General features: G+C 64.7%; 54 protein-coding genes and 3 pseudogenes (2 of these 57 only partly in view). 32 read left to right on the top strand and 25 right to left on the bottom strand.

The annotated features are described in order from the left end of the window. Window positions 1–958 (top strand): annotated as a pseudogene (locus ACVIJ6_RS33545) (TRAP transporter substrate-binding protein) (its annotated part extends 137 nt beyond the left edge of the window); the annotation flags it as partial. A gap of 184 nt (window positions 959–1,142) precedes the next feature. Beyond that, window positions 1,143–2,231: a TRAP transporter substrate-binding protein gene (locus tag ACVIJ6_RS33540; RefSeq protein ID WP_456776221.1), complete on the top strand. Its 1,089-nt coding sequence runs from the start codon at window positions 1,143–1,145 to the stop codon at window positions 2,229–2,231. 255 nt (window positions 2,232–2,486) lie between these two features. On the opposite strand, the gene ACVIJ6_RS33535 is transcribed toward ACVIJ6_RS33540, so the two are convergent. Further along, window positions 2,487–4,088: a TRAP transporter large permease gene (locus tag ACVIJ6_RS33535; RefSeq protein ID WP_456776220.1), complete on the bottom strand. Its 1,602-nt coding sequence runs from the start codon at window positions 4,086–4,088 to the stop codon at window positions 2,487–2,489. After that, entirely contained in the window at window positions 4,085–4,624 is a 540-nt protein-coding gene (locus ACVIJ6_RS33530; RefSeq protein WP_315717637.1) for a TRAP transporter small permease subunit, read from the bottom strand. Before ACVIJ6_RS33530 ends, ACVIJ6_RS33535 begins: the two co-directional genes overlap by 4 nt. Before the next feature lie 628 nt (window positions 4,625–5,252). Here ACVIJ6_RS33530 and ACVIJ6_RS33525 point away from each other — a divergent pair. Beyond that, entirely contained in the window at window positions 5,253–5,489 is a 237-nt protein-coding gene (locus tag ACVIJ6_RS33525) for a hypothetical protein (protein WP_456776219.1), read from the top strand. A 121-nt stretch (window positions 5,490–5,610) separates the two neighbouring features. Here ACVIJ6_RS33525 and ACVIJ6_RS33520 read toward each other — a convergent pair whose 3' ends face one another. Together ACVIJ6_RS33520 and ACVIJ6_RS33515 are read right to left on the bottom strand one after the other, a co-directional pair. Beyond that, window positions 5,611–6,501: a cation diffusion facilitator family transporter gene (locus ACVIJ6_RS33520; protein ID WP_456776218.1), complete on the bottom strand. Its 891-nt coding sequence runs from the start codon at window positions 6,499–6,501 to the stop codon at window positions 5,611–5,613. Between the two features lie 210 nt (window positions 6,502–6,711). Continuing rightward, window positions 6,712–6,984: a hypothetical protein gene (locus tag ACVIJ6_RS33515; protein WP_456776217.1), complete on the bottom strand. Its 273-nt coding sequence runs from the start codon at window positions 6,982–6,984 to the stop codon at window positions 6,712–6,714. Window positions 6,985–7,408: 424 nt separating this feature from the next. On the opposite strand from ACVIJ6_RS33515, the gene ACVIJ6_RS33510 reads away from it, so the two are divergent. Beyond that, window positions 7,409–8,356, top strand: a complete 948-nt coding sequence (locus tag ACVIJ6_RS33510; RefSeq protein ID WP_456776216.1) for an aldo/keto reductase — start codon at window positions 7,409–7,411, stop codon at window positions 8,354–8,356. Window positions 8,357–8,394: 38 nt separating this feature from the next. Here the strand turns inward: ACVIJ6_RS33510 and ACVIJ6_RS33505 are convergent, their stop codons facing one another. The 4 genes from ACVIJ6_RS33505 to ACVIJ6_RS33490 all read right to left on the bottom strand — a co-directional run bounded on the left by ACVIJ6_RS33505 (window position 8,395) and on the right by ACVIJ6_RS33490 (window position 11,723). Beyond that, entirely contained in the window at window positions 8,395–9,075 is a 681-nt protein-coding gene (locus ACVIJ6_RS33505) for a spermidine synthase (RefSeq protein WP_456776215.1), read from the bottom strand. 7 nt (window positions 9,076–9,082) lie between these two features. Continuing rightward, window positions 9,083–10,117 carry a GTP 3',8-cyclase MoaA gene (gene moaA / locus ACVIJ6_RS33500; protein WP_456776214.1) on the bottom strand — a complete coding sequence of 345 codons (1,035 nt, stop codon included), beginning with the start codon at window positions 10,115–10,117 and terminating at the stop codon, window positions 9,083–9,085. Window positions 10,118–10,284: 167 nt separating this feature from the next. Next, a complete protein-coding gene (locus tag ACVIJ6_RS33495) occupies window positions 10,285–10,764 on the bottom strand; it encodes a hypothetical protein (RefSeq protein ID WP_456777138.1) in 480 nt (159 codons plus the stop codon). Window positions 10,765–11,036: 272 nt separating this feature from the next. Continuing rightward, window positions 11,037–11,723, bottom strand: coding sequence for an HAD-IA family hydrolase (locus ACVIJ6_RS33490; RefSeq protein WP_456776213.1), 687 nt, complete (start codon window positions 11,721–11,723; stop codon window positions 11,037–11,039). 176 nt (window positions 11,724–11,899) lie between these two features. On the opposite strand from ACVIJ6_RS33490, the gene rpiA reads away from it, so the two are divergent. The 4 genes from rpiA (at window position 11,900) to ACVIJ6_RS33470 (ending at window position 15,226) form a co-directional block, all read left to right on the top strand. Beyond that, window positions 11,900–12,592, top strand: coding sequence for a ribose-5-phosphate isomerase RpiA (gene rpiA / locus ACVIJ6_RS33485; protein WP_456776212.1), 693 nt, complete (start codon window positions 11,900–11,902; stop codon window positions 12,590–12,592). A gap of 49 nt (window positions 12,593–12,641) precedes the next feature. After that, on the top strand, window positions 12,642–13,169 hold the full coding sequence (locus tag ACVIJ6_RS33480; protein ID WP_012043588.1) for a DUF2059 domain-containing protein: 528 nt from the start codon (window positions 12,642–12,644) through the stop codon (window positions 13,167–13,169). Window positions 13,170–13,201: 32 nt separating this feature from the next. Beyond that, on the top strand, window positions 13,202–14,587 hold the full coding sequence (gor, locus tag ACVIJ6_RS33475) for a glutathione-disulfide reductase (protein ID WP_456776211.1): 1,386 nt from the start codon (window positions 13,202–13,204) through the stop codon (window positions 14,585–14,587). A gap of 237 nt (window positions 14,588–14,824) precedes the next feature. After that, the gene (locus ACVIJ6_RS33470) at window positions 14,825–15,226 is read left to right on the top strand and encodes a (R)-mandelonitrile lyase (protein ID WP_456776210.1); all 402 of its coding nucleotides are present in this window, start codon (window positions 14,825–14,827) and stop codon (window positions 15,224–15,226) included. Between the two features lie 26 nt (window positions 15,227–15,252). Here ACVIJ6_RS33470 and ACVIJ6_RS33465 read toward each other — a convergent pair whose 3' ends face one another. The 4 genes from ACVIJ6_RS33465 to ACVIJ6_RS33450 form a co-directional block, all read right to left on the bottom strand. Next, on the bottom strand, window positions 15,253–15,468 hold the full coding sequence (locus ACVIJ6_RS33465; protein WP_456776209.1) for a hypothetical protein: 216 nt from the start codon (window positions 15,466–15,468) through the stop codon (window positions 15,253–15,255). Between the two features lie 41 nt (window positions 15,469–15,509). Next, window positions 15,510–15,920, bottom strand: coding sequence for an SRPBCC family protein (locus ACVIJ6_RS33460; protein ID WP_456776208.1), 411 nt, complete (start codon window positions 15,918–15,920; stop codon window positions 15,510–15,512). Continuing rightward, window positions 15,917–16,240, bottom strand: coding sequence for an ArsR/SmtB family transcription factor (locus ACVIJ6_RS33455; RefSeq protein ID WP_456776207.1), 324 nt, complete (start codon window positions 16,238–16,240; stop codon window positions 15,917–15,919). Before ACVIJ6_RS33455 ends, ACVIJ6_RS33460 begins: the two co-directional genes overlap by 4 nt. 139 nt (window positions 16,241–16,379) lie before the next feature. Then, window positions 16,380–18,092, bottom strand: a complete 1,713-nt coding sequence (locus ACVIJ6_RS33450; protein WP_456776206.1) for a jacalin-like lectin — start codon at window positions 18,090–18,092, stop codon at window positions 16,380–16,382. Between the two features lie 302 nt (window positions 18,093–18,394). Here ACVIJ6_RS33450 and ACVIJ6_RS33445 point away from each other — a divergent pair, with 302 nt between their 5' ends. Both ACVIJ6_RS33445 and ACVIJ6_RS33440 read left to right on the top strand, forming a co-directional pair. Continuing rightward, the gene (locus ACVIJ6_RS33445) at window positions 18,395–18,589 is read left to right on the top strand and encodes a hypothetical protein (protein ID WP_456776205.1); all 195 of its coding nucleotides are present in this window, start codon (window positions 18,395–18,397) and stop codon (window positions 18,587–18,589) included. A 37-nt stretch (window positions 18,590–18,626) separates the two neighbouring features. After that, on the top strand, window positions 18,627–19,355 hold the full coding sequence (locus ACVIJ6_RS33440; protein WP_456776204.1) for a sulfite exporter TauE/SafE family protein: 729 nt from the start codon (window positions 18,627–18,629) through the stop codon (window positions 19,353–19,355). Window positions 19,356–19,419: 64 nt separating this feature from the next. Here the strand turns inward: ACVIJ6_RS33440 and ACVIJ6_RS33435 are convergent, their stop codons facing one another. Beyond that, window positions 19,420–20,154, bottom strand: a complete 735-nt coding sequence (locus ACVIJ6_RS33435; RefSeq protein ID WP_456776203.1) for a metallophosphoesterase family protein — start codon at window positions 20,152–20,154, stop codon at window positions 19,420–19,422. Window positions 20,155–20,315: 161 nt separating this feature from the next. Further along, window positions 20,316–20,512: pseudogene (locus ACVIJ6_RS33430) on the bottom strand (IS630 family transposase); the annotation flags it as partial. Window positions 20,513–20,560: 48 nt separating this feature from the next. On the opposite strand from ACVIJ6_RS33430, the gene pip reads away from it, so the two are divergent. The 4 genes from pip to ACVIJ6_RS33410 all read left to right on the top strand — a co-directional run bounded on the left by pip (window position 20,561) and on the right by ACVIJ6_RS33410 (window position 25,610). After that, window positions 20,561–21,520 (top strand): prolyl aminopeptidase, encoded by a 960-nt coding sequence (gene pip / locus ACVIJ6_RS33425; RefSeq protein ID WP_456776202.1) that lies wholly within the window; start codon window positions 20,561–20,563, stop codon window positions 21,518–21,520. Window positions 21,521–22,476: 956 nt separating this feature from the next. Continuing rightward, window positions 22,477–23,865: a class II 3-deoxy-7-phosphoheptulonate synthase gene (locus ACVIJ6_RS33420; protein WP_456776201.1), complete on the top strand. Its 1,389-nt coding sequence runs from the start codon at window positions 22,477–22,479 to the stop codon at window positions 23,863–23,865. Further along, a complete protein-coding gene (locus tag ACVIJ6_RS33415) occupies window positions 23,865–24,218 on the top strand; it encodes a diacylglycerol kinase (RefSeq protein WP_172236194.1) in 354 nt (117 codons plus the stop codon). Before ACVIJ6_RS33420 ends, ACVIJ6_RS33415 begins: the two co-directional genes overlap by 1 nt. A gap of 12 nt (window positions 24,219–24,230) precedes the next feature. Next, window positions 24,231–25,610 carry a nitrilase-related carbon-nitrogen hydrolase gene (locus ACVIJ6_RS33410; RefSeq protein ID WP_456776200.1) on the top strand — a complete coding sequence of 460 codons (1,380 nt, stop codon included), beginning with the start codon at window positions 24,231–24,233 and terminating at the stop codon, window positions 25,608–25,610. Window positions 25,611–25,633: 23 nt separating this feature from the next. Here ACVIJ6_RS33410 and ACVIJ6_RS33405 read toward each other — a convergent pair whose 3' ends face one another. After that, the gene (locus ACVIJ6_RS33405; RefSeq protein WP_456776199.1) at window positions 25,634–26,800 is read right to left on the bottom strand and encodes a DUF2865 domain-containing protein; all 1,167 of its coding nucleotides are present in this window, start codon (window positions 26,798–26,800) and stop codon (window positions 25,634–25,636) included. A 153-nt stretch (window positions 26,801–26,953) separates the two neighbouring features. After that, the gene (locus ACVIJ6_RS33400) at window positions 26,954–27,262 is read right to left on the bottom strand and encodes a hypothetical protein (protein WP_012043601.1); all 309 of its coding nucleotides are present in this window, start codon (window positions 27,260–27,262) and stop codon (window positions 26,954–26,956) included. Between the two features lie 372 nt (window positions 27,263–27,634). Between ACVIJ6_RS33400 and cysS the strand changes: the two genes are divergently transcribed. From cysS to ACVIJ6_RS33380, 4 genes and pseudogenes are all read left to right on the top strand, one after another. Next, window positions 27,635–29,053 carry a cysteine--tRNA ligase gene (gene cysS, locus ACVIJ6_RS33395; RefSeq protein ID WP_456776198.1) on the top strand — a complete coding sequence of 473 codons (1,419 nt, stop codon included), beginning with the start codon at window positions 27,635–27,637 and terminating at the stop codon, window positions 29,051–29,053. Between the two features lie 114 nt (window positions 29,054–29,167). Further along, window positions 29,168–29,668: a GNAT family N-acetyltransferase gene (locus tag ACVIJ6_RS33390; RefSeq protein WP_456776197.1), complete on the top strand. Its 501-nt coding sequence runs from the start codon at window positions 29,168–29,170 to the stop codon at window positions 29,666–29,668. Beyond that, complete coding sequence (gene cimA, locus ACVIJ6_RS33385) at window positions 29,665–31,278, top strand: citramalate synthase (protein WP_456776196.1); 1,614 nt, start codon at window positions 29,665–29,667, stop codon at window positions 31,276–31,278. Before ACVIJ6_RS33390 ends, cimA begins: the two co-directional genes overlap by 4 nt. Window positions 31,279–31,460: 182 nt before the next feature. Continuing rightward, a pseudogene (locus ACVIJ6_RS33380) lies at window positions 31,461–31,631 on the top strand (VOC family protein); the annotation flags it as partial. Window positions 31,632–31,636: 5 nt separating this feature from the next. Here the strand turns inward: ACVIJ6_RS33380 and ACVIJ6_RS33375 are convergent. After that, complete coding sequence (locus ACVIJ6_RS33375) at window positions 31,637–32,239, bottom strand: LOG family protein (protein WP_012043607.1); 603 nt, start codon at window positions 32,237–32,239, stop codon at window positions 31,637–31,639. A gap of 243 nt (window positions 32,240–32,482) precedes the next feature. On the opposite strand from ACVIJ6_RS33375, the gene ACVIJ6_RS33370 reads away from it, so the two are divergent. The 13 genes from ACVIJ6_RS33370 (at window position 32,483) to ACVIJ6_RS33310 (ending at window position 48,751) form a co-directional block, all read left to right on the top strand. Next, window positions 32,483–34,456: an ABCB family ABC transporter ATP-binding protein/permease gene (locus ACVIJ6_RS33370; protein WP_456776195.1), complete on the top strand. Its 1,974-nt coding sequence runs from the start codon at window positions 32,483–32,485 to the stop codon at window positions 34,454–34,456. Window positions 34,457–34,575: 119 nt separating this feature from the next. Continuing rightward, window positions 34,576–35,274 (top strand): phosphatidylserine decarboxylase, encoded by a 699-nt coding sequence (locus ACVIJ6_RS33365; protein WP_012043609.1) that lies wholly within the window; start codon window positions 34,576–34,578, stop codon window positions 35,272–35,274. Window positions 35,275–35,361: 87 nt separating this feature from the next. Continuing rightward, window positions 35,362–36,252: a CDP-alcohol phosphatidyltransferase family protein gene (locus tag ACVIJ6_RS33360; protein ID WP_456776194.1), complete on the top strand. Its 891-nt coding sequence runs from the start codon at window positions 35,362–35,364 to the stop codon at window positions 36,250–36,252. A 111-nt stretch (window positions 36,253–36,363) separates the two neighbouring features. Beyond that, a complete protein-coding gene (locus tag ACVIJ6_RS33355; RefSeq protein WP_456776193.1) occupies window positions 36,364–37,083 on the top strand; it encodes an RraA family protein in 720 nt (239 codons plus the stop codon). A gap of 285 nt (window positions 37,084–37,368) precedes the next feature. Further along, a complete protein-coding gene (locus ACVIJ6_RS33350) occupies window positions 37,369–39,558 on the top strand; it encodes an ATP-binding protein (protein ID WP_456776192.1) in 2,190 nt (729 codons plus the stop codon). Further along, window positions 39,555–39,917 carry an Hpt domain-containing protein gene (locus ACVIJ6_RS33345; RefSeq protein ID WP_012043613.1) on the top strand — a complete coding sequence of 121 codons (363 nt, stop codon included), beginning with the start codon at window positions 39,555–39,557 and terminating at the stop codon, window positions 39,915–39,917. Before ACVIJ6_RS33350 ends, ACVIJ6_RS33345 begins: the two co-directional genes overlap by 4 nt. A gap of 177 nt (window positions 39,918–40,094) precedes the next feature. Then, window positions 40,095–40,868, top strand: coding sequence for a motility protein A (locus ACVIJ6_RS33340; RefSeq protein WP_012043614.1), 774 nt, complete (start codon window positions 40,095–40,097; stop codon window positions 40,866–40,868). A 36-nt stretch (window positions 40,869–40,904) separates the two neighbouring features. Further along, window positions 40,905–41,735: an OmpA/MotB family protein gene (locus tag ACVIJ6_RS33335; protein WP_012043615.1), complete on the top strand. Its 831-nt coding sequence runs from the start codon at window positions 40,905–40,907 to the stop codon at window positions 41,733–41,735. Between the two features lie 266 nt (window positions 41,736–42,001). Then, window positions 42,002–43,900 (top strand): potassium transporter Kup, encoded by a 1,899-nt coding sequence (locus tag ACVIJ6_RS33330; RefSeq protein ID WP_456776191.1) that lies wholly within the window; start codon window positions 42,002–42,004, stop codon window positions 43,898–43,900. Between the two features lie 149 nt (window positions 43,901–44,049). Beyond that, window positions 44,050–45,972: a potassium transporter Kup gene (locus tag ACVIJ6_RS33325; RefSeq protein ID WP_456776190.1), complete on the top strand. Its 1,923-nt coding sequence runs from the start codon at window positions 44,050–44,052 to the stop codon at window positions 45,970–45,972. Between the two features lie 107 nt (window positions 45,973–46,079). After that, window positions 46,080–46,403 carry a rhodanese-like domain-containing protein gene (locus ACVIJ6_RS33320; protein ID WP_012043618.1) on the top strand — a complete coding sequence of 108 codons (324 nt, stop codon included), beginning with the start codon at window positions 46,080–46,082 and terminating at the stop codon, window positions 46,401–46,403. Between the two features lie 9 nt (window positions 46,404–46,412). Beyond that, window positions 46,413–47,576: an aminotransferase gene (locus ACVIJ6_RS33315; protein ID WP_456776189.1), complete on the top strand. Its 1,164-nt coding sequence runs from the start codon at window positions 46,413–46,415 to the stop codon at window positions 47,574–47,576. A gap of 68 nt (window positions 47,577–47,644) precedes the next feature. After that, the gene (locus ACVIJ6_RS33310; RefSeq protein ID WP_456776188.1) at window positions 47,645–48,751 is read left to right on the top strand and encodes a polyamine ABC transporter substrate-binding protein; all 1,107 of its coding nucleotides are present in this window, start codon (window positions 47,645–47,647) and stop codon (window positions 48,749–48,751) included. A 104-nt stretch (window positions 48,752–48,855) separates the two neighbouring features. Here the strand turns inward: ACVIJ6_RS33310 and ACVIJ6_RS33305 are convergent, their stop codons facing one another. From ACVIJ6_RS33305 to ACVIJ6_RS33275, 7 genes are all read right to left on the bottom strand, one after another. Further along, on the bottom strand, window positions 48,856–49,233 hold the full coding sequence (locus tag ACVIJ6_RS33305; RefSeq protein ID WP_456776187.1) for a VOC family protein: 378 nt from the start codon (window positions 49,231–49,233) through the stop codon (window positions 48,856–48,858). 164 nt (window positions 49,234–49,397) lie between these two features. Next, window positions 49,398–50,330 (bottom strand): lipid A biosynthesis lauroyl acyltransferase, encoded by a 933-nt coding sequence (locus tag ACVIJ6_RS33300; protein ID WP_456776186.1) that lies wholly within the window; start codon window positions 50,328–50,330, stop codon window positions 49,398–49,400. Window positions 50,331–50,346: 16 nt separating this feature from the next. Further along, the gene (locus tag ACVIJ6_RS33295; protein ID WP_456776185.1) at window positions 50,347–51,621 is read right to left on the bottom strand and encodes a beta-ketoacyl-ACP synthase; all 1,275 of its coding nucleotides are present in this window, start codon (window positions 51,619–51,621) and stop codon (window positions 50,347–50,349) included. 37 nt (window positions 51,622–51,658) lie between these two features. Then, on the bottom strand, window positions 51,659–52,861 hold the full coding sequence (locus ACVIJ6_RS33290; protein WP_456776184.1) for a beta-ketoacyl-ACP synthase: 1,203 nt from the start codon (window positions 52,859–52,861) through the stop codon (window positions 51,659–51,661). Next, window positions 52,858–53,328, bottom strand: a complete 471-nt coding sequence (locus tag ACVIJ6_RS33285; protein WP_456776183.1) for a 3-hydroxyacyl-ACP dehydratase FabZ family protein — start codon at window positions 53,326–53,328, stop codon at window positions 52,858–52,860. The genes ACVIJ6_RS33290 and ACVIJ6_RS33285 overlap by 4 nt, the downstream gene beginning before the upstream one ends. A gap of 9 nt (window positions 53,329–53,337) precedes the next feature. Beyond that, complete coding sequence (locus ACVIJ6_RS33280) at window positions 53,338–53,619, bottom strand: acyl carrier protein (protein WP_006609130.1); 282 nt, start codon at window positions 53,617–53,619, stop codon at window positions 53,338–53,340. Window positions 53,620–53,835: 216 nt separating this feature from the next. Next, complete coding sequence (locus tag ACVIJ6_RS33275) at window positions 53,836–54,186, bottom strand: hypothetical protein (RefSeq protein WP_456776182.1); 351 nt, start codon at window positions 54,184–54,186, stop codon at window positions 53,836–53,838. 196 nt (window positions 54,187–54,382) lie between these two features. Here ACVIJ6_RS33275 and ACVIJ6_RS33270 point away from each other — a divergent pair, with 196 nt between their 5' ends. Continuing rightward, window positions 54,383–55,009, top strand: a complete 627-nt coding sequence (locus tag ACVIJ6_RS33270; protein ID WP_456776181.1) for a ParB-like protein — start codon at window positions 54,383–54,385, stop codon at window positions 55,007–55,009. A gap of 17 nt (window positions 55,010–55,026) precedes the next feature. On the opposite strand, the gene ACVIJ6_RS33265 is transcribed toward ACVIJ6_RS33270, so the two are convergent. Continuing rightward, window positions 55,027–55,109, bottom strand: partial view of a peroxidase-related enzyme gene (locus ACVIJ6_RS33265; protein WP_456776180.1) — the 3' portion only. The gene runs 502 nt beyond the window's last position; the window shows 83 of its 585 coding nt (coding positions 503–585); the start codon falls outside the window, past its right edge — the gene reads right to left on this strand; the stop codon is at window positions 55,027–55,029.

Here is a 55,109-nt window from a genome sequence, read left to right as displayed (position 1 = left end):
CACGATCTATGGCGGCGCGACCGAGCTGGCGAAATACGTCGCCGAGATGACCGACAACAAGTTCCAGATCCAGGTGTTCGCCGCCGGCGAAATCGTCCCCGGCCTGCAGGCGCTGGACGCGACCGCCAATGGCACCGTCGAGATGTGCCACACCGTGTCGTATTATTATGTCGGCAAGGATCCGACCTTCGCGATCTTCGCTTCGGTGCCGTTCGGCCTCAATGCCCGACAGCAGAACTCCTGGCTGTATCAGGGCGGCGGCAATGAGCTCGCCAACGAGTTCTACAAGAAGTTCGGCGTGATCGGCTTCCCCTGCGGCAACACGGGCACCCAGATGGGCGGCTGGTTCCGCAAGGAGATCAAGACGGTCGCCGACCTCTCGGGCCTCAAATTCCGCATCGGCGGCATCGCCGGCCAGGTTCTGCAGAAGCTCGGCGTCGTGCCGCAGCAGCTCGCGGGCGGCGACATCTACCCGGCGTTGGAGAAGGGCACCATCGACGCCGCCGAGTGGGTCGGCCCCTATGACGACGAGAAGCTCGGCTTCCAGAAGGTGGCCAAGTACTACTACTATCCGGGCTTCTGGGAGGGTGGTCCGACCGTCCACGCCTACACCAACCTCGAGAAGTGGAATTCGCTGCCGAAGAACTACCAAGCAATTCTGACCAACGCGACGATGGCGGCGAACACCTGGATGGCGGCGCGCTACGACATGCAGAACCCCTCGGCGCTGAAGCGCCTGGTCGCCGGCGGCACCCAGCTGCGCCCGTTCACCAACGAGGTGCTGGAAGCCTGCCTCAAGGCCACCAACGAGCTGTGGGGCGAGATCTCGGCGAAGAATCCCGACTTCAAGAAGTCGATCGACGCCATGCAGGCCTATCGCTCGGATGAGTATCTGTGGTGGCAGGTCGCTGAATACACCTATGACAGCTTCATGATCCGCTCGCGTACCCGCGGCTGATCTCAAGCTTTCGATCGGCGGACAAACTGAGCCCGGCCTCGCGAGAGGCCGGGCTTTTTGCGTTGCGTTGCGACAACGTTTCGCAATGGCACTCCGTCGCAGTTTGATCCAGACTGGTTGTGAAGGCCTCGTAAGAAGGCCGCCCAACACCGGACACATAATCATCTCGAGGGAGGGAAAGACTATGAAGCGGAGAGATTTCATCAAGGTCACGGGGCTTGGCGCAGCCGGCGCCGCCACGATCGCGTCGCCTGCGATCGCGCAATCGACGCCCGAGATCAAATGGCGCATGACCACCAGCTGGCCGAAATCGCTCGACACCCTGCACGGTGGCGCCGAGATGATGGCCAAGATGGTCGGCGAGGCCACCGACAACAAATTCCAGATCCAGACCTTTGCCGCCGGCGAAATCGTGCCCGGCCTGCAGGTGCTCGACGCCGTGCAGAACGGCACTGTCGAGATGGGCCACACGGCGTCGTACTACTACTTCGGGAAGGACCCGACCTTCACTTTCGGCTCCTCGGTGCCGTTCGGCCCGAATATGCGCATCAATCAGGCCTGGTACCTGATGGGCGGGGGCAAGGAGATCCTCAACGAGTTCTACAAGAGCTACAATGTCACCTCGCTGCTTGCCGGTAACACTGGCTGCCAGATGGGCGGCTGGTTCCGCAAGGAGATCAACTCGGTCGACGATCTCAACGGGCTGAAATTCCGCATCGGCGGCTTCGCCGGCCGGGTCATGCAGAAGCTCGGCTGCGTGCCGCAGCAGCTCGCCGGCGGCGACATCTATCCGGCGCTGGAGAAGGGCACGATCGATGCCGCTGAATGGGTCGGTCCCTATGACGACGAGAAGCTCGGCCTGTTCAAGGTCGCGCCGCATTACTACTTCCCCGGCTGGTGGGAGGGCGGGCCGATGCTGCTCGCGATGATCAACCTCGAGAAGTGGAATGCGCTGCCCAAGCATTATCAGAAGCTCCTCGAGCAGGCCGGCCACTTCGCCAACAACTGGATGATGGCGAAGTACGACTCCGCCAATCCGCTGGCGCTGCGCAAGCTGATCGCCGGCGGCGCCAAGCTGCATCCGTTCCCGGCGCCGGTGATGGAAGCCTCGTTCAAGGCCGCCAAGGAGCTGCATGCCGAGGTCGCAGCCAGCAATCCCAACTTCAAGAAGGCGCTGGAGTCGCTGACCGCCTATTCGGGCGCCGGCTATTCCTGGTTCCAGGTCGCCGAGGTTGGCTACGACAACTTCATGGCCCGGCGCTCGCAGAGCTGAGCGGCGGCCGTTCTCACCTCCGTCATTGTGAGCGTCGTGAGGGCGGTGGCCACGCTCTCTCCGCGACATTGCGAGCGCAGCGAAGCAATCCAGGGCTGCGCGCGTCACCCTGGATTGCTTCCGCCTTCGCCCGATGGGCTTCGGCGGACGCGTCGGCGCAAGGGCGCCTCGCAATGACGGGCTGATAGAGGCGGGCTCAAACAAAAACCCCGGAAGCGTGGCTTCCGGGGGGTCTTCGTTCGGCCAGGCCGCTGGCTATTGCTTCGGCGCACCGAAATCGAGCGGCGGCAGGTCGATCTGCGGCACCTCGATCTTGACCTTGTCGAGATCGACCTGGACCGGCTTGTCCAGCAGGCCGGTGACGGTGATCGGGAAGGCGATCACGAGCAGCACCATGATCGCCTGCAGGCCGATCCAGGGCATCGCGCCCCAATAGATGTCCGAGCTCTTCACTTCCTTCGGCGCGACGCCGCGCAGGTAGAACAGCGCGAAGCCGAACGGCGGATGCAGGAACGAGGTCTGCATGTTCACGCACAGCATCACGCCGAACCAGATCAGCGCGGCCTCGGGGCCCACCACGGGTGCCAGGATCTTCTGCGCGATCGGCGCGATCATCGGCAGGATGATGAAGGCGATCTCGAAGAAGTCGAGGAAGAAGGCCAGGAAGAAGATGAAGACGTTGATGAAGATCAGGAAGCCCCAGACGCCGCCGGGCAGGGACGTCAGCAGGTGCTCCAGCCACTCGCCGCCGGACACGCCCTGGAACACCACCGAAAAGCAGGTCGAGCCGATCAGGATGAACGTGACCATGCAGGTGATGCGCATGGTGGTCTCGTAGCCCTGCTTGATCAGGTCGCGCAGGTCCGGGATAGCCACCGCACGGATGCCGAGCCAGGCCACCGCGAGATAGGTGATCGCGAACGACAGCTTGAACACCAAGTTCTCGGTGAACAGCATCGCCACGATGGTGCCGATGCCTGCCGCCACCACGCCGACGATCAGGATACTGCGATCCTTCCTGGTGAACTCCTTGTGGTGGATCACCGCCAGAACGATGGCGCCGACCGCGCCCATGGCACCGGCCTCCGTCGGGGTGGCCAGGCCCATCATCATGGTGCCGAGCACGACGAAGATCAGCACCGCCGAGGGAATGATGCCCATCAGGCACTTCTTCCACAGCGCCCAGCCGGTCAGCGTGCGCGCCTCCTTTGGCACCGGCGGCACATGGCTCGGCTTGATCAGGCCGAGCACGAAGGTGTAGCCGGCGAACAGGATGACCTGGAAGATCGACGGGCCCCAGGCGCCGAGATACATGTCACCGACCGACTTGCCGAGCTGGTCGGCGAGCACGATCAGCACCAGCGACGGCGGCACCAGCTGAGTGATGGTGCCGGATGCCGCCAGCACGCCGGTGATGTAGCGCATGTTGTAGCCATAGCGCATCATGACCGGCATCGAGATCATCGCCATCGCGATCACCTGCGCCGCCACCGTGCCGGTGATGGCGCCGAGGATGAAGCCGACGATGATGACCGAATAGCCGAGGCCGCCGCGGATCGGCCCGAACAGCTGGCCCATCGAATCCAGCATGTCCTCGGCGAGCCCGCATCTTTCCAGGATTGCGCCCATGAAGGTGAAGAAGGGGATCGCGAGCAGCAGGTCGTTGGCGAGCACGCTGCCGAAGATGCGCCCTGGGATCGCCTGCAGGAAGTTCAGGTCGAAGAAGCCCAGATGGATGGCGAGAAAGCCGAACGACAGGCCGACGGCGGCGAGCGTGAACGCCACCGGGAAGCCGATCAGCATCGCCAGGACCAGGCCGCCGAACATCAGCGGCGGCATCATCTCCAGCGTAATCATTGCGTCGGCCTCTCGTATTTCGCGTCGATCGTCACGTAGCCCTGCAGCGCCGCCGCACGCTTGATCACCTCGGAGAGGCCCTGCAGGGCCAGCATCACGAAGCCCGCGGGGATGGCGAACTTGACCGGCCAGCGCAGCAGGCCGCCGGCATTGGCTGACATCTCGTTGACCGAATAGGACTGCATGAAGAACGGCCAGGACAGATAGGCCAGCAGCAGGCAGGTGGGGATCAGGAAGAAAAGGGTGCCGATCAGATCGAGCCAGAGCTGGCCGCGCTCGGACAGATACAGATAGAGCAGCTCGACCCGGACGTGCTCGTTGCGCCGGAACGTATAGGAGGCGCCGAACATCACCAGCAATGCGAACATGTACCACTGCAGCTCCAGCCACCCGTTCGACGAATAGCTGAAGGCGTAGCGGATCATGGCGTTGATCGCGCTGACCAGGCAGGCCAGCAGCACCAGCAGATTGCAGACGTAACCGATCTTTTCGTTGAGCTGATCGATGGCATTACTGATTGCCAACAAGGGGCGCATCATGGTCTCCGCTGCGGGCGCTGGTCAGAACAGCGCGCCTGAGCTCACGGGAGGCATGGTTTCGCGATCACGCTGAGCGTGCGGGTCTTGTCGACGACGCGCTTGGAGCGAATGCAACGAAACGTCCTCCCCCTCGATGCTTCCGGCTCTTGTTCGGCGCTTGTGTGAGGGCGAACGCCCGTCGGCCGCGCGGGCTCGAAAGCGAGGGCACCATTTCAGCGTGTCATCCTGCCGTCAATCGGAAAATGGACACATTGACGCCCCGGGCAACAGTCTGGCGCTGTTCGGTAAACTCGGATCCGACAGCTCACGGCGAACGCGCAGTCTTTGTTGCCGAAGGATCAGGCAGTCTGCCGGCGGCGGTTCGCAGCCGCCACAACGGCGGATCAGAACGGGCTGGTGCCAATTCGGTTCGCGACGCGATCGCGGCCGCAGCAGCAGGCGCGGAGACGTGGCTTCCATGGCCATGGATGGATCGTCGTTCAGCAGAGAACGTACAGCTCGACCACGCCGGAGCGTTCCAAACAGCGATCCCCAACCTGTCTCGGGATCGTCCATGGGAATGTTGGCGCGGGGCCACAAGCTGGATAGAACGTCATCATGAACGTCTGACCCAGGGATCAACCGGATGAGCAAGCCGAGCAAGACCGAGGCCGAACTGATCGCGATGGCGGTGGCCGAGCTGAAGGTTCATACGGATTACGCTGAGGGCCTTCGCATTTCCGTCGTTCGGGACGGACATTCCTGGGAGTTTCGCGCCAGCGCAGATCAGGAAACGATCAGCAAGCCCGGCTACCCCGAATGCGTCGCCATGCTGGTCCAGATTGGCGATCATTTGTCGAAGCAGTACGCGCTTCAGGAGTGACGCGTTTCGCGCGGGACGCGGTCCGAATGTGAGCGTCGGATCAGGGGCGTTCGTTTGGCGGTCGGCAAGCCTTCGCGGCATTGCGGCCGAACGGCAACTGGCATGCGGTGCCGCGCTTCACTCAGAGCACGACAACGCCGGAGTGCTTGGCCTTGTTTTCGGGCTCGATGTGAATGGTGATCGAGCTATGCTCGTCGTCCTCGCGCAAGGCCTCTTCGATCCGGTCGCAGATGGCGTGGGCCTGGTTGACCGACATCTCGCCGGGAACGACGAGGTGGAACTCGATGAAGGTCATCTTGCCGGCGTGCCGTGTGCGGACGTCGTGCGCTTCGAGCGCGCCGTCGGCCTGGCCGCTGATGATCTGGCGGATACGGGCGAGCGTGGCGTCGGGCACCGCTTCATCCATCAGGCCGCTGGTCGATTCCTTCAGCACCTGCCATCCCGACCAAAGGATGTTGACGGCGACCAGCAGAGCCAAGGCCGGGTCGAGCACCGGCAGCTGCAGCACCACCGCGAGGCCGAGGCCGAGCACGACGCCGCCCGAGGAGACCACGTCGGTGAGCAGATGCCGCCCATCCGCCACCAGGGCTGGCGACCGTAGCCGCTTACCGCGCGTGATCAGCAGCCAGCACCAGATGCCGTTGATCACGCTTGCGAGCCCATTCACGGCGAGACCCTCGATGGGAGCCGAGAACGGTCGCGGCGCGAACAGATTGCCGTAGGCCTCGTGGACGATCAGCAGCGCGGCGACCACGATCATGACGCCTTCGATTACCGCGCTGAAATACTCGACTTTGTGGTGGCCGAACGGATGGTTGGCGTCAGCCGGCTTGGCGGCGATGCGCACCGCGAGCAGCGCCACGCCGGCCGTGACCACGTTGACGATGCTCTCGAGCGCGTCGGAATAGAGCGCCACCGATCCCGTGATCCAATAGGCGGCATATTTCAGGGCAAGGACGATGATCCCGACCACGAGGCTGCCGACGGCGAGCTTGAGCGATTGCGAATGCATGATGTCCTGATCCCGACCGAAGCTGGGTACTCAAGGGCGCAATGGAACGCAATGTCCGTTGCTGCGACTGAGTTTCGGGAGAGCTTGTTGCTGCATGCAACTGGCGGAGCAATGTCACATGATCCTGCTGACCTCCAGCAAACAGAAAGGTCGCGCCCTGGGATGAGCACGACCTCCTGACGTCGCCAGAGCCTGTCGAGGGATGGCCGACTACTTCTCTTTGATGACCGTGGTGGTGCTGGTGGAACTGCCGACCGTGCCTTCGTCCTCGCAGACCTTGGTCTGCTTGATACGGTCCTCGGCTTCGACGCGGCTCGTGAACGCCATGGGTCCGATCTGGGTCACGACCTCCCGGTTGGCGGGACGCGTGGTGGTGATGGTGCACCGGTGGCTCGGTCCCTGCACGACATAGTATTCGTCAGCGAATGACGGGGCCATGGATCCGATGATCACCGCGCCAGCAAGAAGAAGGGGTGCTTTCATTGTCGCCTCTCTTTCCAGCTACTGCCAATGCAGGACGGATGCGCCCGACAGCCTTGCTGTTCGTCGCTCAATCCTCTCCGCGCCTGTGCAACCGCGCGCAAGGCAGCAGTTCCGGCGACATGAGCCCGGCAGCTGGCGGACGCCCCTTGATCGGCGGCGTGGACGAAGCGGCTGCAGCAGCCGCTGTCTCGCCACGGTCTGACGTGTCGGGTCGATCCCAGCCCGAGCGGCTGGGTCGCGCACGGGCGGCCGAGCCATAAGAGACCGGATGACCAGAACGAGCCACTCGGCGCCGCGCGCCTGTGCGGGCCGACAAAAATGTGTCGGTCGGTATCCAAATATTGCCAACTATTGCCGGATATGATTGGCTGGCGGTAGTTTTCAACCTTTGCGTTTGTCCATGAAGTATCGACAACTTGGCTCTTTGACCGTCTCCGAAATCGGTCTCGGCTGCTCCGGATTTTGGGGGCATCGGCAATTCGACGACCGGCAGGCCATCCGGATCGTGCATGAAGCTTTCGATCTCGGAATCAATCTGTTCGATACTGGACACAACTACTGCAACTACAATGCCGAGCCTCGGCTGGGCCGCGCGCTGGCAGACATATTGAAGCGCTCCGATCGATCGAAGATCGTTGTCTCGACCAAGGCCGGCACATTGCGTCCGCGGCCTTTGCTGTCGCTCCGCGAGGTCAAGACGCAGGATCACAGCCCCGATTATATCGAGCGCGCCTGTGCGCAGGCGATCAAGAATTTGAACGTCGGCTTCATCGATATTTTCTATCTGCATAATTTCTCACCGGCCTCGATCACCGATGAGCTGTTGACGAAGCTCGCTGCGATGCGCCGCAATGGCATGTTCAGGCTGCTTGGCATCAACACGCATTCAGAGGCGCATATGCAATATGTCGCGCAGCTGCAGGGCGTGTTCGACGTGGCGCTGATCGATCTGAACGTCGCGCAACTGGACCGGCTGCCGGTGGTCGAGCAGTTGCACAAAGCGGGCATTGCCGTCGTGGCGGGCACGGTCCTGGCGCAAGGGCACCTGATCCGGGGCAAGATCGGTCACATCCGCAGCGCGGCCGATCTGTGGTATCTGGCCCGTGCGCTGCTGAAGCCGGACGCCCGCCGCCTGGCCTTGGCCGCGCGTGATGTCCGGCCTGCGCTCGCAGCGGTCGAAGGACTCTCGGCTGCCCAGGCCGCAATGTCCTATATTCTCGGGCTTCCGCAGGTGTCGGCCTGCATTTTCGGAACCACGAACCTGAAGAACCTGCGAGAGATCGCTGCCGCTCCGGAAAAGCGCCTGTCGGCGGCACATGCCGCCTCGATCTATTCGGCGTTCCGTCAGCAGCGCACCTTCGCCAGCGCCTGATCAAGATCGATGTGGTGTGGCCGTCGCTGCGCCAGGCGTCATCGCGCGGGTCGCGTCGCGATCCAGATGACATGGCGGGCGCCACCGCCGCGACCGGTGGCGCGGATCTTGATCTCCTCGGTGTCGAAGCCGGCCTTGCGCAGGCGCGGGGCGAAGCGATCGTCCGGGTGCGACGACCACACTGCCAGCACTCCGCCGGGGCGCAACGCGGTGAACGCGGTCCGCAGGCCGGACGAGTCATAAAGCGCGTCGTTGGATTGCCGGGTCAGGCCCTGCGGACCGTTGTCGACGTCGAGCAGGATGGCATCATAAGCGCCGCGTCCGCCCGCGATCAGTCGCACCACGTCGGCCTCGCGGATGTCGACGCGCGGATCAAGCAGGCTCTCGCCCGACAATTCGGCCATCGGGCCGCGTGCCCAGGCGATCACCGCGGGCACCAGTTCTGCCACGGTGACCCGGGCCTGCGGCCCCAGCACCTTCAAGGCCGCTCGCAACGTGAAGCCCATGCCGAGGCCGCCGATCAAAAGATGCGGGGCAGGGCTGCCCTTGATGCGGGCGCAGCTCAGGGTCGCCAGCGCCTCTTCCGAGCCGTACAGCCGGCTGCTCATCAGCTCGTTCTGGCCGAGCTTGATGGTGAACTCCTTGCCGCGCTGCATCAGCCGCAGCGGCTCGCCGCCGCCCGGCACGTCTGCGGTGTCGATCAGCTTCCAGGGGATCACGGGTGGTTCACCCGCCCGTCACGCTCATATGCCGGCTGACGCTCGGGCGGTTGTGGCGGCGGTCGATGATGAAGTCGTGGCCTTTCGGCTTCAGGCCGATGGCGCGGTCGATCGCGGCACTGAGCTCCTCGTCGCTGGCGGAGGCCCGCAGCGGCTTGCGCAGATCCGAGGCGTCCTCATGGCCGAGGCAGGTGTGCAATGTGCCGGTGCAGGTGACGCGTACGCGGTTGCAGCTCTCGCAGAAATTATGCGTCATCGGGGTGATGAAGCCGATCGTGCCGCCGGTCTCGGCGACGCGCACATAGCGGGCCGGGCCGCCGGTGGTCTCGTCGAGATCGGTCATCGTGTATTTCTGCGCGAGACGGCCGCGCAGCAGCGACAGCGGCAGATATTGGTCGATACGGCCTTCGCCGATCTCGCCCATCGGCATCACTTCGATGAGCGTCAGCGCCATGCCCTTGCCATGCGCCCAGTCGATCAGGCTAGGGATCTCGTCCTCGTTCATGTTCTTCAGCGCGACCGCATTGATCTTCACCGCAAGGCCGGCGGCGCGCGCGGCCTCGACGCCGGCGAGCACGCGGTCGAGATCGCCCCAGCGGGTGATGGTGCGGAACTTCTCAGGATCGAGCGTGTCGAGCGAGACGTTGATGCGGCGAACGCCGCAATCGGCGAGCTCGGCGGCATGTTTCGCGAGCTGGGTCGCGTTGGTCGTCATCGTCAGCTCGTTAAGCGCGCCGCTCTTCAGATGCCGCGACAGCGAGCGCACCAGGCTCATGACGTTGCGCCGGACCAGCGGCTCGCCGCCCGTGAGGCGCAGCTTCTTCACGCCTTTGTGGATGAAGGCGGAGCACAGCCGGTCGAGCTCCTCCAAGGTCAGGAGGTCGGCCTTCGGCAGGAACGTCATGTCCTCCGCCATGCAATAGAAGCATCTGAGGTCGCAGCGGTCGGTGACCGAAACGCGCAGATAGCTGATCCGGCGTCCGAAGGGGTCGGTCATCGGGCGCGTCAGGGCGGTGTTACTCAACGTCGTCTCAGCGGTCATGGAAAGCCTTGGCAGGTGGCGCCGATGCCACGAGGCGGCCGCGTGGGCGACCGAACATCAATTACCAGGCAATCTAATCATGATCAGCGCGGCTCACAATCGTCGAGATGCGCGCCTTCAATGCTGCGATGCAGCGCTGCAGCAGCAGCGACATCGCAGTCGAGCTGCTATTGGCGTGCCGCGGTCGGCGCCGGGAATGCGGAACCGGTGGCCGCCGGAGCAGGGGCTGCTGCGGCTGGCGCAGCCGCGGATTTCTGCGGCTTCGGCTTCTTCGGCCGCATATGCTTGACGGCCTTGGGCGCGGGCGCGGCCGGCTGCAACTCGGCCACGACAGGGCTCGGATCCATCACGACAGGCGGTGAACTGTTGAAATCGCCGCTGTTGCGGATGACCTGCACGGGGATCGTCGCCGGCTGATATTTGTCCATGGTGAAGGTGACGGTGAAGCCCGCATCCGGCGCCGGCACCGAGACGGTGCAGGGCGTCTTGCAGCCCGGTCCGAGCGAGGTCTTAGCCTCGGCCCCTTGCGGCACGGAATCGAGCTGCACCGGCACCTCCGGCGCCGCCATCTTGAAACTGTCCATGGAGAAGGACGAGCAGCCGGCCAACCCAGCTCCCGCGATCGCAATTGCGATGACACGCCACATCATGATGTCCGCCCCACAACCCTGCGGCCATCCGCCGCAATCCCAGGGCGACCATAGGAGCGTCAGAACAGCGGCGCAACTGCGGTCAACCTTATTCTCAACAGAAGGTTAAACCTGGAACCGCCGCGAATTCCGGAGGCTGGCCAGCGTCTTACGTGTGGTGCTGCGGGAGATTCGCAATTATGGAGAGCAGCCGGGCTGGGTGCGAGGCTGCGCACTTTTCAACGAGTCGAGGTGCAACCGCTCTACCAAAAGCCAGGCTGCGTGGCCCGTCAGCCGACTTTGAGCGACGGCCCGAGCGCGGCAATTGCGGCCGGCAGCTCGCGCATATGGTCGATCAGGTGGTCAGGATTCAGCTCCGCGATCGGCACATCCGTATAGCCGAAAGTGCAGCCGATCACGGGGACGCCGGCACGGCGCGCCGCGCCGACATCGGTTCCGGCATCGCCGACCATGATCGCGGCGCCGATCTCGCCGCCGGCGCGGGCAATGGTCTGGCGCAGGATCGCCGGGTCCGGCTTGGCCACCCCGAACGTGTCCGCGCCGCAGATCGCCGCAAAGCGCGCGGAGAGGCCAAGCTGGTCGAGCAACCGCTTGGACAGCCATTCCAGCTTGTTGGTGCACACCGCGAACTGGCAGCCGCGGCCGGCGAGCTCGTCCAGCGCGGCCTCAAGCCCGTCGAAGGGGCGCGATTCGACCGCGATGTTCTCGGCGTAGAAATCGATGAAGTCGACGGTCAGGCGCTCGATATCCTCGGTGCTGGCGAAGCGGCCCTCGGCCTCGAGGCCGCGCTCGAGCAGCTTGCGCGCGCCATGCCCGATCATCTTGCGCGCCGAGGCCAGCGGCACGGGCCGCAGACCTTCGCGCTGCAGGATGTGGTTGAGCGCGTTGATGAGGTCCGGCGCCGTGTCGACCAGGGTGCCGTCGAGATCGAAAACGATGGTGCTCGAGATGCGCATGGGTATCCGCTACCGGCAGGCTCGCGCCCTTGCAAGGGCTCGCGACGGCTTTTTGTCCGATTTCGTGGCCGCGGAGAGCTAGGCCCCGCGGCAAAACATCGCTAGATATGCGCCGGTTTTCGGCTCCGGCTTGCGCGGAGCCTCAGGGGTTGCGAAGGGCGGGTTCCTTGGTCGACATGGATGCATTGAAGCGGCAGGCGGCGGCGCACGCGCTGCGCGAGGTCGAAAGCGGCATGAAGCTCGGGCTCGGCACCGGCTCGACCGCCAAGCATTTCGTCGACCTGCTTGGTGAGCAGGTCCGCGCCGGCCTCAAGGTCGTGGGCGTGCCGACCTCGGAGGCGACGCGGGCACAGGCGGAGGCCTGCGGCGTGCCGCTGACCACGCTCGACGAGATCGACCATCTTGACCTGACTGTGGATGGCGCTGACGAGATCAATCCGGCGCTCGATCTGATCAAGGGCGGGGGAGGGGCGCTGCTGCGCGAGAAGATCGTCGCCAGCGCTTCCGATCGCATGATCGTGATCGCCGATGAGAGCAAATGGGTGGCCCGGCTCGGCCGCTTCCCGCTGCCGATCGAGGTGATCCCGTTCGGGCTGGCCGCGACCCGGCATGCCATCGCTGCCGCCTTCGCGAAGGCGGGCGTGTCCGGACAGATGGACCTGCGCAAGTCGGCAGATGGCCACGTTTTCGTCACCGATGGCGGCCACTGGATTGTCGACGTCCGCCTTGGGGAGATCGAGGATCCCCCGCGCCTGGCGGGTCTTTTGAGCGCAATTCCGGGCGTGGTCGAGCACGGGCTGTTCATCGGCCTCGGCAGCACGGCGATCCTGGCGGGCGCACAGGGAATTCGCGTTATCCAGCGGCCTTGAGCGCAGCACGAAACTGCGCCCAGCGCCGCAATCTCACAGGAGACTTGGAATGAAGAGCGTGTTCAGAATCTTGCCGGCCGCCGGCGTTGTGCTGGCCCTGGCCTCGGCGAGCCCCGCTGCCGCGCAGGCGCAAGCGCAGCCGCCGGCCTTGAAGCCGGCCTCGCCCGCCTGCATGGCCGGTGCGCGCGAGATTCTGGGAATGAAGAACGCGGCTGCGATGTACGCCAATGCCGTCCCCGGCATCGTGCAGCAGACCAAGCAGGCGCTGCTCCAGTCCAACCTCAACTACCAGAAGGATCTCGACGAGGTCGCCGTGGTGGTCGCCCAGACCTATGCCGGCAAGGAGAAGGAGATCGGCGAGAAGATGGCGCAGATCTACTGCAACGAGTTCTCCGATCAGGAGATCGCCAACCTCGTGACCTTCTACAAGTCGGCGATCGGCCAGAAGCTGCTTGCGGCCGAGCCGAAGGCGATCCAGATGAGCATGGGCGCAATGAATCAGTGGGCGGCGGAGTTCTCCGACACCGTTGCCGCGCAGTTCCGCGCCGAGATGCGCAAGCGCGGCAAGCAACTCTGATCAGGTTGTCAAAAGGATAGGTCGAGGACGAAATGGCTGAATTCGACGTCGACCTGTTCGTGATCGGTGGTGGGTCGGGTGGCGTGCGCGCCGCCCGCATCGCCGCCGGCTATGGCGCCCGCGTGATGGTCGCCGAGGAATACCGCATGGGCGGCACCTGCGTGATCCGCGGCTGCGTGCCCAAGAAGCTGTTCGTGATCGGCTCGCATGTCCGCCAGGAGATCGCCGATGCCGCCGGCTTCGGCTGGACCATCCCGACCGCGACCTTCGACTGGAAGACGCTGATCGCCAACAAGGACAAGGAGATCGCGCGGCTCGAGGCGGCCTACACCGCCAATGTCGAGAAGTCCGGCGCCAAGATCGTCAAGACCCGCGCCGTGCTGGAGGACGCCCACACCGTGCGGCTCGCCACCGGCGAGACGATCCGCGCCAAATACATCCTGATCGCGACCGGCGGCGCGCCCAATCACGGCACGCCGATTCCGGGCATCGAGCACGTCATCTCCTCCAACGAGGCGTTTCACCTGGAGGAGCTGCCGCGCCGGATCGTGATCCAGGGCGGCGGCTATATCGCGCTCGAATTCGCCTGCATCTTCGCCAATTTCGGCTCCGACGTCACCGTCGTCTATCGCGGTGACAACATCCTGCGCGGCTTCGACGAGGACGTCCGCAAGCATGTCCGGTCCGAGATGGAGAAGGAAGGCATCACCATCCTGACCGGCTGCACGGTGGCGAGCGTCGACAAGCACGGCAAGGACTACACCACGCATCTGTCCAACGGCTCCAGCATCGCCTCCGACAAGGTGATGTTCGCGATCGGCCGTCACCCGGCGGTCGCCAATCTCGGCCTGGAAAAGGCCGGCGTCGCCATCAATCCGCGCAACGGCGGCATTGCGGTGGACGCGTTCTCGCAGAGCTCGGTGCCGAGCATCTATGCGATCGGCGACGTCACCCATCGCTTCAATCTGACGCCGGTGGCGATCCGCGAGGGCCACGCGTTCGCCGACACTGTGTTCGGCGGCAAGACCGTGCGCGTCGATCACGCCGACATCCCGACCGCGGTGTTCAGCCAGCCCGAGGTGGGCACGGTCGGCCTTACCGAAACCCAGGCGCGCGAACTCTACGACCGCGTCGACATCTACAAGACCAGCTTCCGCCCGATCAAGGCGACGATGTCCGGCCGCGACACCCGCGTGCTGATGAAGCTCGTCGTCGACGGCGCGACCGACCGCGTGCTCGGCTGCCACATCGTCGGCGACATGGCTGCGGAGATCACCCAGGCGGTGGCTATCGCCATCAAGATGAAGGCGACCAAGGCGGATTTCGACGCTACCGTCGCGCTGCATCCCTCCGCCGCCGAGGAACTGGTGACGATGCGCACGGTGACCGAGCGGCATGTGAGGCAGGCGGCGGAGTAGGGACCGCAGCGGCCTCGCCTTGCACGATCGAGGCGGCGATGTCCGGATGCGTCGACATTGTACCCGGAACCGGCGCCGCCTGCGCAGGCTGAGGCGTTGCTTCTCCTTCGTGAACTGCATTCAGAAAACCATGCTCCGCCTCCCATCTTATCGGGCGGCAGCGGGCGTCCTACACTGGCGGCACGTTCGATGACGAGTCATGTCATCACGAGCACGATCAGCAGGACGAGAGACGGCATGGACATTAAGCGCAGCGGTTCTCGGCCTTCCGGCATCGGAACGCCCGACCATTTCACCGGAGGGGTCCGCGTCGATCCGCTGTTCGAGGTGGCGGAGCCGGCGCAAGCGCGCGGCGGGCTCGTCACCTTCGAGCCGGGGGCGCGCACGGCCTGGCACAGCCATCCGCTGGGGCAGGTCCTGATCGTCACCTCCGGCCTCGGCTGGGTGCAGCGCGACGGCGGCGCGATCGAGGAGATCCGTCCCGGCGACGTCGTGAGGTTCGATCCCGGCGAGCGGCACTGGCATGGCGCGACCGCCACGACCGCGATGTCTCACATCGCGATCACGGAGTCGCTGAACGGCAAGACGGCCGACTGGTTCGAGCATGTGAGCGAGGCACAATATCGCGCGCGTCTCTGACGTTCGGCTCAGGCGCGCCCGTCCGGTCAGGGCTGAGTCTTTGCCGGCCTCGCCGACAGATAGGGTCGCACGAACAGATAGAGCCCCGTCGCCAGCAGCATGATCAGCGGGACCAGCGCCAGCAGGCCGACCCAGAAGGCCGGTTGCGTTTGCATCATCGCCGCGATGTTGATGATGACCGCGACCGTGAAGGCGATCGACACCCAGCGATGTACCTGCCGGATCGTGTTGCTCCAGTTCATCTGTTCCTCCCGGTGATGACGTTGCTTTTGGCCGGCGCGGCTCAGCCGAGCCGTGCCAGACTCTGCTCCAGGCCGTCGAAGAATTTCGGCCAGCCGTAGCGCGCGCCCTGATAGGCGCGGGTCTGGTCGGCGGCGAAGCCGGTCTGCTCCATGCGCAGATGCGTGCCTGTCGCGGTCGGCGTCAGCGTCCAGGTCACGACGCTGTCGAGGCCGAGCGCAGCCCAGCTGTAGGACAGGGTCCGGTGCGGCTCGATGGTCAGGACCTGGCAGTCGACGACGCCCCAATCGGCGTCGAGCTTGAAGCGACGATCGAGTTCGGCCGCGAAGTCGTTCTTCATCAGCCATTCGGCGATCAGATGCGGCTGCGTCAGCGCGCGCCAGAGCTTTTCCGGCGGATGCGCGAACTCGCGCTCGACGACGACGGTGCGGGTTTCAGGCGCAGCAGAGGTCATTGATCCATCCTGTTGAGCAGATTGTCGAGATCGTCGAAGCGGCTCTCCCAGAACGCGGCCATGCGGCTGGTCCAGTCGAGCAGCGGCGCCAGCGCCTTGGGCTGCGCACGATAATGCGTCAGGCGGCCTTCGTGGCGCTCGCGCACCAGGCCGGCCTGCTTGAGTACTCCGAGATGTTTCGAGACCGCCGGCTGCGACACGCCGGCCTTGGCGGTCAGCGCGCCGACCGTCTGCTCGCCGTTGCGGCACAGGCCTTCGAAGATCGCACGCCGGGTCGGATCGGCGAGCGTTCGGAACAAGAGGTCGGGCGAGCGGGGCATCTCATCCATAACTCGTTGGTTATGGATTTATCTATAACCAGTTGGTTATCGATCGGTCAAGCGCTGGCTTCATGCTTGGAAGGTCGATCGGGTGATCCGGACGGCAAGCCGCCCGGATCACCGCTGCGTCACGATGCGATCAGGGCGTCAGCGTCCACAGCTGCGACCCGGCCGCTGCAGCAGTGGCGGTCAGCAGCTGGTTGCCGACCGAGGTGCCGTTCTGGCTGACGACCTCGACCGGATAGCTGCGCAGCGCGATCGTGCCGGCCGCGGCGTCATAGCGGAAGCGCTGGTTGTTGTTGCCGGTGCAGGTCCAGATGATCAGCTGCGCGCCGTCGCCATAGGTGCCGTTGTTGTCGAGGCAGTAATGCGGGTCCTGCATGCTGCGGATCATGCCGCTGGCATCGTCGTAGCTCCAGGTCTGGTTGGCAGCGCCGGTGCAGTACCATTGGATCACGGCGGTGCCGTCGGCCATGGTGCCGCCATTGACGTCCATGCACAGCGCCGAGCTGCGGTTGACGATGCGGACCGGCTGGCGGGACGGCGCCGCGGCGCTGGAGACCGGCGCGTAGACGACGCCGAGCTTGTCGATCCCGTCGCCGGACCGGCCATGGAAGCCGGTGATCTGCCAGCCGCTCGGCGCGGTGATGCTGGTGCAGGTCGTGGTGGTCGTGCCGCCCGCCAGCGTGCGGCCCGTACTGGTGGTGAACGCAATCCGGAAGATGCGCGTATGGCCCTGGTACTGATCGCTGCACAGATCGACCGAGGCGAGATATTCGCCGCTGCCGAGCGTCAGGCTCTGCGCCGTGCCGCCGGTGCCGCCATGGCGGTAGACATAGCCGTTGGAGAGCGTGAGCTCGACCTGGTCGACGCGGCTGCCGGTGCGGATCGAGATGCTGCTGACGACGGGATTGGCCGGCAGCGCCGATGCATCATTGTAGCTCGTGCCGTGCGGGCCGCCGAACTGATCGCTCAGCCTGCGGTTTGCGGCCGTCGAGAAGCTCCACTTCACCTCGATCGGGTGATGGTCGGAGAGTTGCGCGCCGCTCGAATCGAGCGCGTCCTGCCGGTCGACATAGGACGTGGCCTGCAGGTTGAGGATGCCGTTGTTGCGCCACAGCACCTTGTCGACGATCTCGCAGTCCGGGCGAGCGGTCTGCGAGCTGCCGCAGACCAGCGCATCGCCGATCGGCGGCACGCTGCCGCTGCGCACCGTCTCGATCCAGGCGTCGCTGAAGCCGTGGTGCAGGAACTCCCACATGTTCTGGCCGGCCCGCGTGTAGCGGGTATTGGTGTCGCCCATCACCATGACGGCGTTGCCGGCGGAGTTCGCCTCGATATAGCTCAGGATCTGCGCGACATCCGCCTCGCTATAGGCGAGGTCGGTCGACGACGTGCCGGATTGGGCATGCAGATTGTAGAAATCGAGATAGACGCCCTCGGCGAGGCGGGTGCGGACCAGGGAAAATCCCTTCGGCGTCAGCGCGTCGGAATCGGCCCGCTTGGTCCAGGTGACGCGATCGAGATCGTCGAAGGCGTAGGTGCTCAGCGTGTTGAGGCCGTCGCCGATGCCGGCGGTGCCGGAGGTCGGCGTGCGATACGGATGGTTGTCGCAGGTGTCGTAGAGCGCGGCGTGCCAGAGGAAGTCCTCCTGCACGTTGACGATGCCGAAGTTGCGCAGGTAGCAGCTGATCACGCGGGAATGCGCGTCGCTGCCGCCATTATAGGCGGTCGGCGTCTCGGCGACATTGTAGGTCAGGGTGTTGAATGTGCCGCTGGCCGCATGCAGCGGGCTGCAGAGCATGGCGGCCCAGCCCACGGCGATGGCGCCCGCGACGTGGCGAAGTGTCATTGGTCGATCCCCCTCGATCATGTTTGTGAGAGGCGGCGCGATAGCATCTGCTGCGTATCGGGCTGATGACAGATCGATGGATGTTCTGCTGGCACAGTGTTCAGCGGAACAATTACAACCGGAAGTTAATGCCGTCCGGCGTCAGCGCCGGTTCAGGTCATTTGCCTCCTGGCCGTCGCCTGCATCGACGGGCCCGCGTCGGCGACCGCTCCGACACACGCCGTGGGGATGCGAGGCTCTTGGCCATACTCCTATCGGGGGACGCTGAGGGGACGCTGTGATGCTAGCAACCATCAAATCAGTTGCTGGAGATCACGGATATGCAGGCCCGTCAGGTTCCGCCGCAGCAGAGACTCTCGGTCACGCCACGCGCGGCGCTGGCGGTGGGCATCGTGGTCCTGTTCCTGCTGCTGCACGTTGTTGCCGGCTTCATCGTGCGGGCCTCTGCCGCGCTGGATAGTCCTTCTTCTGTTTCGGTGCGTCAGACCTACGATTGAACCCAGTTCATTTTCATTCCTCAGCCGGAGATATTTCATGCCCGGGCTCGATTCATTCCTGCTGCTCAGCGTCGCCGTTTTCTTTGGTGCTTTCGTTTCCGGACTGGCAGGATTTGCTTTTTCGGCGGTTGCCGCCGCCATCCTGCTGCATGTGCTGCAGCCGTTGGAGGCTGTCCCCTTGATGATGGCCTGCAGCATCGGCGTGCAGGCGACGAATTTGTGGGCGCTGCGCAACAGCATCCGCTGGAAGGAGAGCGCGGTGCTGGTCCTGGGCGGCATCCTCGGCGTGCCCCTGGCGCTTTGGCTGCTGCACAATGCCGATGCCCGCGCCTTTCAGCGCGGATTCGGCCTGATGATTGCGGCCTATTCCGGCTACATGCTGTTCAAGCCCGGCCTCGGCCGCCTGCAGGAGATGAGCCGAAGCCGCACGGCGATGGTCGGATTCGGCGGCGGTGTGATCGGCGGCCTCACGGCGATGCCCGGTGCGCTGCCGACGATCTGGTGCGAGATGCACGGTCTGGCTAAAACCGATCAGCGCGGCCTGGTGCAGCCCTTCATCGCCGTGATGCAGGTGTCCTCGCTGGCGATGATGCTGGCGCGCCACGAGCTGTCGTCCAAGGTGCTCGTCGATCTGGCCATGAGCCTTCCGGCGCTGCTTGCCGGCACGGCCCTCGGCATCCTCGCCTTTCGCAGGATCAAGGACGCGGTGTTCAGGAAGATCATCCTGGGCATCCTGCTGCTCTCGGGTCTGCTGCTGGTCTTCTGAACGGTCATGCCCTTCTGGGCGTGATGCCTGCGCATGCGGCGAACAGGACAGCTGCGTCAGCGGCTCACTCCACCCAGCCGGTCGCGATGGCGTTCGCCCAGTCGTGCATGCCCCTGCTGCGCGCCAACGCCGCCATCGGCGCTGGATCATAGGGCACGTAGTGCAGCGTGACCGACCACTTGCGTAGCCCGCGCTCCAGAATCGCGTAGCAGGCATCGGGAGTGCCGGTCTCCACCCGATAGGTGCTCGGCGCACGGCCGCGATAGCCGGGCAGTCCGACGCTGCCGGGATTGACGATGAGCCGACCATCACGCAGTCGAACGACGCGCGGAACATGGCTGTGTCCACACAGGATCAGCGAGGCATCGATTCCGTCAGCCCGCGCCGCGATGCGAGCAAGACTGTTCGGGCGCACCGTGCCGTCCGCCATCACCTCCTCGAGCCAGAATGCGGCATCATCGTCCGGCGCCCCATGGCAAAGAAAGACGTCGTCGCGATAGATCAGCGTCGCTGGCTGGGCCGCGAGCCAGTCGATATGCGCCTGTTCGAGCGCTCGGACATCGCGACGCGACGAGTCTCCCGCGCGATGCAGGTCGATCATGTGCCGGTCCTGGTCGCCGCGGATCGACGCGAAGCCGCAGGCCATCAGCATCTCGGCGGTGCGGACAGGTTCGAGCGGGCCGCTCAGATGATCACCGAGATTGACCACGTCATCAATGCCGCGCGAGGCGATGTCGGCCAACACGGCCGCGAGCGCGTCTGAATTGCCATGAATGTCGGCGATGGCCGCAAAACGCATGAGAGCCTCCGTTCGGGGAACGGCGGGCAGGGCGTGGCCATGCGATGAACCGTTCGCTTTAGCTGCATTTGGAAACGCGCCCGCAAGCTGATGGTCAAATCGGCGCTTGGTCGTCACGCTAGCATGCCGCCGTTGTTGCGGACAATGCGTAAGGCCAGGAATCAGAGTGGAGTGATACGGCGGCCTTTGAAGAGGCGCTGGCGTAGCTTCGTCTTCGTCCAGACGAAGGGGGCAGCTCTGTCGTTGTCGGCTTTGACACAAGAATCGACATGCTGTTCGATCTGCTTGAGACTGATGAATGGGGCGCGACCCAATGACTGCCCCGGAGAATTGAAAACCACATCTCGAACGGGTTGAGTTAATCGGGCACCAGACGGTGGTCGGGAAGACAGCGGAGGCATGCTGAATGCGGGACGACAGATTTCCGACGATTGAACCGTACGACAGCGGCATGCTCGACGTGGGTGACGGTCATCAGGTGTATTGGGAGTGCTGCGGGAACCCCGCTGGCAAACCCGCGCTCTATCTGCACGGCGGCCCCGGTTCAGGCTTCACGCCGGGCCAGCGACGCTTGTTCGATCCAGATGCCTATCGGGTCGTACTCTTCGACCAGCGCGGCTCCGGACGCAGCAGGCCGCTCGCCAGCGCGCTGGATGCCGACCTGAGCGCCAACACCACCGCCCATCTCATTGCCGACATCGAAGCATTGCGCCAGCTACACGGGGTCGAGCGCTGGACCGTCCTGGGCATGTCCTGGGGAACCACCCTTGGCTTGGCCTACGCCCAGGCACACGCGCGGCGGGTCGATGCATTGGTTTTGGCACTCGTGACCACCACATCTCCTCGCGAAGTCGAATGGGTCACCCACGACGTCGGCCGCATCTTCCCTCGCGAGTGGAACCGGTTTGCCACAGCCGTGCCCGACACTTTGCGGCACCTACCTTTGGCCGATGCGTATGCCACGCTATTGTTTGACGCCGATCCCGCCGTCTGCGACCACGCGGCGCGGGAGTGGTGCGCCTGGGAAGATGCGCATGTCTCCCTTACCCCCGGGCATCTCCCGAATCCGCGCTACGAAGATCCGGAATTTCGCCTCCGGTTCGCGCGCCTGGTTACGCACTACTGGCGGCACGCCGCCTTCCTTGGGGAAGACCAACTCCTCCGTGATGCCGCGCTACTGAACGGCATTCCCGGTGTCCTAGTCCACGGCCGGTATGACGTCAGCAGTCCGCTGAATACTGCATGGAAACTGTCGCAAAGCTGGACCACCAGTGAGCTTCAGGTCCTGGACGATGCCGGCCATGGCGGCGGCAACACATTGATGACTGCCGTCGTTGGTGCGCTAAATCGGTTCGCTGCACTGTAATTATCCGCGGCCTCCCCGCGGCTTACTACCTAAGCCAACTGAATACCTGGCGGGCGTGGCCTCGATCTCGTCGGCTTTGGACCGCGGTTGGCATCGCTGCAAGATTTTGCTTTACGATTTTCAGAAATCGTGCTCTACTGCGCGCATCCCGCCTCACTCGGAAGGGGCGTTGCGCGCGATCGTCACGACGCGGGGCGGGGAGCGATGGCCGTGGTCTTGCCGCAGCGTGTCCTCGGGATGCGTGGACGAACGGCGAGGCTGCGGACGTGAAGTCGCAGCGTGCCGACACCCCGATGCTGGTGTCCAGCGCAATGCGCTTGAAGCGCATTGTCGCCATGGTGGCCAACACGCCGGCGCACCAGGCAGACTGCGTATAAGCGTGAAGACCGTCGCGCAGGGAATGCCGGTTGATCGGCTTTGCCTGTGGTACCTGCCGCCTGCACTTTTTTTCCGCAGGCGGGCCATGGGTGGGGCCTTCACCCGGCATTCCCTGCGCCCTCCGACCTGTCGAGAGGGTGAGCCGTTCGGTTGAACCTCGGGCATCCGTGCCGCGGGACCGAGACCGTGTGTCAACTGATCCCGTGCTCCCACGTCATCGTCGGCTGTCGTCCCGGACAAGCCGCGATGGCGCGAAGCGGCGGCGGGGGCCGACCCGGGACCCATGCGCCCAGGGCGCGGTTGGTTTGCGCAAGTTGATTCACGTGGCGTCACGACGACAGCCGGTGGTGATGGGTCGCGGCGTCGGCCGGGATGACAGCGGTCATTGTCGAGCCACGGTCGCGCTCGCAAGGACGGAGCAGGGCGTGGGCCCGCCGCGAGCCGGAATCCCTTCGCGGCTGCAACGGCTTGGCGGGATGACTTAAATTCCGGATGGCAGTTCGCAGACAGGCTGTGTATAACGCGCGCGCCGCGGCGGGGGAACAAGCGCGCGGTGTTTCGCGAAGGGAGTAGAAGCCATGACCGAGCGCTGGAGCCCGGAGAGCTGGCGTTCCAAGCCGGTGCAGCAGGTGCCTGAATATCCCGACCCGAAGGCGCTGGCCGAGGTCGAGGCGCAGCTCGCGACCTTTCCGCCGCTGGTGTTCGCCGGCGAGGCCCGCAACCTGAAGAAATCGCTGGCGCGGGTGGCGGCCGGCGAGGCCTTCCTGCTGCAGGGCGGCGACTGCGCCGAGAGCTTTGCCGAGCATGGCGCCAACAATATCCGCGACTTCTTCCGCGTGCTGCTGCAGATGGCGGTCGTCATGACCTATGCCGGCGCGGTGCCGGTGGTGAAGGTCGGGCGCATCGCCGGCCAGTTCGCCAAGCCGCGCTCGTCGCCGACCGAGAAGATCAACGGCGTCGAGCTGCCGAGCTATCGCGGCGACATCGTCAACGACACCGCCTTCACGCCCGAAGCACGCATCCCCAATCCGCAGCGCCAGCTCGACGCCTACCGGCAGTCGGCGGCGACCTTGAACCTGTTGCGCGCGTTTGCCACCGGCGGCTTCGCCAATCTCGGCAGCGTGCATCAATGGATGCTCGGCTTCGTCAAGGACTCACCGCAGTCGCGGCGCTACAAGGAACTGGCCGACCGCATCTCCGAAGCGCTCAATTTCATGCGCGCCTGCGGCCTCGATCTCGAAAGCCATCCCGAGCTGCGCGCCACCGATTTCTACACCAGCCACGAGGCGCTGCTGCTCGGCTATGAGCAGGCTTTCACCCGCGTCGACTCGACGACGGGCGATTGGTACGCGACCTCGGGCCATTTCATCTGGATCGGCGACCGCACCCGGCAGCTCGACCATGGCCATGTCGAATATTTCCGCGGCATCAAGAATCCGATCGGCCTGAAATGCGGCCCGTCGCTGAAGCCGGATGAGCTGTTGAAGCTGATCGACATCCTCAACCCCGACAACGAGCCGGGCCGGCTGACCCTGATCAGCCGCTTCGGCGCCGACAAGGTTGCCGATCATCTGCCCCATCTGATCCGCGCGGTGCAGCGGGAAGGGCGCAAGGTGGTGTGGTCGTGCGATCCGATGCACGGCAACACCATCACCTCGACCTCGGGCTACAAGACCCGGCCGTTCGACCGCATCATTGCGGAAGTGCGCGCCTTCTTTGCCGTGCATGCCGCCGAGGGCACCCATGCCGGCGGCATCCATCTGGAGATGACCGGCAAGGACGTCACCGAATGCATCGGTGGCGCGCGGGCGATCACCGATGAGGATCTCAACGATCGCTATCACACGGTGTGTGATCCCCGGCTCAATGCCGAGCAGTCGATCGACATGGCGTTCCTGATCGCCGAGCTGCTGAAGCAGCAGCGCGGTGGCAAGTCCGCCCCGATGCCGGCCGTCGCGGGCTTCTGATGCTGCGTCTGTGGCGCGCGACGGTCAACTCGCGCAATGGCCTGGCCTTCGCGCTCCGCTCCGAGCAGGCGGTGCGTGAGGAGGTGGTCGCCTTCCTGCTGTCGCTGCCGCTCGCTTATGTGATCGGCGCGACGCCGATGCGCAGCGTTGAGCTGGTCTGCGCCGTCGTGCTGGTGCTGGTGGTCGAGCTGCTCAACACCGCGATCGAGAAGCTCGCCGATCGCCTGACCACCGAGCACGATCTGCAGATCGGCCGGGTCAAGGATCTCGGCTCGGCCGCGGTCGGCGTGGCGCTCCTGATGTCCGGCAGCTTCTGGCTGTTCGCGATCGCCGAGCGGCTCGGGCTGTTGTGAACGGGTTGAGCGATGGCCGCTGACGTCTTCAGGATCACGCTGGCCCAGCTCAATCCCACGGTCGGCGATGTCGCGGGCAACGCCGCGAAGGCGCGCGAGGCGCGCGCCAAGGCGGCGGCCGATGGTGCCGATCTGGTGGTGCTGCCGGAATTGTTCATGGCCGGCTATCCGCCGCCCGATCTGGTCCGCGACCCCGCGTTCCTGTCCGCTTGCCGCGCCGCGATCGAGACGCTGGCGGGCGAGACCACCGATGGCGGGCCGGCGTTGCTGATCGGCACGCCCTGGGGCGAGAACGGCTGGCTCTACAATACCTGCGCGCTGCTCGATGCCGGCCGCATTGCCGCGCTGCGCTTCAAGGCCAACCTGCCCGATGGTGATCAGAGGCGCCTGTTCGCCCGCGGTCCGGCAGCCGGCCCCGTCAGCGTGCGCGGGGTTCGCATCGGCGTTGCGATTGGCGAGGACATCCGGGTCGAAGCACCGTCGGACGACGAGAGCGTGGTCGAGACCTTGGCGGAAACCGGAGCCGAGATCATCGTGGTCCCGAGCGGCTCGGCCTATGCCCGCGGTGGCGGCGATCGGCGCCTCTCGGCTGCTGTGGTGGCTGTCACCGGGAGCGACCTGCCGCTCGTCTGGCTCAACCAGGTGGGCGGCCAGGATGGAGTGGTGTTCGACGGCGCCTCGTTCGCGCTCAATGCCGATCTGTCGGTGGCCACCCAGCTGACCGGCTTCGCGGCGGAGGTCGTGACCTTGACCTGGAGCAGGGGCGCCGACGGCTGGCACGGCCGCGGACCGGTGGCGAACGCGATCGACGGTGACGAGGCCGATTACACCGCGTGCGTGCTCGGCCTGCGCGACCACGCTCTCAAGTACGGCTTCTCCGGCGTGCTGCTCGATCTGTCCGGCGGCATCTCGACGGCGTTATCAGCCGAGATCGCGGTCGATGCGCTCGGGCCGTACAAGGTCCGCGGCGTGGTCATGCCTGGGCGCGATACCGCGCCGGAGGCGAACGATGACGCCAAGGCGCTCGCCGCGAGGCTAGGCATCACCCTCGACATATGTCCGATCGAGGCTGCGGTGGAAGGCTTCGAAAAGATCCTGCCTCGGCCGTTTGCGACCGGCGTTCAGGACGATCTGCTGGCGCATATCCGCGGCACCGTGCTGCGGGCGCTGGCGCGCACATCCGGCCTGCTGGTCGTTGCCGCCAGCAACAAGTCGGATCTGCCAGGGGCACGACCACGCAACGCTGACGACGTGAGCTGCGGCTTTGCTCCGCTCGCCGACTTCAGCACGATGCAAGTGATTCGCCTCGCCGCCTTGCGGGGGCGCTGGACGCCTGGCGATGCGCGGGGACGAGCGGTCGGGGCGACAGTGCCCGATGCGTGCGAAGGATGATGCCGATGGCCCGGCGATCCTGCTCAGCGCGCCGGGATGAAGGTCGGTCCGACCGTGCGGATCTGCTTGTCGCCGCCGGCGCCGGTCGTGGTATCGGCGGTCGCGGCCGGCGGCGCCGCATCGGCGGGCGCTGCGCCCTTCTTGGCAGCCGTCGCCGGCGGCTTGCCGGTCTGGCGCTGCTGCATCCGCTTGGCGCTCTCTTCCGTGACGATGATGTCGCCCTGCTCGGCTGCGCTGGCCCTGTCGTCGATCGATTTCAGCGCATCGGCCCAGGTCTGGCCCGGGGCCTTGCACGAGCAGGACGGGTTGAACTCGGTGCGATATTTGAACGCATTCGGCAGCGCGCTGTAGGGCTGACCGTTGACCGACACCGCCTGGTTCATGTCCTCGCCCGGATTGCGATAGGTGAACAGCGTCGCCTCGGCGGCCGGGCATTGCGCCTTGCAGGCGCGCTCGTCATCGGCGAAGCGGCCGGGAACCGTGGCGAACGAGATCGGGAAATAGGCGCCGTCGCAGCTGCGCACGCAGACGGTGCGGTACGTGCCCTGGGGCGCGGCGAGATCCGCGCTCGGCGGTGGCAGCGACGCGGCCGGGTTGGTGTCGGGGCCGCCGCCGAACAGGCTCGTCAGGAAATTGCCGCCACCACCGCCGCCCCGGTTGGCATTGGCATATTGCTGATATTGCGGGCCGCAATTGTTCTGACCGAGCGCCGCGAGCACCGAGCGCCTCTGATTGTCCCGCTCGCCGCCGAAGCCGCCGCCGCGCAGCCGCTCCAGGCTGCCGGTGATCTGGTCGAGATTGGCGCGCATCTGCTGGATCTGGTTGTTCACGGGGGCGCATTCGGCCGAGCGGCCGTTGAACAGCGAAAAGAAGCCGGAGCTGTCGCAGCCCATGCGCTTGGCCTGCATGCTGACGCGATCGAGCTCGCTTTGCTGCTTGGCCGCGGCATCCTGATAGCGCCGGATCTGGTCCTCACGCGCGGGATCGCCACCACCGCCGCGGTCGATCGAGGCGAGCTGCGCCTCGAGACGCGGGCAGATCGGATTGACCCCGGCCTGCGGCGTCGGCGGGCCCGGCGGCATCTGCGCATAGGAGTCGGAACTGGATTGGGCGAGCGCGTGCGAGCCGGTCAGGATCAGTCCGAGCAATGCGGTACGGGCCAACAGGCGCGGAGACAGGGAAGCGATCAAGATGCGGTATTCCGGTCCATGGATGCAGCCGCGGGACTAGCACAGAATTCGGAAAAATCGCGGCAGCGGCGAGCTTCCAATAGCCGCTTTGTTCGGCAGCGTCACGTCGTTTCCAGGGCGCCCGGAAGGCGGGAACCGCCGGTGCCGGACGGCTCAGCGCTGGCAGGTGATCGCGACAAAATCGCTGCAGCTGCCGTGCGTGCAGCTTGCGCCAGCCTTCGAGACCGATCCGGTGATCTCATCGGGATCGACCCGGCGGTAGGAGGAGGCCTGAGCAAAATCCCGTGATTGGCAGTAGGAGCGCGCGGCCGAGGCGCCGCATTTGTCGCCCCTGGCCAGGCACTGGTCGACGCCATAGCCATCGGATTCGTTGGCGATGATGAAGATGCGGCTCTCCGCCGAAGCGGTCGTTGCGGCGGCGAGAAGGACGAAGCAGGCGAGCAGCGCCGAGGAGAATCGCATGGTGCACCGGACGATGAGGGATACAACTCATGGTTAGGCCAAAAAGGTTAATAATGATTAACCTCGCGGCAGGGCGGGTGCATTTGGGCGGCGAAAACGGCCGTTTTGCGACCCTTGACGGCAACACCAGCCTGGATCATGGTGAAATCCATGAACGGTTTCCTCGCCATCTGCTGCATTTGCCGCGAGATTACGCGCTAGCGATTCGCTGGCTGAGGCCGTCTTTTCTCAACCGAGATGATCAGGACGCCCGGCCGGCAGGTCGGAGCGTGATTTTGCCGTGGCCGCCCGCGCGCGGGCCGTCATCTGGCGGAGGACAGCCGTTACGTCTCGCCCGGCGAGGCGGAACGCACAGGCATTCGGGGACGGACCATGAATTTGCGTTTGTACGACACCGCGACGCGGGAGAAGCGCCCCTTCGTGCCGCTCGATCGGAACAATGTCCGCATGTATGTCTGCGGACCGACCGTCTATGACTTCGCCCATATCGGCAATGCGCGCCCGGTCATCGTCTTCGACGTGCTGTTCCGGCTGTTGCGCCATCTCTATGGCGCCGAGCACGTCACCTATGTCCGCAACATCACGGATGTCGACGACAAGATCAACGCGCGCGCGGCGCGCGATTTTCCCGGGCTGCCGCTGAACGAGGCCATCCGCAATGTGACGGAGCTGACCGAGCGACAGTTCCACGAGGATGTCGACGCGCTCGGGTGCCTCAGGCCGACGATCGAGCCGCGCGCGACGGAGCATATCGCCGAGATGCGCGACATCATCGAGAGGCTGGTGGCCGGCGGCTTCGCCTATGTCGCAGAGGACCACGTGCTGTTCTCTCCGGCCGCCATGAATGCCGCCAACAAGGTGCTGCCGCGCTATGGTGCGCTCGCCAATCGCTCGCTCGATGAGATGGTCGCCGGCGCCCGCGTCGACGTCGCGCCCTACAAGAAGGATGCGACCGACTTCGTGCTGTGGAAGCCGTCGAAACCCGGCGAGCCGTCCTGGCCGTCGCCGGCCGGCATCGCGGCCGAGGGCCGTCCCGGCTGGCACATCGAGTGCTCCGCAATGTCCTGGAAGCACCTCGGCGAGACCTTCGACATCCATGGTGGCGGCATCGATCTCGTATTTCCGCATCATGAGAATGAGGTGGCGCAGAGCTGCTGCGCCTTCCACACCGCGCGCATGGCCAATGTGTGGATGCACAACGGCTTCCTTCAGGTCGAGGGCGAGAAAATGTCGAAGAGCCTCGGCAACTTCGTCACCATTCGGGAGGTCCTGGCGGATTGGCCGGGCGAGGTCGTGCGTCTGAACATGCTCAAGACGCATTATCGCTCGCCGATCGATTGGACCTTGAGGGGGCTCGAGGAGAGCGCGAAGGCGATTGATGATTGGTACCGCACGGCGGGCGATCTGCGCGAAGGCAGGCCAGATGACGCCGTCATCGAAGCGCTGCGTGACGATATCAACACGCCGTTGATGGTCGCCGCGCTTCATGGCCTGCGCAATGAGGCAGCTTCCGGCGGTGTCGAAGATGTGGCGCGCTTCGTCGGATCGCTGCGATTGTTGGGCTTCCTGGCCGAAGATGCCGCGCAATGGCGCGCGCGCAAGCAGCAGGCCAGCGGCGTCGATGCGGCGAAGGTCGAGGGCCTGATCGCCGAGCGCACCGCGGCGCGAGCGCGCAAGGATTTCAAGGAATCCGACCGTCTCCGCGACGAGCTCGCGGCCATGGGAGTGGTGCTGAAGGACGGCAAGGGCGCCGACGGCAAGCCGGTCACGACCTGGGAGATGGCGCGATGACGAAGCCCGACACGCCGTTTCCGCGGCACTGGCTGTATTATATCGGACTGAAACTGGTGCTGATCGCAGGCGCGGTGGCGCTGGTCACGAAGCTCTACGGCATGTGGTGAGGACATGGGACAGGCATTTCCAAAGGCCGCGTTGCGGCCATTCCTCCCCGCAGATGCGCCGCTGCTGGCCGCGATCTTCGTTGCCAGCATCCACGAGCTGACGTCAGACGATTACAGCGAGGAGCAGCAGGAGGCCTGGGCGTCCGCCGCCGATGATGAAGCCAGCTTCGGCAAGAAGCTGGCCTCCGAGCTCACCTTGATCGCGACGCTGCAGGGGGCGCCGGTCGGCTTCGCCTCTTTGAAAGGCAACGACCAGATCGACATGCTCTATGTGCATCCGAGCGCCGCCGGGCAGGGCGTCGGCGCGACGCTGTGCGACGCGCTGGAGAAGCTTGCGGGCGCGCGTGGCACGACAGGCCTGCGGGTCGACGCCAGCGACAGCGCGGTGGATTTCTTCCGCAAGCGCGGCTACGTCGCCCAGCAGCGCAACAGCGTCTCCATCAATGGCGAGTGGCTCGCGAACACCACGATGAAAAAGACGCTCGGCGCAGGAGCCCAGGCATGAGCAGCACGGGCACAGGCCGGGAACGGCTGTATCTGTTCGATACGACGCTGCGCGACGGCGCGCAGACCAACGGCGTCGATTTCACCCTCGCCGACAAACGCGTCATCGCGCGCATGCTCGACGAACTCGGCATCGATTATGTCGAGGGCGGCTATCCCGGCGCCAATCCGCTCGACACCGAGTTCTTCGCCGAGAAGCCGAAGCTTGGCCAGGCCCGCTTCACCGCGTTCGGCATGACGCGGCGCGCCGGTCGCTCGGTGTCGAATGATCCCGGCGTGGCGGCGCTGCTGGAGGCCAAGGCGGATGCGATCTGCTTCGTCGCCAAATCGTCGGCCTATCAGGTGCGGGTCGCGCTCGAGACGACGAACGAGGAGAATCTGGCCTCGATCCGCGACAGCGTGACGGCAGCCAGGGCAGCGGGGCGCGAGGTCATGCTCGATTGCGAGCATTTCTTCGACGGCTACAAGGAGAATGCCGAGTTCGCTCTCGCCTGCGCCAGGACCGCTTATGAGGCCGGGGCGCGCTGGGTCGTGCTGTGCGACACCAATGGCGGCACCATGCCGCACGAGATCGAGACGATCGTCGGTGTGGTCGCGAAGCACGTGCCCGGCGATCATCTCGGCATCCATGCCCATAACGACACCGAGCAGGCAGTGGCGAATTCGCTCGCGGCGGTGCGGGCCGGGGTACGTCAGATCCAGGGCACCTTGAACGGCCTCGGCGAGCGCTGTGGCAACGCCAATCTGTGCTCGCTGATCCCGACATTGAAGCTGAAGGAAGAGTTTTCCAGCCGGTTCGAGATCGGCGTCTCCGACCAGCAACTCGGCTCGCTGGTGAAGGTGTCCCGCACGCTCGACGACATGCTCAACCGGGCGCCGAACCGGCATGCGCCCTATGTCGGCGAGAGCGCCTTCGTCACCAAGACTGGCATCCACGCATCGGCCGTGCTCAAGGACCCGCAGACCTATGAGCACGTCGCGCCCGAGAGCGTCGGCAATCATCGCAAGGTGCTGGTCTCCGACCAGGCTGGCCGCTCCAACGTGATCGCCGCGCTGGAGCGCGGCGGCATCCCGTTCAGCAAGAGCGATCCGAAGCTGACGCGCCTTGTCGAGAAGCTGAAGGAGCGCGAGGCCGCCGGCTACGCCTATGAATCCGCCAATGCCTCGTTCGAACTCCTGGCCCGGCGTACCCTCGGCTCGGTGCCGGAATTCTTCCGTGTCGAGCAGTTCGACGTCAATGTCGAGCAGCGCTACAACGCCGTCGGCGAGCGCATCACCGTGGCGCTCGCGGTCGTCAAGGTCGACGTCGCCGGTGAGCGGCTGATCTCGGCGGCCGAAGGCAACGGCCCCGTCAACGCGCTCGACGTCGCGCTGCGCAAGGACCTCGGCAAGTATCAGAGCTATATCGACGGCCTCAAGCTGATCGACTACCGCGTGCGTATCCTCAATGGCGGCACCGAGGCGGTCACGCGTGTGCTGATCGAGAGCGAGGACGAAACCGGCGAGCGCTGGACCACGGTCGGTGTCTCGCCCAACATCATCGCCGCCTCGTTCCAGGCGCTGATGGATTCGGTATTCTACAAGCTTGTGAAGTCAGGTGCGGCGGGCTGACATAGGTGGCCGTCATTGCGAGCGAAGCAATCCAGGGCCGATTGCGCGACTCTGGATTGCTTCGTCGCTGCGGTCCTCGCAATGACGTGGAGAGGTCAGGAGCAAACGCATGATCGACCAATGTCCGTCGGCGCCAGCGATCTCGCTCGCAGCGCGCGCTCCTATCAGCGAGCGTTGGCGCTGCCCGGTTGGCGGCGGATGTCGACGGCCTTCATACCGCGGCGCTGCAGGCGGGCGGGGTGTTGGATGGTCCGCCCGGGCTGCGGCCGCATGACCGCGTGCGCTATTACGCGGCCTTCGTGCTTGATCCCGACGGCAACCGGATCGAAGCGGTGACATGTCCGACTGAGTAGTGATGTCAGAGCCGCTTGGCGATCTCCGGCGCCATTTCCGTCTCTTCCTTGGCGACGCGGGCGGCGGCTTCGCGCAAGCGGGGGAGGATGTCCTCGACGCGCTCGGCCTTGAGCAGTTCGATCTGGAAGCCGGGGCGGATGAACTCGGTCTCGCGCATGTGGGCGAGCAGCGCGAACAGCGGTTCCCAGAAGCCGTCGATATTGGCCATCAGCACCGGCTTCGCATGGCGTCCCAGCTGCTTCCAGGTCAACTGCTCTACCAGCTCTTCCAGCGTGCCGATGCCGCCGGGCAGGGCGACGAACGCATCGGAGTGCTCGAACATCAGCCGTTTGCGCTCATGCATGTCGGGCGTGATGATGAGATCCTTCAGCGGCATCATCACTTCCTTCTTGACCAGGAAGTCCGGAATGATGCCGGTGACCTCGCCACCATGATCCAGCACGGCCTTGGCGACGGCGCCCATCATGCCGACGGAGCCACCACCATAGACGAGCCTCACGCCGCTCTCGGCAAACGCCTTGCCGAGCGCCTTGGCTGATTCGATAAAGCTGGGATTCGTCCCCGGGCCGGAGCCGCAATAGACGCAGACGGTGCGGATTTCAGTCATTGGAGGGATGTGACACTGCAGTTGAAAGGCGTCAAGACGAAGGCGGATGGGCTGGATCCGCGGGCTTTTACGGAGAGTCCCGCACGATCTGGATAAATCTGTCGCAATCGAAGATGCAAATACTGCGCCGCGGCAACGGTTTCGGTCGCCACGCACGTGCATATGGCGCTGGGACACTCTATATGACGCAAACCCGCTCCGGCATCACAACATGCCGCGCCCCCTGCTGTTCCAGATTGCTTGATGCCGCCTGATTCCGCCTCCGATCCAGCCGCCAACCAGCCGCAAGCGTCCCTCGAGCAGGGGACGCTGGCCGGCACCTTGCGGCGCCTCTGGCCCTTCATCTGGCCGAGCGATCGGGCCGATCTCAAAATGCGCGTCTTGTGGTCGGTCGTGCTGCTGCTCGCAGCCAAGGTCGCGACGCTTGTTCTGCCCTTCACCTTCAAATGGACCACCGATGCGCTGACCGGCGCCAACACCGCGCCAATTCAACCGGATAACTGGGCCTTCTGGCTGGTTGCCTCGCCCATCGTGATGACCGCGAGCTACGGCGCGATACGCGTGCTGATGGCGGTGTTGACGCAATGGCGCGACGGCATCTTCGCCCGCGTCGCCATGCATGCGGTGCGCAAGCTCGCGACCATCACTTTCGTCCACATGCACGAATTGTCGCTGCGCTTCCACCTGGAGCGCAAGACCGGCGGTCTGACCCGCGTGCTCGAGCGCGGCCGCAACGCGATCGAGACGATCGTGCGGATGGTGATCCTGCAGCTGATCCCGACGATCGTCGAGGTCTCGCTGCTGACCGCGGTTCTGTTGTGGCAATTCGACTGGCGTTACGTACTGGTCACGCTGGCCATGGTCGCGGCCTATCTGTACTACACCTACATCGCGACCGAATGGCGCATCGAGATCCGACGTCGCATGAACGACTCGGATACCGAGGCCAATACCAAAGCGATCGATTCGCTTCTGAACTATGAGACGGTGAAATATTTCGGCGCCGAGGCACGCGAGGCCCAGCGCTATGACCGCTCGATGGAGCGCTATGAGCGCGCCAGCGTCAAAACCTATACGTCGCTCGCGGTGCTCAACGCAGGCCAGGCGGTGATCTTCACCATCGGGCTGACCGCGTCGATGCTGATGTGTGCCCATGGCGTGCGCCAGGGCCATAACACCGTCGGCGACTTCGTCATGATCAACAGCATGATGATCCAGCTGTACCAGCCGCTGAACTTCATGGGCATGGTGTACCGCGAGATCAAGCAGGCGATCATCGACATCGAGAAGATGTTCGGCGTGCTCACCCGCGATGCAGAGGTGAAGGATGCGCCGGGGGCGAAGCCGCTGGTGGTGACAAACGGCCAGCTCCGCTTCGAGGATGTCCGCTTCGCCTATGAGCCGGACCGGCCGATCCTGCAGGGGCTCAGCTTCGAGGTGCCCGCCGGCAAGACGGTTGCGATCGTGGGGCCATCGGGCGCTGGCAAGTCGACCATCTCGCGGCTGCTGTTCCGGCTGTACGACGTGTCCAGCGGCCGCATCCTGATCGATGGGCAGGACATCCGCGACGTCACCCAGGTGTCGCTGCGCGCGCAGATCGGCATGGTGCCGCAGGATACCGTGCTGTTCAACGACACCATCCGCTACAATATCCGCTATGGGCGGTGGGATGCCGATGATGCCGCGGTCGAGGAGGCCGCGCGGCTGGCCCAGATCGACGGCCTGATCCGGATGGCACCCAAGGGGTACGAGACGCAGGTGGGCGAGCGCGGCCTGAAGCTCTCCGGCGGCGAAAAGCAGCGCGTCGCGATCGCCCGAACGATCCTCAAAGGTCCGCCCATCCTGGTCCTGGACGAGGCCACTTCGGCTCTGGATAGCCATACCGAGCACGAGATTCAGGAGGCGCTCGACCGGGTGTCGCGCAACCGGACGTCGGTGGTGATCGCGCACCGGCTCTCGACGATCGTGGCCGCCGACGAGATCATCGTGCTGGACCAAGGCCGCATCGCGGAGCGGGGCACCCATGCCGAGTTGCTCGCAAAGGGCGGTCTCTATGCCAGCATGTGGAACCGCCAGCGCGAGGCCGAGGCGGCGCGCGAGAAGCTGGCTCAGATCGGCGACGACATTTCGGCGCCGAACCGCAATCCACCCGGTCGAAGCGGGCCCGAGGTGACCAGGCCCGATCTGGACGGTCCAGTGGCGACGGCTGCCGAATGAGCCCGCGAACCGCCGCGATCACCGGTTAAGGATTCATTTTGACCTTCGCCGCCCGGCGACCTAGTCAGGGCGGCGCTCAGCTCTGATGTCGGAGCGGCACCATCTCAACGAAGCAGGCCATGTCGATCAGCAATTCCATTCGTGCTCAGATTCCCCCGATTCACCCCGAAGGCTATCCCTTCATCGGAGGATTTGCCCTCGTCAGCCTGATCCTGTTCTGGATCTTCACCCCGCTCGGCTGGATCGGAACGCTGCTCACCGTCTGGTGCGCGCTGTTCTTCCGCGATCCGATCCGCGTCACCCCGCAGCGGGAGGGGCTGGTGGTGGCACCGGCCGACGGGCGGATCTCGATGATTACGCGGGCGCTGCCGCCGGCCGAGCTCGGCCTGGGCGACCGTCCACTGCTGCGCGTGTCGATCTTCATGAGTGTCTTCAATGTTCACGTGAACCGCAGCCCGGTGGCCGGCCGGATCGAGAAGATCTCCTACCGCCCCGGCGCGTTCATCAATGCGGAGCTGGACAAAGCGAGCGAGGATAATGAGCGCAATTCGCTCGCAATCTCGACGCCCCACGGCAAGATCGGCGTGGTCCAGATCGCCGGTCTCGTGGCGCGTCGGATCGTGTCGTTCGTGCGCGAAGGCCAGACGGTCGGCGCCGGCGAGCGCTTCGGCCTGATCCGGTTCGGATCGCGGCTCGACGTCTATCTGCCTGATGGCACGGAAGTTTTGGTTTCGGAGGGGCAGACCGCCATTGCCGGCGAAACCATCCTGGCCGATTTCGATGTGGCCACGCCTGGACTGACGTTCCGGAGCCAGTGAACCGCGGCCAATCCAGTATGACTCATTAAGGGAACCTTGGGTCGCGCTCCGGCACAAGGTTCAGACCAGCCACTCTGCGGTGTGATCATGAGCTTCGATCCGAACTCCCCCGAACTGCGGCGTCGCCGTTTCCGTCCGATTCCGGTGCGGCTGCTCGTGCCGAACATGATCACCCTGCTGGCGATCTGCGCCGGCCTGACGGCGATCCGGCTGTCCACCGAAGGCCGGATGGAGCTCGCCGTCGGCGCCATCGTCTTTGCCGCCTTCCTGGACGGCATCGACGGCCGCATCGCCCGGATGATCAAAGGGCAGTCGAAATTCGGGGCGGAGCTCGACAGCCTCGCCGATTTCGTCAATTTCGGCGTGGCGCCCGGCCTGATCCTTTATTTCTGGCAGCTTCATGAGCTGCGCGACGGCGGCTGGATTGCCGCCATGATGTACGCGATCAGCGGCGGACTGCGGCTGGCGCGCTTCAATGCCAGCATTGACGATCCCAACAAGCCGCCGTTCGCGGCGAATTTCTTCACCGGTGTCCCGGCTCCCCTCGGGGCGATCACGGTGCTGTTGCCTGTCTATCTGGCCTTCCTCGATGTACCGAAGCCGCCGGCGCTGGTGACCGCGTTCTACACGCTGCTGATCGCTTTCCTCATGGTGTCGCGGCTTCCGGTGTTCTCCGGCAAGACCGCAAGAATGCGCGTCGCGCCTGAGCTCGTGCTGCCCGTATTTGCGGCGGTGGTGTTCTTCGTCGCGCTGCTCGTGGTCTATCCCTGGCATATCCTCTCGGCCGGCTCGATCCTCTATATGCTGAGCCTGCCGTTCGGCTGGCGGCTGTACCGCCAGCAGGCGGCGCGGCATGCGGCTGCGCTCGGCACCGCGGCCACGGCGTCGCAAGCGTCGGCGCCGTCCGCCGCTTCATTCCCCCAGACGAGCGTGCCTGCGGCCGAGCGGGAGCAGCGGCCGCCTGAACGTCTGCACTGAGCGCAATGCCCCAGATCCGGGCCGGAGCTTTGCCGGCCTGGGTCGCCTCGTCTATACCGGATGGCCAAGGACGCTCGTGAATGCCGTCCGCATCATCCGGAGACAACGCCTGTGACAAGTCCCGCCGCCGCGCCCCTCGCTCCCTCCGTCCTCGAGGCGCTTGCGCGCTATGACACGCCGACCATCTGCAATGCGATGGAGATCGTGGCGCCCGAGCGCCGCCTGATCGGCTACACCACCAAACAGCTGGTCTGTCCGTTTCCCGACCTGCCTCCCATGGTCGGATATGCGCGTACGGTGACCATTCGCTCGGTGGTGAAGTCCGCGCTTCCGGCCGAGGAGCAGGCGAGGCGGCGCATTGCCTATTACGAGTATGTCGGCACCGGTCACGGTCCGCGGATTGCCGTGATCCAGGACATCGACGGGCCGGACATCGGCTATGGCGCCTTCTGGGGTGAGGTGCAGAGCAACGTCCATAAGGCGCTGGGCTGTCTCGGGGTGATCACCGATGGCTCCATTCGCGACATCCCGCAGTGGGCGCCGGGCTTTCAGGCGCTGGCGGGGTCGATCGGGCCGTCGCATGCCTGGGTGCATGCCGAGAGCTTCGGCGGCGAGGTTCGTGTCGCCGGCATGACGGTGCACTCCGATGATCTGATCCATGCCGATCGCCACGGCGCCATCGTGATCCCCCACGACATCGCTGCCAGCCTGCCCGATGCGGCCGAGCTCTGCGCCCGCCGCGAAACCCCGATCCTGGAGATCGCACGGTCGGCTGATTTCTCGCTCGACAAGCTCAAAGAGGCGCTGAAGCGATCCGCCGAGATCCACTGAGCATGGTTTGCGCCAACGGCCCAGACCGAGCCGCCCCCTTCGAGGGGCGGCTCGCACGGTCTGTCGTCCGCGATGCGGCGCCGGACCCTCGGCGGGTCTCCGGATGACTACGGGGATGAGTGCCGCGCCCCTGAAACCGCACCAATTCAGGTGACTAATTACCTCGAACCACGAGCGGCATGGCGAGGATTAACGCGCCGTCGCGCGTTGGGAAGATTTTATCCATCAAGCTTTACCTGATGGCGAGCCTGCACCGCTATTGCATGTCTTCGAGGACGAGAAGACATGCTCAGGGTGATATCCAAATCCATGCGGCTGTTCGGCCGGCTCGACCGGGCCGTCGATGCGCTGGTCCGGCTGATCGGGCATTTCGGCAGCGCCGTGATCGGCCTGTCGGCGATTGCGCTGGTGTGGATCGGAATTGTCTACACGATTACCGAGGAGCGCGCCCGCACCGAGCAGTCGGCGCTGAAGAACGGCGCCAACCTCGCCCGCGCCTTCGAAGAGCAGATCATCCGCTCGATCCGCGCGGCGGATCAGACGCTGCTCTATGTCCGCGACTCCTATGCCAAGGACCCGCAGAATTTCGACATGTCGCTTTGGGCCAGGAACAGCCAGTTCCTGTCCGACTTCTCGTTCCAGGTCGTCGTGATCGGCAAGGACGGCGTCATGCTGTCCAGCAATATCGACCCGAAAATGCGCGGCCTCGACCTGCACGACCGCGAGCATTTCCGTGTCCACGCCGACGGCACGGCTGATTTTCTCTTCATCAGCAAGCCGATCTTTGGCCGCGTCTCGAACAAATGGTCGATCCAGCTGACGCGCCGGATCATCCTGCAGGACGGCTCTTTCGGCGGTGTCGTGGTCGTCTCGCTCGATCCTGAATATCTCTCCAGCTTCTACAATTCGGTGGACATCGGCAAGAATGGCACCGTGACCCTGGTGGGCACCGACGGCATTGTTCGCGCGCGGGCTTCGGCTGGTCCGGCTGGAGTCGGCTCCTCGTTGGCCAGCAGCCCCATCATGGCGAACATCGAGCGCACGGCCAGCGGATCCTACATCATCAAGAGCCAGATCGACGGCATCTCTCGGATCTATTCGTTCCGGCGGGTCAAGGATCAGCCGCTGGTGGTCATTGTCGGGCAGGCGACCGACGAGGTCTTCAGCGCCATCAGGATCGACCGCGGCCTTCTGGTCGGCACGCTGCTGACGGTCATCATCGGCATCATCACCATTCTGATCGCGCGCTATCAGGCTGGCCTTGCCGCGTCACGTGACGCGGCCGAGGCCGGGACGCGGGCGCGATCCGAATTTCTGGCCATGATGAGCCACGAGATCCGGACCCCCATGAACGGCGTCATCGGGCTTGCCGACCTGCTGCTGTCGGCCGATCTTGCGCCGGAGCAGCGCAAGATCGCGACCACATTGCGGGAATCGGCCGACTATCTGCTGCAGCTTCTCAACGACGTGCTCGATTTCTCGAAACTCGATGCCGATCGCCTGGAAATCGAGCATATCGAGTTCGACCTGCACCGATCGGTCACGGCGACGGCCGAACTGCTGGTCTCGCGCGCCAGAGAGAAGGGCCTGCAACTGACGACATCGATCGCGCCGGACGTGCCGAATTACGTGGTGGGCGATCCCGCGCGGCTTCGGCAGGTGCTGTTCAATCTCGTCGGCAATGCGCTCAAATTCACGGAAGCGGGCAGCGTCCACATCGATGTGCGGGCCGAGAACCTGGCGGGACCGAACCTGACGCTGGTATTTTCGGTCGCCGATACTGGCGTCGGCATTCCCGCGGAGGCTGTCGGCCGTTTGTTCAGACAGTTCTCCCAGGTCGACAACTCCATCTCGCGTCGCTTTGGTGGCACCGGTCTCGGGCTTGCGATCTGTAAACGTCTCGTCACCTGCATGGGCGGCGACATCAAGGTGCAGAGCAAGATCGGCGAAGGCAGCACCTTCACTTTCTCCATCGAGGTCCAGCCGCAACCGCAGCCGGATGTCGAGCAGCTCAGTGTGCCCGAAGCGCCTATCGCGCCGGTCGGCGAGAGGGTTTCCGAGGAGCGGCCGGTCAATTTCGAGCCGCTCAAGGTTCTCGTCGCCGAGGACAATCTCACCAATCAGTTCGTGATCAAGAAGCTCCTCGACAAACTTGGTCACGGCTATGACATCGTCGATAACGGGACCCAGGCCATCGCTGCCGTGCAGAAACATGCCTACGATCTCGTGCTCATGGACATGATGATGCCCGAGATGGATGGGCTGACGGCGACCCGGATGATCCGAGCGCTGCCGTCGCCCGCGCGGGACATCTACATCATCGCTCTGACGGCCAACGCCACGAGCCAGGATCATCTGGCGTGCACGGATGCCGGCATGAACGACTTCGTGACCAAGCCGGTCACACGCGATCGACTGAATGCTGCTCTGCTTCGGGCGACAGCTGCCAAACACAAGGAAAGGCTTGTGGCATGACCGACTTGGTGCAATTCGATGAATCCGTCTACCAGATCCTGGTGTCCGAGCTCGGCGAGGAAGACGCGCTGGAGGTGCTGCGCACGTTCCTGGACGATACGTCCGGGAAGTTCGGCACTCTTGCGAGCAAGTTCGAGGATCGCCTGGAGCTGAAGCGCGAGGCGCATTCCATCAAGAGCTCGTCGGCGACGTTCGGCTTCTCGGCGCTGTCGAGGCTGTCACGCGAGCTCGAGCTCGGCTCGGCGACGATGGAGCCGGCGCAAATGCTGGAGATGGTCCACAAGATGCAGCAGTCGTTCGAGCAGGCGGTTCGGTTCGCCGAGGCGAACCTGCTCAAGCGTGGCGTCGCGGCCGCCTGAGAAGGGACCGTGGTCCATTTCGACAGGATGCCGGCGACGTTCTTTACCCGGTGTTATGCCTACCAATTTCAGTAACTCGTCCTTAATGGCGGCCGCGTAGGGTTCGAAACACGTGGATCAGAAGAGCCGCGTCGGTCCGGCGGGGTCGGTGGTGCGCGTAGGCGGTGGAGTTGACTCATGGATATTATGACGACTGCGGGGCTCGTAGCTGGCGTGATCGTCATCGCGACGATGATGCTGCTGGGCGGCGATCTCGAAATGTTCGTCAGCGAGCACGCCGCGATCATCATTTTCGGTGGTTCGATCTCCGCGACCATGATCCGCTTCCCGCTTGGAGTCATGCTGCACGGCATTCCGCTCGGCATGAAGTTCGCCTTCACCATGAGCCGCCTGTCGGCCCGCGAGCTGGTCGACGAGCTCGCCCGCATCGCCGAGATCGCCCGCAAGCAGGGGCCGGTCGGCCTGGAGAAGGTCGAAACCGACGAGCCCTTTCTGGCCAAGGGCATCCGCTATGTGGCTGACGGCTACGACCTCGAATTCATCCGTGACAATCTCGAGCGCGACCGCGACAACTTCCTGATGCACCTCGACGAGGGCAGCAAGATCTACCGCGCCATCGGCGACTGCGCGCCAGCGTTCGGCATGGTCGGAACGCTGATCGGCATGGTGCAGATGTTCGCCAACATGACCGACCCGTCGAAGCTCGGTCCGTTCATGGCCACCGCGCTGCTGGCGACGCTCTATGGCGCGCTGGTGTCGAACCTGATCTGTCTGCCGATCGCCGACAAGCTGCATGGCAAGCTGCTCGATGAGGAGACCAATCGCACGCTGATCATCGACGGCATCCTGATGATCCGCGACTCCAAGAGCCCGGCTCTCGTGCGCGAGATGCTGCTGGCCTATCTGCCGGAGAAGCATCGCCACGCCGAAGGTGAGCCTGTGCCTGCCTGATCGGCAGCGGCAGGCGATCCGGGGATGGGGTGAGCGATGGCCAAGAAGAAGCGGGGCGATGCGCATGGCGGCGGTCACGGCTGGTTCGTGACCTTCGCCGACCTGATGGGGCTGCTGGTCAGCTTCTTCGTGATGCTGGTCGCCTTCTCGACCATGGACAACAACAAGCTGAAGGTCGTCGCTGGCTCGATGCGCGACGCGTTCGGCGTGCAGTCCGAGTCACGCTATTCGGGCATCGTCGAATCCGACGGCCTGCCGACCCGGCCGAAGCTCAAGAACGCAGCCCATGTCTCGCCGGAGGAGACGTCCCGCGAGCCGAGCCCTGAGCAGGAGGAGCGCCAGCACACCAACGGCGCCAAGCTCAAGACCGACCGGCAGTTCGCCCTTGCCTCCGCATCGCTGCGTCAGGCCTTGCAGGACATGCCGGAGATGACCGAGATCTCCAAGCACATCATGTTCGAGGAGACCAAGCAGGGGCTCAATCTGGAGATCGTCGACCAGGACGGGCGTTCCATGTTCGCCGATGGCTCGAAAGTGCCCTATGATCGCACCCGCCGCCTGATCGAGAAGCTGGCTGCGCCGCTCAAGGCGACGCCGCTGCGGGTGCAGATCACCGGGCATACCGCGGCCGGCTTCGTTCCGGCGCGCAGCGACTACGGCGCGTTCGACCTGTCGGCAGACCGCGCCAACGCCGTGCGTCAGATCCTGGAGCGGGAAGGTCTGCCGCCGAGCCACATCTTCGCGGTTTCCGGCAAGGCGGATACCCAGCCGCTGTTCCCGGACGATCCTTCGCTCGCCGCCAATCGCCGCGTGACCATCACCTTGATGCGGGAGGATCCGCCATTGCCCCCCGATCTGAAGCCCTAGGGCGGCTTCTCGGCCAGGAGCGGGCGTCGCTCGTCATTTCCCGCCTCCAAGCGCCATCACATCTTGATTCGCGGGCATGCCAAGCTGACATGGCGTTGGAACGACCGCCGCTGCAATTTGCCGCGACGCGGGATGAGAGATCTGTGAGCGCCGTGCTTGTTTGGTCATAGCCGAGGAATCAAGCTCTGCTACGGTGGCGACTTGATCGGCGGCGGGTCTGCGTCCAAACGCCCCGGACCAAACAGGGAAGATGCGTTCCGAGCGACATGACGGCCAGCGCAACATCGACCGAAGGACAGGAAGCGGCGAGCACATCGGGGTTCTGGGGGCTGACGCTCGGCAGCATCGGCGTCGTGTTCGGCGACATCGGCACCTCGCCCCTCTACGCGTTCCGCGAAGCCGCGCATGGCGCCGCTCACGGGGAGCCGGTGTCGCGGATGATCGTGCTCGGCGTGCTCTCGCTGATCCTGTGGTCGCTGTTCATCGTGGTGACGGCCAAATACGTGCTGCTGCTGCTGCGAGCCGACAACAACGGCGAGGGGGGGACGCTGTCGCTGATGGCGCTCGGCCAGCGCGCCCTTGGCCGGCGCAGCATGTTCCTGATGTCGCTCGGCGTCATCGGCGCGTCGATGTTCATCGGCGATTCGATGATCACGCCGGCGATCTCGGTGCTGTCGGCGGTCGAAGGCCTCAAGCTCGCAGCGCCGGCGCTCGAGCATTATGTCGTGCCGCTCACCGTGTTCATCCTGGTGGTGTTGTTCGCGGTCCAGAGCAAGGGCACGGCTCGGGTGGCGTCCGCCTTCGGTCCGGTGATGGTGCTGTGGTTCGCCAGCCTGGCTGTGATGGGTATCGTTCATATCAGTGACGATCCCTCTGTTCTGGCCGCGATCAATCCCTATTACGCGGTCCAATTCCTGCTCACGCACGGGACGATCGGACTGGTCACGCTGGGCGCGGTGTTTCTCGCGGTCACCGGCGGCGAAGCGCTGTATGCCGATCTCGGTCATTTCGGCCGCAAGCCGATCCAGTCGGCATGGCTGTTCTTCGTGCTTCCGTCACTGCTGATCAATTATTTCGGGCAGGGTGCGCTGGTCCTGTCCGATCCCGCAGCCATCGAGAACTCGTTCTACCGCATGGTGCCGGAACTGTTGCTGCTGCCGCTCATCGTGCTGGCGACAGCCGCCACGGTGATCGCGAGCCAGGCCGTGATCACCGGGGCGTATTCGCTGGTCAGCCAGGCCGTGCAGCTTGGTCTGCTGCCGCGGTTCGAGGTGCGTTACACGTCGGAGAGCCATGCCGGGCAGATCTATCTGCCGCGGGTCAACCGCCTGCTCCTGATCGGCGTGATGCTGCTGGTCCTGCTGTTCCGCACCTCCAGCAATCTCGCCTCGGCCTATGGCATCGCCGTGTCCACCACCATGGTCGCCGATGGCATCATGGGCTTCGTGGTGATCTGGAAGCTCTGGAACCTGCGCGCCGCCGTCGCCGCGGCCATCATCGTTCCCTTCGTCATTGTCGACCTGTCCTTCTTCAGTGCCAACCTGCTCAAGCTGTTCGAAGGAGCCTGGGTGCCGCTGCTGTTCGGCGCGGCCATGGCGGTCACGATCTGGACATGGCGGCGCGGCTCGGCGATTCTCGTGCTGAAGACGCGGAAGATCGAGGTCCCGCTGGATGACCTGATCGGAAGCCTGGAAAAACGGCCGCCGCATATCGTGAAAGGGACGGCGGTGTTTCTCACCAGCGATCCGACCTCGGTGCCGACGGCGCTCCTGCACAATCTCAAGCACAACAAGGTGCTGCACGAGCATAACGTGATCCTGACCATCGAGACGGCGCAGACGCCCCGGGTCGATCTGGCGGAGCGTGTGCGCATGGAGAAGATCAGCGAAAAATTCTCCAAGGTGCGGCTGCGCTTCGGCTTCATGGAATCGCCAAATGTGCCGCGGGCGCTCGCGGTGGCCCGCAAGCTCGGCTGGCAGTTCGACATCATGTCGACGTCGTTCTTCGTCTCTCGCCGCTCTTTGAAGCCGTCATCCCAATCGGGCATGCCCAGCTGGCAGGACCATCTCTTCATCGCGCTCAGCCGGTCGGCCAACGACGCCACCGACTACTTCCAAATCCCGACTGGACGGGTCGTCGAGGTCGGGACGCAGGTGACGATCTGACCGGCCCGATTGCCCGGAGGGTTGATCCATGTTATTTTGCATGGAACATATGCAATCTCCCCGGCTCATCCTTGGAGCGCTGCAGCTATAAGCCGCGCGCTCTGCGATTGTGCAGTGAAGCATTAACGAGTCCTCGAGGGGGCTACCCCATGACAGTTGACGCCGCAGCCACGCCCGCGGAAGCGCCGGCGACAAACGGGCATGGCGACGCCCATTCGACGGCCAGCTTTACCGCCTTGACATTGGGGAGCATCGGCGTCGTCTACGGCGACATCGGCACAAGTCCGCTGTACGCGCTGCGCGAGGCCGTCACTGCTGCCAGCAGCAGCGGCGAGGCGGCGCCCCATGCGGTCATGGGGGTGATCTCGCTCATCCTGTGGGCCCTGATCGTCGTCGTCACCCTCAAATATGTCGTCATCCTGCTGCGGGCCGACAATCACGGCGAGGGCGGAACGCTGGCGCTGATGGCGCTGGCGCAGCGCGGCGTCACCCGCGGCGCCAGCGTCATCGTCCTGCTCGGCATCATCTCCGGCGCGCTGTTCTATGGCGACGCGGTGATCACGCCGGCCCTGTCGGTCCTCTCGGCGATCGAAGGCACCAAGCTGGTCACAGCCGCGTTCGATCCTTACGTCGTCCCGCTGACCGTCATCATTCTGGCAGCGCTGTTCGCCGTCCAGGCGCGCGGCACGGCCAAGGTCGCAGCCTTTTTCGGCCCGATCATGCTGATCTGGTTCCTGGTCATCGGCATCGCGGCGTTCCCGCCGATCCTTCGCCATCCAGAGGTGCTGTGGGCGATCAACCCGGTGAATGCCGTGTCCTTCATGCTGCACCACGGTATCGTGGGCTTCATCACGCTCGGCGCCGTGTTCCTCGCCGTCACCGGCGCCGAGGCGCTGTATGCGGATCTCGGCCATTTCGGCAAGCGGCCGATCCAGACGGCCTGGCTGTTTGTCGTGCTGCCGTCGCTGGCGCTGAACTATCTGGGGCAGGGGGCGCTGATCATCGCCGACGCCAAGGCGCTCGAGAACCCGTTTTTTCTGATGTTCCCGGAATGGGCGCTGATCCCGATGGTCGCACTCGCCACCGTGGCGACGGTTATCGCAAGCCAGGCTGTCATCACCGGCGCCTATTCGCTGACCCGGCAGGCGATCCAGCTCGGTCTGCTGCCGCGCTTTGAGATCCGTCACACCTCCGAGGCGCATTCGGGCCAGATCTATATTCCCCGGATCAACAAGCTGCTGCTGGCTTCGGTGGTGCTCCTGGTCCTGCTGTTCAAATCGTCCAGCGCGCTGGCCTCAGCCTATGGCATCTCGGTCACCGGCACGATGGTCGTCACGGCGATGATGGGCTTTGTCGTGATCTGGAAGGTCTGGCGGTGGTCGCCGGTCGCGGCGGGAGCGCTGATCGCGCCGTTCCTGTTCCTGGACCTGACATTCCTGTCGGCGAACCTGCTGAAGGTGCTCGAAGGCGGCTGGGTGCCGCTGGCGCTGGGCGGCTTCGTGATGACGCTGATGTATACGTGGCGACGCGGCAGCCGGCTGCTGTTTGAGAAATCGCGCAAGCTCGAATTCCCGCTCGCGGACCTCGTGGCGATGCTGGAGAAGCGTCCGCCGCAGCGCGTGCCCGGCACGGCCGTGTTCCTGACCAGCGATCCCTTGAGCGCGCCGACTGCGCTGATGCACAGCCTCAAGCACTACAAGGTGCTGCACGAGAAGAACGTGATCCTGACCATCGAGACCGCGCCGACGCCGCGCATCGATCCTGCGGAGCGGGTGCGGCTGGAGCAGATCAGCCCGACCTTCTCCAAGGTCACCTTGCGCTTCGGCTTCATGGAATCGCCGAACGTGCCGCGGGCGCTCGCCATCGCGCGCAAGCTCGGCTGGCAGTTCGACATCATGTCGACCTCGTTCTTCCTGTCGCGGCGCGCGCTCAAGCCGGCGGCGCATTCCGGCATGCCGCGCTGGCAGGATCATCTGTTCATCACCATGAGCCGGTCGGCCAACGACGCTACGGATTATTTTCAGATCCCGAGCGGGCGAGTGGTCGAGGTCGGCACCCAGGTCACTATCTGAGACACGCGCGGTCCGCTGCCGAACCGCTTGATTTTCGGTGCGTCTGGGGTGAGTTTGGCGCCCGGTTGGGGGCCCTGACTGGCTCCGCTAAGGCTTGGAGGATAGGCGTGGCTGTTGTGCATGATTTGACGCCGCAGGACGTGGCCCAGGGGATTGCCGAGGGGCGAATTCTCCTGGTCGACGTCCGCGAGCCGAACGAGGTTGCTGCGGAAGCCTATCCCGACGGCATCGTTGTTCCCCTGTCGGGCTTCGACCCGAAGCTGATCCCGGATCCCCAGGGCAAGGACGTCGTGTTCGCCTGCCGCTCCGGCAAGCGCTCGGTGACCGCCTCGCTGGCCGCGCAGGCGGCTGGTCTGCCCTATGACAAGCATCTCCAGGGCGGAATGCTCGGCTGGAAGGCGGCCGGCCTGCCGATCAAGACCGGCGGCTGACACGCCATCATGATCTCGCAGAACAAGGTCTTCGCCGATCTGCCCGTCACCATTTTCGAGCAGATGTCGCAGCTCGCGCGCGACAACAACGCCATCAATCTCGGCCAGGGCTTTCCCGACGATCCCGGCCCGGAGGACATCCGCCGCGCCGCAGCCGACGCCGTCCTCAACGGCTACAACCAGTACCCGTCGATGATGGGGCTGCCCGAGCTGCGCCAGGCGATCGCGGCCCATTACAAGCATTGGCACAAGCTCGACCTCGATCCGATGAGCGAGGTCATGGTCACGTCCGGCGGCACCGAGGCGCTGACCTCGGCGATCCTGTCGGTGGTCGAGCCGGGCGACGAGGTGATCTGCTTTCAGCCGGTCTATGATTCCTACCTTCCGATCATCCGCCAGGCCGGCGGCATTCCGCGGCTGGTGCGGCTCGAGCCGCCGCATTGGCGGCTGTCCGAGGACATGCTGCGGCAGGCCTTCTCGCCGAAGACCAAGGCCGTGCTGTTCAACAACCCGCTGAACCCGGCCGCCGTGGTCTATCCGCGCGAGGACCTGGAGCTCTTGGCGCGATTCTGCCAGGAGTTTGACGCGGTCGCGATCTGCGACGAGGTCTGGGAGCACGTGGTCTTCGACGGGCGCGCGCACATCCCGCTCATCACCGTTCCCGGCATGCGCGACCGCACCATCAAGGTGGGCTCTGCGGGGAAGATCTTCTCGCTGACGGGCTGGAAGATCGGCTTCGTCTGCGCCGCGCCGCAGTTGCTGCGCGTCGCCGCCAAGGTGCATCAGTTCCTCACCTTCACGACGGCGCCGAACCTGCAGATGGCGGTGGCCTACGGGCTCGGGAAGTCCGACGACTATTTCCTCGACATGCGCGCGGAGCTCGCGCGCAGCCGTGACCGGCTCACGGCCGGGCTGGAACGGCTCGGTTTTCCCGTGCTCAAGGCGCAGGGGACCTATTTCCTCACGGTCGACCTGTCGCCGCTCGGCCTCAACGAGACCGACGAGCAGTTCTGCCGCCGCATCGTCCATGACTACAAGGTGGCGGCGATCCCGGTGTCGGCGTTCTACGAGAAGGATCCCGTGACCTCGGTCGTCAGGTTCTGCTTTGCCAAAAAGGATGCGACGCTCGATACGGCGCTGGAGCGCCTGTCCGACGCCATTCACCGACGGTAGCTGGAGCATGATCCGGGAAAGTGGGCACCGGTTTCCGCAAAGATCATGCTCAAACAAGAGATAAGCTCATGACGCGCGGCTGCATTCGTTCGGCTCTGGCGCTGGCCGTTGTGACGCTGACGCTCTCGGCGTCGGCCGGCCTTGCCGAAGAGCGCGTCGTCAACTTCTACAACTGGTCGAACTATATGGCGCCCGGCGTCCTTGACGATTTCACCAAGGAGACCGGCATCAAGGTCGTCTACGACACGTTCGACGCCAACGAGACGTTGGAAACGCGGCTACTCGCCGGCAAGTCCGGCTACGACGTCGTGGTGCCGACCGCGTACTTCCTGCAGCGCCAGATCAAGGCCAAGATCTTCCAGCCGCTCGACAAGACCAAGCTGCCCAATCTCGCCAATGCGTGGCCGGTCGTGACCGAGCGTCTCGCCACCTACGATCCCGGCAATCAATTCGCCGCCAACTACATGTGGGGCACGACCGGCATCGGCTACAACGTCAAGACGATCGAGAAGATCTTAGGGTCTGGTGCGCGGATCGACAGCTGGGACATGGTGTTCAAGCCGGAGAACCTTGCCAAGTTCAAGGATTGCGGCGTCCACATGCTGGACTCCGCCGACGACATCTTCCCGGCGGCGCTGAACTATCTCGGCCTCGATCCGAACTCGACCAAGCAGGCCGACCTGGAAAAGGCGGCCGACGTGGTCGGCAAGGTCGCGCCCTCCGTGCGCAAGTTTCATTCGTCGGAATATTTGAGCGCGCTCGCCACCGGCGAGATCTGCCTCGTCGTCGGCTGGTCCGGCGACATCATGCAGGCGCGGAGCCGCGCCGAGGAGGCCAAGAACGGCATCGAGATCGGCTACGCCATTCCGAAGGAGGGCGCGCAGATGTTCTTCGACAATCTGGCAATTCCCGCCGACGCGCAGCACGTCACGGAAGCGTATCAACTGATCAACTACCTCTACCGGCCAGATGTCGCCGCCAAGAACTCCGACTTCCTGTCTTACGCCAATGGCAATCTGGCCAGCCAGAAGCTGATCGACCCGAAGATTCTCGGCGACAAGAACATCTATCCGGACGACGCGACCCTGAAGAAACTGTTCGTCATCACCGCCCGCGAGCCGGCCACGCAGCGGATCATCAACCGTCTCTGGACGAAGGTGAAGACGGGGCGGTGAAGCCTTCGGCTGGCGTCATTCCGGGCGCCAGCGAAGCAATCCAGGGCCGAGAAAAAAGGTCTGGATTGCTTCGTCGCGTTGCAGCTCGCAATGATGGCGCAGGATTACGCCATCCGATGCATCGCGCAGAGCTTGTTGCCGTCGAGGTCGCGCAGATAAGCGAGATACAGCTTGCCCGCGGAGCCCTGGCGAATGCCGGGCGGATCTTCGCAGGTCGTGCCGCCGGCCTCGAGGCCCGCTGCATGCCAAGCGTCGGCCTGCTCGGGCGAGCTGCAGGAAAAGCCGATCGTGCCGCCATTGGCGGGCGTGGCCGGCTGGCCGTTGATCGGCTTGGACACCGAGAAGACGCCTGTCGGCGTGAAATAGAAGATGCGATGGCCGTCGACCTTGGCCGGCCTCACGCCCAGCGTGCCCAGCAGCTTGTCGTAGAAGGCCTTGGCCTTGTCCAGGTCGTTGGTGCCGATCATCACGTGCGAAAACATTCGTGCTTATCCTCCCCTTGAGCTTCCGAACCATTGTCGGATCGGGCGGCAAGGTAGCGGGCGTCGGCGGACGAGGTAAGAGTTTTCTTCAAATCGGCAAGCCCGTGGTCAATGCCTGCTGCGAGCCTGCTTCCTTGCGGTGGAATTTTCTTCGCGTGGCTAGATTAGCGCCAGCGCCGGTGTAGCCAAAGCCATTGCTCCGGATATTCGCGGATCCAGCTCTCGACGACGTTGGTGACCGCCTGCGTCGTGCCCTGGATGTCGATCTGGCCATCGGCCGTTCGCACCGGCTTCACTTCCTCCGACAATTCGGCGCGGAAGCGGTTGCCGGGTAGGCGGATGATGCGGACGCCGTGCACGGGGCATTCGACCTGGCGCAGCAGCCGCGCCAGCATCGGATTGGCGCGGGTCTTGCGGCCGAAGAACGTCACCTCGACGCCGCCGGTCAGGTACTGATCGACCAGCATCGCGACGTGCTGGCCGTTCCGGAGCGCCTCGCCGAGCCGCAGCGGAGCGTCGCGACCGGCGGGGATGAGCGTGCCCATCTTGACCTGCCGCATCTCCTGGATGATGCGGTCGGCCGCGGCGATGTTGGGCCGGCGATACAGGATCGCGGTATCGAGCTTGTGGGCGACGGCTGCGAGCGCAGGCATCTCCCAATTGGCGAGGTGGCTTGCGAAGATCAGCGCTGGCTTGCCGTCGAGCCGCAGCTGGTGGAACAACTCGTGAGTGCGCGGCGACAGCTCGATCCGGCTGCGTTCGGGATGCTCTTCGTCGAAGTCCCAGATCTTGTCGAGATGTGCGAACTCGGCGCCGATGCGGCCGAGATTGTCCCAGACGCCGGCGATGATGGTCTCGATCTCCTGAGGCGATTTCTCCGGAAAGGCCGCGGTGAGATTGTCGCGCGCGATGCGCTGCTCGCGCAGCCGCGGACCGATCGTCTGCGCGATGCGTGCAAACAGATCGGCTGTCTTCTGCGGATCGAAATAGCGCGTTGTCCTCAGCATGCCGACCGTCAGCGCGCCGACGACGGAAGCCCCGAGCGACTTCACGGCCTGGCGAATCGCGAGCTTGGTCCGGAGGGGCAGGAGACTCATCGATGCCAGCGGCCGATCAGGCCGGTTCGCGGGTCAGGATCAGCGAGGCGTTCTGGCCGCCAAACCCGAACGAGTTCGACATCACGGTGGTGACGCGCGCATCGCGTGCCTTGTTGCCGACCACGTCGAACAGGATCGCGGGATCCGGAACATCGTAATTGATGGTCGGCGGAATCCGCTGATGCTCCAGGGTGAGCAGCGAGAAGATCGCTTCCACCGCGCCGGCTGCGGAGATCGTGTGCCCGACCATCGACTTGTTGGACGAGACCGGAATCTTGCCGGTGTGCTCGCCGAACACGGCCGAGACCCCGACATATTCCATCTTGTCGTTCTCGGGCGTGGCGGTGCCGTGGGCGTTGATGTGGTCGATCTGCTCCGGCGCCATGCCGGCATCGGCCAGCGCCTTGCGGATGCAGCCGATGATCGGCTTGCCGTCCGGCGAGGAGCGGGTGCGATGGAAGGAATCGGTCAGCTCGCCGCAACCGGCAACGACGCCGAGGATCTTGGCGCCGCGCGCCACTGCCGCATCGTAGCTCTCCAGTACCAGCGCGCCGGCGCCCTCGGCCATCACGAAACCGTCGCGGTTCTTGGAGAACGGCTTGGAGGCAGCCTGTGGCGGATCGTTCTGCGTCGACAGCGCCGACAGCAGCGAGAAGCGCACCAGCCCCTCCGGATTGACCGAGCCCTCGGTGGCCGCGCACAGCGCAACATCGGTCTCGCCGCGCCGGATGGCTTCGACACCGAGCTGGATCGCGGTCGCGCCGGAGGCGCAGGCGGTCGACAGCGAGATCGGCGACCCCTTGGTGCCGAACGTATCCGACAGCGAATCCGCGACCGAGCCGAACAGGAAGCGGTGGTGATAATTCACGAACTTGCCGCCGCCGCAGACCCTCAGCAGGTCGTCATAGGTGAATTGCGTGCCGCCGACCTCGTGCGCGAGCTCCAGCCGCTGCGGCCACTCGATCTCGACCGGCGCAACCGCGAGAAACAGCGGGCCCGGGAAGTCACCCTTGGTGCCGATCCCGGATTGCGCGATCGCTTCTTCGACCGCCATGTGGCCGAGCCGTTCGGAGAGCCCTGTCGAGGTGAACGGGGCAACCGGGACGAAATCGACGGTGCCGGCCATCGTGGTCTTCAGGCCGTCGATCGGAAAGCGCGTGATGGTGCGGATGCCGGATTCGCCGGCGACCAGCTTGCTCCAGTTCTCCGCTTTGCCGGCACCCAGCGAGGTGACGATGCCCATCCCGGTCACGACCACGATGGGGCGTCCAAACTTGTCGCGTACACTCATATTGTCCCCCGTCGCGTATCCGTCGGCCGCGCCGCGCTCACTTGACTGCTTCGACCAAGGCCATGCCTTCGCCGCGGTAATGGCCGGCGCCGACCACGACGATCTGGGCCGGAGCCTGCTTCATCTCGATCTCGACGCCGGAGGAATCGCCCGGCGCAAACAACGCGCCACGCGATATCGACAGCGCCGCAAGCGCAAGGCCGAGGGCGAAATGGGCTTCCATCGTATGGCCGAAGCGGGTTCCGCTCGATCGCACGGCGAAGGCCTTGTGTTGACCGAGGAAGGCGCGCTCTTCCGAGGTCACGGGCTCGGCGCCTGTCGCGCCGGTGATGATGGCGCCGGGGGCTTCGTGGACGTCCAGCGCGGACCACAGCCGCTCCAGCGTGCCAGTCACGGCGCCGGCTTCCTTGCGGCGGGCGCGATCGGCGACCACCTTGCTGAGCCGCGCCAGCGGCTTGGCACCGCGGGCCTCGGCATGGCGCCTGGATTCCAGCACCAGGAATGCACCGGCCGATCCGAGCGCAAAGCCGGGATGCTCCTTGCGGTCCCAGACCGGCGCGAACTTGTTCTTCAGATTGTAGTCGCCGAACTCGTACAGAACGAGCAGGTCCTTGCGCTCGCCATTATGTGAGCCGCCGACCAGCGCGATGTCGCTCTGGCCGCCGGCAATGCGCGCCAGCGCGATCTTGAACGCGTCGACGCCCGCGACCTCTTCGCCCATGAAGGTGCGCGAGGTGCCGCACACCCCATGCGAGATTGCGATGTTGCCGGCGAGCAGGTTGGAGAGCTGCGCCAGGAACAGGGTGGGGCGCAAATCGCTCATCAGCCGGTCGTTGAGAAAGCCCGGCGTGCAATTGCCCTGCGCTTCGGCGTTGAGGATGTTGGTGTCGACCGAGATGTCGCGCTCGCCGCCACCGGCGGCAACGATCATGTCCATCCGGGACAGGATCTCCTTGTTGCCTTTGAGGCCGGCGGAATCCAGCGCCAGCCCGGCGGCATAGGTGCCGATGCGCTGCCACGCCTCCATCTGGCGCTGTTCCTTCTTGGGGATCTGCGCTTCCAGATTCACCTTGGCCCAGGGATGCACGATGTAGGGCGCGAAGCCCTGCTCGTCGACATTGATCTGGCCGGAGTTGAGCGCGTCCCAGTTCGCATCGAGGCCCTCGCCGAGCGAGGTCGCAAGCCCGATACCGGTGATCCAGACTTCGACGGGCTCGGCGGTCACGGCTGTCTCATTCATCGCTGCAGGACCTGTTGCGGAAAGCCGACGCGCTGGGCGACGGCGTCCATGTGTCCGCGCAATTCCGGGTTGGGGAAGGGGACATGGCTAAACGTGATTGTCGCGTTGGAGCGAAGCTTGCCGTCGACCTTCACGCGGGCTTCGGTGATGGCATAGCCGGAGCCCTCATGCAGCACATTGGCCTCGACGGTCAGCACCTCGCCCGGCGAGACGAAGCCCCGCATCTTGGCCTCCTTGACGGCAGCCAGGAACGGCATTCGCTCGAACTTCATAAGTGCGAGCAGCAGCCATCCCGATGTCTGCGCCATGGATTCGATCAACAGAACGCCGGGCATGATGGGGTAGCCCGGAAAATGTCCTTCGAAGATCGTGCTCTCGGTGGGAACCTGGGCTTCGACGGTGATGGTCTTCTCGTCCAGTCGGAGGTCGAGAATGCGGTCGATCAGCTGGAAGTACTCGATCTGCATGGCGGGCGCTCACGCGCCCTTGGCGGCGACCAGCTCGTCGATGCGGGCGCACAGGTTCTTCAGCACGAAATACTGTTCGGTACTGGCTTTGCCGTCGTTCACTTCCTGCGTCCACTTCTCGAGCGGCAGCTTGATCCCGAAGGCCTTGTCGATCGCGAACGCGATGTCGAGGAAATCGAGGCTGTCGATGCCCAGATCGTCGATGGCGTGGCTATCCGGCGTGATCGTGTCGCGCGGGATGTCGCAGGTTTCAGCGATGATCGTGGCGACCTGATCGAATGTTGAGGACATCACTAAGCCTTTGATATTTTTGAGCTAATCCGGAGAAGAGCAACGAGAGGACACCGCCCCCGGGGCGTCTGATGCGAGCCCTTTTACCCCCGTCGCCCAGGAGTCGTGTGCCCGTATATCGGAGCGAGGCGGTGAGTTCAATGGAGCCGGGCCGCTCGGTTGTGGCGGGATTGTGATGCCCTGTCTGGCCGCGGCACCGCCGCCTGGATCAGCGGCTCACGGGGTGTAGGTCTCCGTGATGATGCGAGCGCAGTCGCGCCGTCCTGTCAGCAGGCAGTCCTGGGTCTTGCGCAGATCCGCAATGCTCATGGCCAGCCAGATGCCGATCGCGGTCAGCGCGATGGTAAAGGCGATCGCAGCGATATTGGCCAGGATGCGGTGACGGAAATCGTCGGGCTGCTCGCGCGGCTGCTCATAGCGGGAGAGATCGAGCTGGACCGGCTCGCGCCGATGCAGCGGAACCGGCGGTCCGCCGCCCTCGACCACGCGCCGCGCCGGGCCGCCGCGTGGCCGGAATGGCACCACGCGATGCTCTTCCTCCGCTGCGATGGGGCGCTGGGTCTTCATGCCTCGACTCCGATGTGCTTTCTTAGCATGCAGGCCCAGCCTCTCACAAAGAAACTTTGCCGGGGTTGAGCTGCATCAGACGGGCCTATCGCCCCGGGGATGTGTCGTGTCCGCCCGGTTTGGTGTAACGGTGGAACCCACGCGCCGACGGTGCCGATCCGGCCGGAGTGTCCGCGAAATCCATTGGAGCTCACGCATGGCCAATACCCGCGAGCCGCTGCTGCATCCCGTGCCGATCCTGTCGTTGCGCCCGACGCAGATGACGGTCGGCATGCGCGAGGTGAAGGATAAGCGGGAGCGCTGGCGCGAGCACAAGTCCCAGAAGAAGCAGGCCGAGCTGCTCGGCAAGCACATGATCCCCGTCGTGCTCGGTCCGGACAAGCGGCACTATGTCGTCGACCATCATCATCTGGCGCGCGCGCTGCACGACGAGGGCGTGACGGATGTCCTCGTCAGCGTGATCGGCGATCTGTCGATGGTCGATCGCGACGGCTTCTGGAACGTGATGGACAACAAGCGCTGGGTGTATCCTTACGACGCCAAGGGCGAGCGGCGGCATTTCAAGGATCTGCCGAAGACGGTGGCGGATCTGAAGGACGATCCGTTCCGCAGCCTCGCAGGCGAGCTGCGCCGCGCCGGTGGCTTTGCCAAGGACACGACACCGTTCAGCGAGTTTCTGTGGGCGGACTTCCTGCGCCGCAGGGTCAAGCGCAAGACGGTGGAGAGCCATTTCGCGGCGGCCATGGAGCATGCGCTGGCGCTCGCCAAGAGCCATGATGCCGTCTATCTGCCCGGCTGGTGCGGCCCGGCATCGGACGACTGATCGGCTTGATTGTCGGCCTACTTCGCCTTCGGCAACCGGCCCATCAGATAGAACTCGTGATTGGGACGCATGCCCGTGACATTGGCCATCCGGTTCGACA

This window comes from Bradyrhizobium sp. USDA 4369 (assembly GCF_054056435.1).
The sequence above is the reverse complement of the archived record's forward strand: the minus strand, read 5'-3'. Positions and strand labels throughout refer to the sequence as shown.

Excerpts from the sequence above, each read along its gene's own strand:
- ACVIJ6_RS33540 (WP_456776221.1), top strand. The coding sequence starts at position 1,143 with ATGAAGCGGAGAGATTTCATCAAGGTCACGGGGCTTGGCGCAGCCGGC.
- ACVIJ6_RS33535 (WP_456776220.1), bottom strand. The coding sequence starts at position 4,088 with ATGATTACGCTGGAGATGATGCCGCCGCTGATGTTCGGCGGCCTGGTC.
- ACVIJ6_RS33530 (WP_315717637.1), bottom strand. The coding sequence starts at position 4,624 with ATGCGCCCCTTGTTGGCAATCAGTAATGCCATCGATCAGCTCAACGAA.
- ACVIJ6_RS33525 (WP_456776219.1), top strand. The coding sequence starts at position 5,253 with ATGAGCAAGCCGAGCAAGACCGAGGCCGAACTGATCGCGATGGCGGTG.
- ACVIJ6_RS33520 (WP_456776218.1), bottom strand. The coding sequence starts at position 6,501 with ATGCATTCGCAATCGCTCAAGCTCGCCGTCGGCAGCCTCGTGGTCGGG.
- ACVIJ6_RS33515 (WP_456776217.1), bottom strand. The coding sequence starts at position 6,984 with ATGAAAGCACCCCTTCTTCTTGCTGGCGCGGTGATCATCGGATCCATG.
- moaA (WP_456776214.1), bottom strand. The coding sequence starts at position 10,117 with ATGACCGCTGAGACGACGTTGAGTAACACCGCCCTGACGCGCCCGATG.
- ACVIJ6_RS33495 (WP_456777138.1), bottom strand. The coding sequence starts at position 10,764 with ATGTGGCGTGTCATCGCAATTGCGATCGCGGGAGCTGGGTTGGCCGGC.
- ACVIJ6_RS33490 (WP_456776213.1), bottom strand. The coding sequence starts at position 11,723 with ATGCGCATCTCGAGCACCATCGTTTTCGATCTCGACGGCACCCTGGTC.
- rpiA (WP_456776212.1), top strand. The coding sequence starts at position 11,900 with ATGGATGCATTGAAGCGGCAGGCGGCGGCGCACGCGCTGCGCGAGGTC.
- ACVIJ6_RS33480 (WP_012043588.1), top strand. The coding sequence starts at position 12,642 with ATGAAGAGCGTGTTCAGAATCTTGCCGGCCGCCGGCGTTGTGCTGGCC.
- gor (WP_456776211.1), top strand. The coding sequence starts at position 13,202 with ATGGCTGAATTCGACGTCGACCTGTTCGTGATCGGTGGTGGGTCGGGT.
- ACVIJ6_RS33470 (WP_456776210.1), top strand. The coding sequence starts at position 14,825 with ATGGACATTAAGCGCAGCGGTTCTCGGCCTTCCGGCATCGGAACGCCC.
- ACVIJ6_RS33465 (WP_456776209.1), bottom strand. The coding sequence starts at position 15,468 with ATGAACTGGAGCAACACGATCCGGCAGGTACATCGCTGGGTGTCGATC.
- ACVIJ6_RS33460 (WP_456776208.1), bottom strand. The coding sequence starts at position 15,920 with ATGACCTCTGCTGCGCCTGAAACCCGCACCGTCGTCGTCGAGCGCGAG.
- ACVIJ6_RS33455 (WP_456776207.1), bottom strand. The coding sequence starts at position 16,240 with ATGCCCCGCTCGCCCGACCTCTTGTTCCGAACGCTCGCCGATCCGACC.
- ACVIJ6_RS33450 (WP_456776206.1), bottom strand. The coding sequence starts at position 18,092 with ATGACACTTCGCCACGTCGCGGGCGCCATCGCCGTGGGCTGGGCCGCC.
- ACVIJ6_RS33440 (WP_456776204.1), top strand. The coding sequence starts at position 18,627 with ATGCCCGGGCTCGATTCATTCCTGCTGCTCAGCGTCGCCGTTTTCTTT.
- ACVIJ6_RS33435 (WP_456776203.1), bottom strand. The coding sequence starts at position 20,154 with ATGCGTTTTGCGGCCATCGCCGACATTCATGGCAATTCAGACGCGCTC.
- pip (WP_456776202.1), top strand. The coding sequence starts at position 20,561 with ATGCGGGACGACAGATTTCCGACGATTGAACCGTACGACAGCGGCATG.
- ACVIJ6_RS33420 (WP_456776201.1), top strand. The coding sequence starts at position 22,477 with ATGACCGAGCGCTGGAGCCCGGAGAGCTGGCGTTCCAAGCCGGTGCAG.
- ACVIJ6_RS33415 (WP_172236194.1), top strand. The coding sequence starts at position 23,865 with ATGCTGCGTCTGTGGCGCGCGACGGTCAACTCGCGCAATGGCCTGGCC.
- ACVIJ6_RS33410 (WP_456776200.1), top strand. The coding sequence starts at position 24,231 with ATGGCCGCTGACGTCTTCAGGATCACGCTGGCCCAGCTCAATCCCACG.
- ACVIJ6_RS33400 (WP_012043601.1), bottom strand. The coding sequence starts at position 27,262 with ATGCGATTCTCCTCGGCGCTGCTCGCCTGCTTCGTCCTTCTCGCCGCC.
- cysS (WP_456776198.1), top strand. The coding sequence starts at position 27,635 with ATGAATTTGCGTTTGTACGACACCGCGACGCGGGAGAAGCGCCCCTTC.
- ACVIJ6_RS33390 (WP_456776197.1), top strand. The coding sequence starts at position 29,168 with ATGGGACAGGCATTTCCAAAGGCCGCGTTGCGGCCATTCCTCCCCGCA.
- cimA (WP_456776196.1), top strand. The coding sequence starts at position 29,665 with ATGAGCAGCACGGGCACAGGCCGGGAACGGCTGTATCTGTTCGATACG.
- ACVIJ6_RS33375 (WP_012043607.1), bottom strand. The coding sequence starts at position 32,239 with ATGACTGAAATCCGCACCGTCTGCGTCTATTGCGGCTCCGGCCCGGGG.
- ACVIJ6_RS33370 (WP_456776195.1), top strand. The coding sequence starts at position 32,483 with ATGCCGCCTGATTCCGCCTCCGATCCAGCCGCCAACCAGCCGCAAGCG.
- ACVIJ6_RS33365 (WP_012043609.1), top strand. The coding sequence starts at position 34,576 with ATGTCGATCAGCAATTCCATTCGTGCTCAGATTCCCCCGATTCACCCC.
- ACVIJ6_RS33360 (WP_456776194.1), top strand. The coding sequence starts at position 35,362 with ATGAGCTTCGATCCGAACTCCCCCGAACTGCGGCGTCGCCGTTTCCGT.
- ACVIJ6_RS33350 (WP_456776192.1), top strand. The coding sequence starts at position 37,369 with ATGCTCAGGGTGATATCCAAATCCATGCGGCTGTTCGGCCGGCTCGAC.
- ACVIJ6_RS33345 (WP_012043613.1), top strand. The coding sequence starts at position 39,555 with ATGACCGACTTGGTGCAATTCGATGAATCCGTCTACCAGATCCTGGTG.
- ACVIJ6_RS33340 (WP_012043614.1), top strand. The coding sequence starts at position 40,095 with ATGGATATTATGACGACTGCGGGGCTCGTAGCTGGCGTGATCGTCATC.
- ACVIJ6_RS33335 (WP_012043615.1), top strand. The coding sequence starts at position 40,905 with ATGGCCAAGAAGAAGCGGGGCGATGCGCATGGCGGCGGTCACGGCTGG.
- ACVIJ6_RS33330 (WP_456776191.1), top strand. The coding sequence starts at position 42,002 with ATGACGGCCAGCGCAACATCGACCGAAGGACAGGAAGCGGCGAGCACA.
- ACVIJ6_RS33325 (WP_456776190.1), top strand. The coding sequence starts at position 44,050 with ATGACAGTTGACGCCGCAGCCACGCCCGCGGAAGCGCCGGCGACAAAC.
- ACVIJ6_RS33315 (WP_456776189.1), top strand. The coding sequence starts at position 46,413 with ATGATCTCGCAGAACAAGGTCTTCGCCGATCTGCCCGTCACCATTTTC.
- ACVIJ6_RS33310 (WP_456776188.1), top strand. The coding sequence starts at position 47,645 with ATGACGCGCGGCTGCATTCGTTCGGCTCTGGCGCTGGCCGTTGTGACG.
- ACVIJ6_RS33305 (WP_456776187.1), bottom strand. The coding sequence starts at position 49,233 with ATGTTTTCGCACGTGATGATCGGCACCAACGACCTGGACAAGGCCAAG.
- ACVIJ6_RS33300 (WP_456776186.1), bottom strand. The coding sequence starts at position 50,330 with ATGAGTCTCCTGCCCCTCCGGACCAAGCTCGCGATTCGCCAGGCCGTG.
- ACVIJ6_RS33295 (WP_456776185.1), bottom strand. The coding sequence starts at position 51,621 with ATGAGTGTACGCGACAAGTTTGGACGCCCCATCGTGGTCGTGACCGGG.
- ACVIJ6_RS33290 (WP_456776184.1), bottom strand. The coding sequence starts at position 52,861 with ATGAATGAGACAGCCGTGACCGCCGAGCCCGTCGAAGTCTGGATCACC.
- ACVIJ6_RS33285 (WP_456776183.1), bottom strand. The coding sequence starts at position 53,328 with ATGCAGATCGAGTACTTCCAGCTGATCGACCGCATTCTCGACCTCCGA.
- ACVIJ6_RS33280 (WP_006609130.1), bottom strand. The coding sequence starts at position 53,619 with ATGTCCTCAACATTCGATCAGGTCGCCACGATCATCGCTGAAACCTGC.
- ACVIJ6_RS33275 (WP_456776182.1), bottom strand. The coding sequence starts at position 54,186 with ATGAAGACCCAGCGCCCCATCGCAGCGGAGGAAGAGCATCGCGTGGTG.
- ACVIJ6_RS33270 (WP_456776181.1), top strand. The coding sequence starts at position 54,383 with ATGGCCAATACCCGCGAGCCGCTGCTGCATCCCGTGCCGATCCTGTCG.